Origin of the sequence: Methylosinus sp. (assembly GCF_036560965.1) — a bacterium.
In the GTDB taxonomy this organism is placed as follows: Bacteria; Pseudomonadota; Alphaproteobacteria; order Rhizobiales; family Beijerinckiaceae; genus Methylosinus.
Map to the genome: position 1 here is coordinate 1 of NZ_DATBQF010000074.1, position 57671 is coordinate 57671.

General features: G+C 64.1%; 31 protein-coding genes (1 of these 31 running past the window's edge). 6 read left to right on the plus strand and 25 right to left on the minus strand.

Features of this window, described 5'->3' with window-relative positions:
- Window positions 1-398 precede the first annotated feature (398 nt).
- The 3 genes from VIF40_RS19335 to VIF40_RS19345 all read right to left on the minus strand — a co-directional run bounded on the left by VIF40_RS19335 (window position 399) and on the right by VIF40_RS19345 (window position 5063).
- Window positions 399-1124 carry an aminotransferase class III-fold pyridoxal phosphate-dependent enzyme gene (locus tag VIF40_RS19335; protein ID WP_331939148.1) on the minus strand — a complete coding sequence of 242 codons (726 nt, stop codon included), beginning with the start codon at window positions 1122-1124 and terminating at the stop codon, window positions 399-401.
- Window positions 1125-1895: 771 nt separating this feature from the next.
- Window positions 1896-4022 (minus strand): TonB-dependent receptor, encoded by a 2127-nt coding sequence (locus VIF40_RS19340; RefSeq protein ID WP_331939149.1) that lies wholly within the window; start codon window positions 4020-4022, stop codon window positions 1896-1898.
- Window positions 4023-4238: 216 nt separating this feature from the next.
- Window positions 4239-5063, minus strand: a complete 825-nt coding sequence (locus tag VIF40_RS19345) for a DJ-1/PfpI family protein (protein WP_331939150.1) — start codon at window positions 5061-5063, stop codon at window positions 4239-4241.
- Between the two features lie 408 nt (window positions 5064-5471).
- Between VIF40_RS19345 and VIF40_RS19350 the strand changes: the two genes are divergently transcribed.
- On the plus strand, window positions 5472-6416 hold the full coding sequence (locus tag VIF40_RS19350; RefSeq protein WP_414684835.1) for a GlxA family transcriptional regulator: 945 nt from the start codon (window positions 5472-5474) through the stop codon (window positions 6414-6416).
- Window positions 6417-6459: 43 nt separating this feature from the next.
- On the plus strand, window positions 6460-8307 hold the full coding sequence (locus VIF40_RS19355; protein ID WP_331939152.1) for an extracellular solute-binding protein: 1848 nt from the start codon (window positions 6460-6462) through the stop codon (window positions 8305-8307).
- 168 nt (window positions 8308-8475) lie between these two features.
- Here VIF40_RS19355 and VIF40_RS19360 read toward each other — a convergent pair whose 3' ends face one another.
- From VIF40_RS19360 to urtA, 14 genes are all read right to left on the minus strand, one after another.
- Window positions 8476-9012, minus strand: coding sequence for a response regulator transcription factor (locus VIF40_RS19360; RefSeq protein WP_331939153.1), 537 nt, complete (start codon window positions 9010-9012; stop codon window positions 8476-8478).
- Window positions 8999-9862: a HAMP domain-containing sensor histidine kinase gene (locus VIF40_RS19365; protein ID WP_331939154.1), complete on the minus strand. Its 864-nt coding sequence runs from the start codon at window positions 9860-9862 to the stop codon at window positions 8999-9001. Before VIF40_RS19365 ends, VIF40_RS19360 begins: the two co-directional genes overlap by 14 nt.
- 500 nt (window positions 9863-10362) lie before the next feature.
- Window positions 10363-10794, minus strand: a complete 432-nt coding sequence (locus VIF40_RS19370) for a c-type cytochrome (RefSeq protein ID WP_331939155.1) — start codon at window positions 10792-10794, stop codon at window positions 10363-10365.
- Between the two features lie 14 nt (window positions 10795-10808).
- The gene (locus VIF40_RS19375) at window positions 10809-12032 is read right to left on the minus strand and encodes a hypothetical protein (protein ID WP_331939156.1); all 1224 of its coding nucleotides are present in this window, start codon (window positions 12030-12032) and stop codon (window positions 10809-10811) included.
- 3 nt (window positions 12033-12035) lie between these two features.
- Window positions 12036-13430 carry a cytochrome c gene (locus VIF40_RS19380; protein WP_331939157.1) on the minus strand — a complete coding sequence of 465 codons (1395 nt, stop codon included), beginning with the start codon at window positions 13428-13430 and terminating at the stop codon, window positions 12036-12038.
- Window positions 13431-13637: 207 nt separating this feature from the next.
- Window positions 13638-14489: a cobaltochelatase subunit CobN gene (locus VIF40_RS19385; protein ID WP_331939158.1), complete on the minus strand. Its 852-nt coding sequence runs from the start codon at window positions 14487-14489 to the stop codon at window positions 13638-13640.
- Window positions 14486-15130 carry a cobaltochelatase subunit CobN gene (locus tag VIF40_RS19390; protein WP_331939159.1) on the minus strand — a complete coding sequence of 215 codons (645 nt, stop codon included), beginning with the start codon at window positions 15128-15130 and terminating at the stop codon, window positions 14486-14488. Before VIF40_RS19390 ends, VIF40_RS19385 begins: the two co-directional genes overlap by 4 nt.
- Window positions 15131-15212: 82 nt before the next feature.
- Window positions 15213-15527 (minus strand): zinc ribbon domain-containing protein, encoded by a 315-nt coding sequence (locus tag VIF40_RS19395; RefSeq protein WP_331939160.1) that lies wholly within the window; start codon window positions 15525-15527, stop codon window positions 15213-15215.
- 7 nt (window positions 15528-15534) lie between these two features.
- Entirely contained in the window at window positions 15535-16764 is a 1230-nt protein-coding gene (gene fmdA / locus VIF40_RS19400; RefSeq protein WP_331939185.1) for a formamidase, read from the minus strand.
- A 27-nt stretch (window positions 16765-16791) separates the two neighbouring features.
- Entirely contained in the window at window positions 16792-17481 is a 690-nt protein-coding gene (gene urtE / locus VIF40_RS19405) for an urea ABC transporter ATP-binding subunit UrtE (protein WP_331939161.1), read from the minus strand.
- 8 nt (window positions 17482-17489) lie between these two features.
- Complete coding sequence (gene urtD / locus VIF40_RS19410; RefSeq protein ID WP_331939162.1) at window positions 17490-18245, minus strand: urea ABC transporter ATP-binding protein UrtD; 756 nt, start codon at window positions 18243-18245, stop codon at window positions 17490-17492.
- Window positions 18246-18250: 5 nt separating this feature from the next.
- Window positions 18251-19399, minus strand: coding sequence for an urea ABC transporter permease subunit UrtC (gene urtC / locus VIF40_RS19415; RefSeq protein ID WP_331939163.1), 1149 nt, complete (start codon window positions 19397-19399; stop codon window positions 18251-18253).
- Window positions 19396-20322 carry an urea ABC transporter permease subunit UrtB gene (urtB, locus tag VIF40_RS19420; RefSeq protein WP_331939164.1) on the minus strand — a complete coding sequence of 309 codons (927 nt, stop codon included), beginning with the start codon at window positions 20320-20322 and terminating at the stop codon, window positions 19396-19398. The genes urtC and urtB overlap by 4 nt, the downstream gene beginning before the upstream one ends.
- A gap of 79 nt (window positions 20323-20401) precedes the next feature.
- Window positions 20402-21646 (minus strand): urea ABC transporter substrate-binding protein, encoded by a 1245-nt coding sequence (gene urtA / locus VIF40_RS19425; protein WP_331939165.1) that lies wholly within the window; start codon window positions 21644-21646, stop codon window positions 20402-20404.
- Between the two features lie 271 nt (window positions 21647-21917).
- Here urtA and VIF40_RS19430 point away from each other — a divergent pair, with 271 nt between their 5' ends.
- Both VIF40_RS19430 and VIF40_RS19435 read left to right on the plus strand, forming a co-directional pair.
- Window positions 21918-25304: a hybrid sensor histidine kinase/response regulator gene (locus VIF40_RS19430; RefSeq protein WP_331939166.1), complete on the plus strand. Its 3387-nt coding sequence runs from the start codon at window positions 21918-21920 to the stop codon at window positions 25302-25304.
- The gene (locus tag VIF40_RS19435) at window positions 25294-26199 is read left to right on the plus strand and encodes a DNA-binding response regulator (protein WP_331939167.1); all 906 of its coding nucleotides are present in this window, start codon (window positions 25294-25296) and stop codon (window positions 26197-26199) included. The genes VIF40_RS19430 and VIF40_RS19435 overlap by 11 nt, the downstream gene beginning before the upstream one ends.
- A 302-nt stretch (window positions 26200-26501) precedes the next feature.
- On the opposite strand, the gene VIF40_RS19440 is transcribed toward VIF40_RS19435, so the two are convergent.
- From VIF40_RS19440 to VIF40_RS19460, 5 genes are all read right to left on the minus strand, one after another.
- Window positions 26502-27233, minus strand: coding sequence for a class I SAM-dependent methyltransferase (locus tag VIF40_RS19440; RefSeq protein ID WP_331939168.1), 732 nt, complete (start codon window positions 27231-27233; stop codon window positions 26502-26504).
- A 287-nt stretch (window positions 27234-27520) separates the two neighbouring features.
- Window positions 27521-29719 (minus strand): outer membrane protein, encoded by a 2199-nt coding sequence (locus VIF40_RS19445; protein WP_331939169.1) that lies wholly within the window; start codon window positions 29717-29719, stop codon window positions 27521-27523.
- 118 nt (window positions 29720-29837) lie between these two features.
- Window positions 29838-30134 (minus strand): hypothetical protein, encoded by a 297-nt coding sequence (locus VIF40_RS19450; RefSeq protein WP_331939170.1) that lies wholly within the window; start codon window positions 30132-30134, stop codon window positions 29838-29840.
- A gap of 780 nt (window positions 30135-30914) precedes the next feature.
- Window positions 30915-31328, minus strand: a complete 414-nt coding sequence (locus VIF40_RS19455) for a DUF2442 domain-containing protein (RefSeq protein ID WP_331939171.1) — start codon at window positions 31326-31328, stop codon at window positions 30915-30917.
- Window positions 31321-31569 carry a DUF4160 domain-containing protein gene (locus VIF40_RS19460; RefSeq protein ID WP_331939172.1) on the minus strand — a complete coding sequence of 83 codons (249 nt, stop codon included), beginning with the start codon at window positions 31567-31569 and terminating at the stop codon, window positions 31321-31323. The genes VIF40_RS19455 and VIF40_RS19460 overlap by 8 nt, the downstream gene beginning before the upstream one ends.
- A 202-nt stretch (window positions 31570-31771) precedes the next feature.
- Between VIF40_RS19460 and VIF40_RS19465 the strand changes: the two genes are divergently transcribed.
- Window positions 31772-32878, plus strand: coding sequence for a tyrosine-type recombinase/integrase (locus VIF40_RS19465; RefSeq protein WP_331939173.1), 1107 nt, complete (start codon window positions 31772-31774; stop codon window positions 32876-32878).
- Between the two features lie 17 nt (window positions 32879-32895).
- Here VIF40_RS19465 and repC read toward each other — a convergent pair whose 3' ends face one another.
- The 3 genes from repC to repA form a co-directional block, all read right to left on the minus strand.
- Entirely contained in the window at window positions 32896-34242 is a 1347-nt protein-coding gene (repC, locus tag VIF40_RS19470; protein WP_331939174.1) for a plasmid replication protein RepC, read from the minus strand.
- Between the two features lie 255 nt (window positions 34243-34497).
- Entirely contained in the window at window positions 34498-35517 is a 1020-nt protein-coding gene (gene repB, locus VIF40_RS19475; RefSeq protein WP_331939175.1) for a plasmid partitioning protein RepB, read from the minus strand.
- The gene (gene repA / locus VIF40_RS19480) at window positions 35514-36698 is read right to left on the minus strand and encodes a plasmid partitioning protein RepA (protein WP_331939176.1); all 1185 of its coding nucleotides are present in this window, start codon (window positions 36696-36698) and stop codon (window positions 35514-35516) included. The genes repB and repA overlap by 4 nt, the downstream gene beginning before the upstream one ends.
- Before the next feature lie 651 nt (window positions 36699-37349).
- On the opposite strand from repA, the gene VIF40_RS19485 reads away from it, so the two are divergent.
- Window positions 37350-57671: the 5' portion of a LamG-like jellyroll fold domain-containing protein gene (locus VIF40_RS19485; RefSeq protein ID WP_331939177.1), read on the plus strand. 6117 nt of this gene lie beyond the right edge of the window; only the first 20322 of its 26439 coding nucleotides appear in the window; the start codon lies at window positions 37350-37352; its stop codon lies beyond the right edge, outside the window.

The following is a 57671-nucleotide window of genomic DNA, read 5'->3' on the forward strand; positions in this document are numbered from 1 at the left end:
GCGCAAATGCGCGAAGCGACGAAAGCAGCGCTGGAGGAATGCGGCTACGCCTATGTGACGCTCAGCAACCGCGAGGCGATGCGAGCCGTTCTCTCCACGCTCGGCGACGCGGCGTGGGCGGGAGCGCCAGCGGTCTGACGCGCGTCGGCAGACGCGCGGATGCACGTCGTAAGATTCTGGCGCGCTTGTCGCGCGCCGGATAGCTCACATCGGTCTGAGGTCCAGACGAAGCGCAGGAGGCGATGCGCGATCTCATTCGCGTCCGTGAGGCCGCGTCGAAGGATCTGCGCCAGCCTCGGCGGCGCATCCAAGGCTTTGTTGCAACATTCCGTGACGGAATCGAAGGCGTTCGAAGCACGCTCCGGCGGCTTTTCGCGCCGACGAACGCCTCCCGGCTCTCATTGCATTTCCCGCGCGCAAACCGCGTCGATGATCGATACCGCCGCATCGATTTCGCTTTCCTCGACCGTGAGCCGAGGAAATAGGCCGAGGCGCGATCCCATGGCGCGGGTGAGGAGCCCATGTTCTGCCAGCATCGCGCGCAGCGGCTCCGCCTCTCCGGGGCATTCCAGGCATTGCATCAGGCCAATGCCGCCCAGCGCCATGAACGCGCCGCGCCGCTTATAGAACAACTCCACCAGCCGGTCTTCGAGACGCCAGCCTCGATTCTGCACGCGTTCCAGAAAGCCCGGAGCCGTCAGCCCATCCACGAGGGCCCGCCCGGTCAGAAGCGCGGACCGATCGACCAGGGACGGGCCGCCGCCCGGCGCCCCGCGCGCCAGCCTTTGCGTGACAACCAGCGCGGCCAGCGGCGGGGCGTTTCCATGACGATGAAGGACGACCATCACGTCCGGGGTCACGCCCGTCCATTCATGCGCCCACAGCATGCCGGAGCGACCGAGGCCACAAACGCTTTCGTCGTAAGCGAGGACGAGTCCATATTCGTCCGCAGTCTCGCGCAGTCGGGCGAGCACAGCTCCCGGGACAACCTCGAAACCGGTTTTCGTCCTCACCGGAGCGATCAGAATTCCAGCAGTCCTATTGTCGATTTCCAAGGCCAGCGCGCCGGGATCATCGGTCTGGAGCGCTATGACTTCGCCATCGCCTTCCAGGCCGGGAGGCATGGCTCCCGCTCCATCCGAAGCTCCGGCGCAGACGATGAGCCGGCGCCGCTTCGGGCGGCCGACGAGCCGATGGTAGCGCCGCATCGTCTCGACTGCATAGCGCCAAGCCTCGGCCTCGGACTGAAACAAGAAGGCGCGGTCGCCAAAACAAACGGGCGTGATTTTCGCGCAGAGCGCGTCGGAGAGGTCTTCTGTCTCCAGCGCCAATTCCTGCGCTCGAAATGGCTCATCCAAAAGCTGCGCCGGCTCCGCGGGATTCTCTGGAAAGCCGAGCGACGAACCTGAAAAGTCGAGTGGACTCGCCACCTCAGACCCGTCGTCGGCGATGACGGGCTCGGTTTGGTCATTGGGCTCGTTGGCCGAATTTGACGGTGCGCCTGACATGTTCCGCTGTTCGAGGACGAGGCTGCGCGATTGTGACGTGCGCCTGGCGCCTGCCGATTAATTCTAAGCAACAATCGAGCCATATGGCGCGGGACGAGGGCGGCGTCGGTCTCCAGCCGCGCAGTGCGCCTCGACGCCGGGAATCCGCAGGCCGCGACGGCCCGCTTTGCTCTGTATCTGATGACGCCGCGCGCACAGGCGATCTTCGCCGATTACAATTTCATTCCCATCGCCGCGCCCTCGGAGCCATGAAATAGACGCGGCAGACACGGCGAGCGCCGACACGCCATTCACCACGCCATGCGGAGGCGATGATCGGGCCGGCATCTCGCTCCGTCGCGTCGATCAACTCGGGAGCCGTATCGATCACCCGGACGCAGGGATCGCTCAAAATTCGGCCCCGAGCTTCACCAGCACGGTGAAGGGCGACATCGGACGCAGAGTATTCGCTCCATCGGTATCGTAAATGCGCCGGTTGGTCATATTCTGCAGGTTGACTTGCAATTTGAACGGGTGCTGATCGATGTGAAATCGGTACCAGGCGGAAGCGTCGAGCCGGACATAGCTCGGAAGCTCGAAAGTGTTCGGCAATGCTGCTTGCCTCTGACTTTCAGCCCGCACCCCCGCCCCGAGCCCGAACCCGCGCAGAATGGAATCCGCCTGGAATTCGTAGGTCGTCCAGAAATTTCCGGCGTTTCTGGCAACCCCCGCGAGAAGATTGCCCACCGGAATGCGATTATCCTGAAGCACGTTCGCAAAGGTGTAGGCGTAGCTGACAATGACGTTCCAGCCCGGTAGAATCTCGCCCGAGGCGTCGAGCTCGATGCCCCGGCTCCTCTGCAAGCCGGACGCGACGCTGTAGAGGGTGTTGTTGGGATCGGGCGTCGCCACATTGGTCTTGGTCAGTTGATAGATCGCCAGCGACGCTTGGAGCCGATCGTCGAAGGCCTTCTGCTTCACGCCGACTTCCCATTGCTCCGCCGCGCTCGGCGGCAGAGCCGCTCCACTCGATGTCGTGGCCGTCGTCGGAACAAAGCTGTTCGACCAACTGAAATAGTAGGCCGTCTCCGGCACGGGCTCGAAGGTCAGGCCCACGCGGGGAGAGAATTTTTGGGCTCGCCCGATGCTCCATGGCGACGTCAGCGCCAGATGATTGAGGCTGCTGTTGACGGTGGAATCGTAACGGCCGCCGACGAGAAGACGCCAGTACGGGGCAAATGTGACGAAGTCCTGCACATAGCCCGCGTAATCCGAAAAACGCGAACGCGTGTTGGAAGACAGTTTCGGCTGGCCGATCGCAACGCCATAGGCCGGGGATAGGAGGTTGAGAGTGGGCACGGTGACCGCATAGCCGATCGTGTGGTTGAGGCTCCAATAGGCTTCGCCGCCGACGAGCCAGTCATGATGCAAGGGTCCGGTTTCGAACGATCCGGACAACTCGTTTTGCAAATCGATATCCTGCACCCAGGACGGGCCAGACTGCACGGATCGCGAAAGAGCATATCCGTTCGACGCCACCGACAATCTCGAGAAGCGATCGGTCCCGAGGTCGTAGTTCACGTCGGACACGCTCACGCCGGAGCGAAACTTCAGATCGGAGTCGAGCTTATGGGTCCAATCCACGCTGATACGTTCAGCGTCCTTGTGGGACTGGCTCTGATTTGGGTCCATGAAGCTGAACGACAGGGGCAGAGAGAGCGTCTGTTGCGCGAGCGGCGACTGATAGGCTCCGTAGCTGAATCCGCTGTTGAACCACTGCCCGCGGATCAGCACCTCGTCCTGATCTGTCGGTCTCCATCGTAGGCTGGGATTGAGGAAGGCGTTCTCGGCGCCGCCGAAATCCCGAAAGCTGCGGGATCGGTCGAAGGCGCCATCGATACGCAATTCTAGGGAGCGATCGCCAAAAATGTCTCGGTTCACGTCGAACGTCGGGCGCACCAATCCGAAGCTGCCGCTGGTCACGTCGACGTGGACGAAGTTCGCGTCCAGCGGCGTCTTGGTGACGATGTTCACGACGCCGCCCGATGAGAGCGATCCGCCGAACAGGACAGACGCCGGACCCTTCAGAACTTCGATGTGGTCGATGCCTTGGATGTCCTGCTGATTGCTGGTCTCGCGAAACCCGTCCCGCAAATTGGCGCCGCCATCCGAGAAGCCGCGAATACGGAATGCGAGGGAGCCAGGAAAGGCGTTGCTGCTCTCGACGCCGCTCACCGTCTCGATCGCCTGTCGAACCGTGAGCGATTGACGGTCCTCGATCAGCTTCTGCGTCACGATCTGCACGGACAGCGGCACATCATGAATCGGCGCCGCAAGCTTGAGTGTCGAGGTCGCCCGCTCTCGAACATAGATCGAAGCGCGCGATGCATCGGCAGTCCCGCGTCCCGCCTGCCGGCTAGAGGCCTCCTCGGCTCCGATGTCTATCGGTACGAGTGGCGTCGGCTGCTCGGCGCGAGCTTGCCCGGACAAAGCGACGAGGGCGATCGCCGGCGTCGACAGGCTGGTGGACAGCAATTGGAGAACGACGGTGAAGCGAGTGGTCGACACGGGGAGCTCTTTCAGATGCCGCAGTAGAAGAGCGGAGGCGTTGGAGGATGGTCGTTTCGACGAGACGATGGAGCGTGGTCACGGGGGACCGGTACGCCGATCTTTCGGATCACGTTCTCGATGACGATCTGCTCGATGACGACCTGTGGCCGATAAGGAAAAGGGCGCGAGAGGGCCGAGCCCTTATCCAGGATTTAGCTTCCTGCGCGCAGCCTCGGTGGCGAGACGAGCCTGCTGGTCCATCCAGACCCGCCGCTTGCGCATCGCCGCGACGCGCTCCGGTCCCGCTTCCGCGGGAGTTCCGTTATGGAAAGGCGGCTCCGGCGCATATTCGAGTATGAGTTGATCGCGACGCGACGTTTCCTCTCCGTCCAACGCAGCCACCAACACGAGACCCAAGTCGATCCCCGCCGTTGCGCCGCCGGCGGTAAAGCGGTTGCGATCACGCACGACGCGCTTGTCGACATGACGCGCGCCGAGCAGCGGCAAGAGATCGGCGACCGCCCAGTGCGAGGTCGCATCATATCCCTCCAGCAAGCCCGCTGCGCCGAGAATCAGGCTTCCGGTGCAGTCGCTCGCCACCCATTTGGCGCGAGCGCCGCGGCTTGCGACAAAGTCGATCACGGCCGGATCCTGCATGCAGGCGATGGTGCCCATCAGGCCGCCCGGCACGAACAATATGTCAGGATCGGCATAGGATTCCGCGAAAGTCGTGTTCGCGGCGATCGAGACGCCCACGTCGGTCGCGAGCGGCGCCTTGTCCTTCCATATGAGCTGGATGTTCCAACGCGCGACGGTGAAGACGCTCAGCGGGCCGATGAGATCGATGGCGACCATTTTCGGATAGATCAACATCGCCACCTTCGGCGCGTTGGGGTCCGGCAAGGTCGGGTCCGACGATGTCATGACGCGCCGATGGGCGTCGCTCGCGTCCTGCGCGAAGGCTGGAGCCGCCGCGGCCAGAGCGGCAAGACCCATGAGCGCGCGACGATCGATCGTGTTTTTCATGACGAGGCCTCCGTTTTCGAGGCGTTACCGATCAGGCGTACAAATCTCTGGAGCGCGATGCATCCAGCCCTGCGGGACAAAACATCGATTCGTCCCTGGATGCCAAGTAATCGAAACAATAACGACGCTCTTCGCGTAAGCAGAACAGCGTCCAGACGCTCGCTTCGCGAGCGATTGAATAATCTATCTCGGATGAAGTTTTCAATGTGGCCTCCAGTGTGCTACGCTCGATTTGCGCTCCGATCGTCCATCGCCCCGCTGCCGGCGATCGACCCGCGCTTTCGCCGTTCGAGAGCCGCCTCTCCGCTGCAAGGGACGGCTGCTCAAATCGACAATCTCAAGCTACCCTAGCGCCCCATGAGCAAGTCGCCAAAAAACCCGCAGATCCCGCCAAGCGCGCCCCGCGTCGTGGAGATACTCACCTTCCCTTTCGCGCAGATCCTCGACGTCGCGGGTCCGTTTCAGGTGTTCGCGACGGCCAACGGCATTCTCCTGCAGCGCGGCGATCCGCCGGCCTATGAGATTCGCGTCGTCGGTCCGTCCGAAGCGATCGTCGCGGCGGGCGGTCTCACAATTTCGACCGAGCCCTTGCCGGCATTGGGACCTTTGATCGACACATTGATCATCGCCGGCGGCCGCGGCGTGATGGTGGCCATCGAGCAAGCGGAGCTGGTCGAATGGGTCAAGCAACGCGCGCAGGCGGCCAAACGTGTCGCCTCCGTATGCACAGGCGCGTTCATGCTCGGGGCCGCAGGCCTTTTGGACGGACGGCGCGCCGTCACGCATTGGGAATTTTGTCCACAGCTCGCCAACCGCTTTCCTCGCGCGACGATCGATCCGCGGCCGATCTTCATCCACGACGACCCGATTTGGACCTCGGCGGGCGTGACCAGCGGCATTGATCTCTCGCTCGCTTTGGTCGAGCAAGATCTCGGTCGGGCGATCATGCTCACGATCGCCCGGCGCCTCGTCGTGTTCCCGCGGCGGCCGGGCGATCAGGCCCAATTCAGCGACGCGCTGACCTTGCATGTGGCCAGCCATAGCTTCGTCGAATTGCATGCCTGGATCGAAAGCAATCTGGCGAGAGACTTGTCGTTGCGCGAGATGGCGGCCCGAGCCGGCATGAGCGAGCGAACATTCTCTCGGCGCTATCGCGACGAGACTGGTCTCACGCCGAGCCACGGCGTCGAAAGGCTGCGAGTCGAGGCGGCGCGCCGGCTTCTATTGGATACGCATTTGCCGGCGAAGCGGATCGCGGTACGCTGCGGCTTCGGCGCCGAGGACGCCCTCCGGCGAGCCTTTCTCCGCGTTCATGGCGTCGGACCAAAAGACTACCGCGACCGATTCCGCTAGTGGAGCACGAAAGGTTGATCGGCATGTCCATGGAAGCGCGTTCATGAAGCACTCGTCTCGAGCGGCGCGGAGCAAGATCGGCGACAGAACTTTCGCGCTGTCCGTCGCCGTCTCGGCCGCGCTCGGTCCGACATATGCGCAAGACCTCCCGCATCCGGCGCCGACACATGGCCTCGCCATCGTCGGCGCGCCGGCGTTGGCGACGGGCTTCCATCATCTGCCTTATGCCGATCCGGATGCGCCCAAGGGCGGCAAGCTTCGGCTGGGGCTGCTCGGCTCCTTCGAGGGCCTCAATCGATTCAACGACAAATATGTGCGCTCGCCGTATTTCCTCATCGGCGCGGTCTATGAAACGCTGATGATCCGCTCGGAGGACGAGCCGAAGACCTATTACGGTCTCGTCGCCCACTCCCTGGAGATCGACGACGCGCGGCGGCATGTGACATTCCATCTCGATCCGCGCGCGCATTTTTCCGACGGCGCGCCGATCACCTCCGCCGATGTGCTGTTCACGGTCGATCTCCTCGAGAAAAAAGGCGCGCCGCCGTTACGGGAGATCTTCGACCTCGTCAAAGCCGTCGATGCGCCGGACTCCCTGACGATCCGCTTCGATCTCTCCGGCGCGAATGATCGCGAGCTGCCGCTCCTGCTCGCCGCGCTTCCCGTTCTGCCCAAGCACGCAACCGACGTCGAGCGCTTCGCTGAAGCGACCTACGCGCCGCCTGTCGCCTCCGGCCCCTATATCGTCAGCGAGGTGAAGCCGGGCGAGCGGATCGTGCTGCGTCGGGATCCACGCTATTGGGGCAAAGATCTGCCAATGCGGCGTGGGCTGTTCAATTTCGATGAGATCGATGTCGATTACTACCGCGACGGCGATGCGCTGTTCGAGGCGTTCAAAGGCGGCCCCATCGATTATCGCGAGGAGACGAACGCCGGCCATTGGACAGCGGCCTATGACTTTCCGGCATTGACGGACGGACGCGTCGTGAAGGACGTGATCAAGCCGACGCATCCCGTCGGCATCGAAGGCTTTCTCTTCAATCTCCGCAAGGAGATGTTTCGCGACGTCCGCGTGCGCGAGGCGATCGCCATGATGTTCGATTTCGAGTGGATCAACGCGAACTATTACTCCGGCCGTTATGCGCGCACCAAGAGCTATTTCGACGAAAGCGCGTTTTCGTCGTCTGGATGGCCGGCGAGCGACGCCGAGAAGCGCCTTCTCGCGCGCTTTTCGAATGTCGTGCGCGCGGATGTGATGGCGGGGCGCTGGCTGCCGCCGACGCATGACGGCACGGCGCGCGACCGGCAGCTCGCGCGCCATGCGCAATCGCTGCTCATTGAAGCGGGCTATCGACTCACGCAATCGGGGCTCGTCAAGGACGGCGCGCCGCTGCATTTCGAGATATTGGTGCGCACACGGGACGAGGAACGATTGGCTTTGATCTTTTCCGAATCGTTGAAACGGATCGGCGTCGACGCTCGGGTGCGGTCGCCGGGACACGTCCAATTCGTGCGGCGTCGCCAGCAATTCGATTATGACGTGGTGATCGCACGATGGCGCAGCGTGGCCATTCCGGGAAGTGAGCAGCGCGTTCATTGGAGCGAGATCGCCATGGAGGCTTCAGGTGGCTTCGCAGGCGCGGCCGCGCCCGCCGTAGCGGCGACGATCGACGCGCTCCTCGCCGCCGGGAGCAAGGAGGAGCTGACGACCGCGGCGCGGGCGCTCGACCGCATTCTGCTATCTGGCTTCTATATCGTGCCGCTCTATCATGCGACGGAAACCTGGACGGCGCATGTCGCAGAGCTCAAGCGCCCGACGAGCAATCCGCGCTTTCCCATGCTTCCTTTCGGGACGCTGCTCGACAATTGGTGGTTCGACAGACCGCGGTAAATCGCGCTCCTGCATGCTCCTTCCTGCCGACTTCGAGCGCCGCATAGCGTCCGCGGCTGTCGGTTCTGACGCGCCGCGCCACACGAACATATAATGCCTTTGCAAGCCATTCTTCCGTCTCAACAGATATGAGATAGAAACGGCGCTTGCTCTCGTCGAGACGACCGATCAGTTGACGCGCTGCTTGGCGAGCTTGCGAGCGAGTGTGCGTCGATGCATGCCGAGCCGCCGCGCCGCCTCTGAAATATTGAAGCTCACTTCCGCGAGCGTTGCATGAATTCGTTCCCATTCGAGGGTCTTGATCGAGCTTTGACGCGGGGACAGGGCGACGCTGCTGTCGCCTTCGCGGCGCGTGAACGCCGTCTCGATATCATCCACGCTCGAAGGCTTCGCGAGATAGTGACACGCTCCGAGCTTGATCGCTTCGACAGCGGTCGTGATGCTCGCGAATCCGGTCAAGACGACGATTTTCATCGAAGGGTCGCGCCGATGCAGAATCTTGACGCATTCGAGCCCCGATTCGCCAGCGAGCTTGAGATCGACGACCGCGTTGGAAGGACAGATCGTCGTCAGCGCGGCGTCGAGCGCTTCCGCGCCGTCGCAGACGCTGACGCAATATCCTCGCCGCTCGAAGGATTTGCGTAACGCTCGGGCAAAGGATGCGTCGTCCTCGACGATCAGGAGGAGTGGCTCACGACTCGGCATCGCGCTCCTCGATAGACATGGCTCCAATGGGTATTCTCAACTCGACCATCGCGCCATCAGCGCTATTCCGAGGTTCGATCGATCCCCCCAGCTTGCGCAGAACATTGACGACGAGAAAGAGACCGAGGCCACTTTCCGGTCGATCCTTGGTTGTTTGATGAGCCTTCCCGAAGCGCGCGAGAATATCGGCAGGAAAGCCCGGACCTTTGTCCCGCACTGTCAGAACCAGGAAATCGTCTCGTCGCTCGGCCTGCAGCCCGACCCAGCCAGGAGAAGCCTCCAACGCATTGTCGAGGATGTTGAAAAGCGTCTGCTTGAGAATCAGGTCCGGTGCGATAGCGCTGTCGTCGCCGACGCGCCTGCAATAGGAGAAATGCGCCGGCGCGCGCAGGCTTCGCCATTCTTGCGCGACGTCGTCGAGGAATCTCGCGATCGTCGTCCGCTCCATTCCCTCCGCACGAATCTCGCCCGCGGTGAGAAGGACGCGGGCGACGATCTCCTTGCAACGCGCGAGCGCCGCCGCCATTTCGCCGAGCTCATCGCCGATCTCTGGATCTTTCGTCAGCTTTGGCATCCGCTCCCAGTCTTGCAAGATCACGGATAGCGTCGCGAGGGGCGTGCTCAATTCATGAGCCGCGCCGGAGGCGAGAAGCCCCATCCGAACGATGTGCTCCTGCTCGACGGCATGCTGCCGCATTTGCGAGACGCGAGCATCCTGGTCGCGCAGGTTGCGATTGATGCGGGTCACGAGCAGCACGAGGAGCACAGACGCGAGCGCGAAACAGACGAACATCCCATGGATGTGAAGATCGAAGAGATTCGGCGACGCTCGCTCATGCGCATGCGCCAAGCCGATCTCTCGATAATTGGCCGTGAGCCAGATGAAGCAGCCGCCGGTGAGAACGACAATGGTCCAGGTGAACAGAGGTCGGAGCAGAACGGCGCCGAGAATAACCTGTAGCAGGAACAGGGAAATGAACGGGTTGGTCGCGCCGCCGCTGAGATAGAGCTGGATCGTCAGCGTGGCGACGTCGAACAGCAATTGGACCAACAGCTCCGTGTCGGCGATCGGCGCCTCGTTCGAGCAGCGATAGACCGTGGCGAGATTGAGGAGGAAGAGAAAGACGATCACCTCTCCCATCTCGGAAATAGGGAGAGGGATATCGAACCAGAGACGGACGATGACGATCGTCGCAATCTGACCGCAAATCGCCACCCAACGCAGAGTGACGAGCAGCAGGAGGTTCTTCTTGTTCGTCGAGTCCTCGATCGAAATGGTCGCGATCCCGTCCTTGATCCCAGGCCAGCGAAATCGTCGCCGACGTAAAGCCGCAATCCTGGTCGGAGAGCTCATTTCTCCGCTCGCAGGCCGTGAAAGAAGCCGGCGATATTATCGATGTCCACGTCGCTGAGCGGCTTCGCCATTTCCGTCATCGTCGGATTATGACGCTCTCGAGCGAGCCTGTAGTCCCTCAACGCCTGCGCCAAATAGTCGCGATTTTGTCCGGCGAGATGCGGCACGCCCGGGACGACGGCGCGGCCGTTTTCCCCATGGCAGGCCATGCAGACTTCGGCCCGCTTCCTCCCGGCGGCGACATCCGGCATTTGCGCGCTGGACGTTTGCGCGGAGAGGAGCACGACGCTCGCGGCCGCCGACCAAGAGATCAGCACTGGCGCCAGAAGTCGCATCTGCGGTCGCATGATGGAAAGCGCCCTCGGCGGGACATCGGCGTTCGACACGGGCGGCGCGGAGATCGGCGCGCAATGCATTTGCGTCATCATAGTGCTCCGAAAACTCAGGGGAGGAAGACGTTCTTGACCCAGATGGCGGCGCCATAGGTGAAGAAAGTCGCGATCCAGACGATCAAGATTGCGACCGCGGCGGAACTCAGACGCGCGACGCCGACGCCGGCCGTGTAGAGACCGCGAACGCGGCCGGCCTGGTAGCACACCGTCAGATAGAAGCCGCCGACCAGGCCGCCGACTCCGACGAGCGTGGTCGCGAACAGTATTGCAGAGGGCCAGTCGACATTCACCTTGTAATCGTCAATGGAGTAGCCGAGCGGTGCGAGAACCGCGACACGAATGACCTCGCGCCACGCAGACAAGAGAAGGAGCAACGCCACGCCGGAGGCGAGAAGAGCATAACCGCGGCCCGGCGCGCTCTTCGTCGCGACCAGCCATGCGAGAGCGGCGAGAGATATGGCCAACAGCCAGCCGAGCGGATGCGCGACGAGACGGCTGTCCGATGGAAGGTCGCTCATCCACCACAAAAGCAGCATGAGCGACACCGGCGAGCCGAAGACGCACACCTTGCGCCCGAGTGTTCGCGCGAAGGTGAGATAGGCCGGGTCGATATCGGAACGCGTCGCGAAATAATCGGCGTAGGCGAGGAGAAACAGGCCCACCGCCGGCGCCGACAGGCTGATGATGAAGAGATACCGCGACCATTGAATGGCGTGGAGCCTCGCGCCGCTGGTGTCGACCACGCCGCCGGGGGCGTACCAGTCCATCCAGCGCTCGGGCAGCAGCGACTGATAGATCAGCGCATGCATGATCAAGCCGTCGAAGAGAAATATCGCGAGAGCCGCGACCGCGTAGAGGACCACCGGGCGTTTCGCCGCCTCCTCGTTCTTCGAATAGAACGCGAACCAGAGGCAATAGCCGACGATCAGCGTCGCGATGAAGCCAAGAGCCCAACTCGCCGACAGCACATTCGACGCATACCATTGCGGGTCATAGATCACCTGCGTGAATAGCAGAGGCGCGACGCCGAGAACGATCAGCAGCGAGACGCCGATCTTGGCGACGCCCGTCATCGACGTCGACAGTCGCATCCAATGGGCGCTGCGTTCGCGAAGCAGAAAGCCGGCGACCGCGAGCGCGCAGGCGCCGAGGGTCAGCAGGACAAAGGCGATGTGGAAGACCCATGTGCCGACGAACAGAGCCTCGAACAATCCGGGCGCGCCCGGCACGCCGGCCGGATCGCGCATCGCATTCAATATGGCGCCGAGCGTCATCGATCAATTCTCCTTGGAATCGGAAGGTGAAATCGCGATCGTCGAAGCCGGGCGGCGATCGTCGCCGGGGTTCGCGAGATAGCTCGCGATCGCGTCGACTTCGGCGGCCGGCAGATCGATGCGCGGCATATAGGGGATCGCGCCGTGTTTCAGCGGTCCCTCGAGAAAGGCGGCGATCAGGTCTTTGTCTTTCGAGCCGTGGAACTTGTCTGGCAGGCTTCGCAAAGGCGCGCCCGGCTCCAGCGAATGACAGTTCGAGCAGGCGATCTTCGTAAGAAGCTCGCCGACCTCGAGACGATTTTCATCCGTCACCGAGCGCAGGCGATCGGGAACGAATGGATGAAGCGCGAGCAGCCCCTTCTCGGCGATCACGTCGACCTCGCCGAGGACGCCCTTGCCGGGCGCGTCGCGTGAGATCACTTGATTGCCGTAGATATATTGGCCGACGACGTAAGGCTTGCGCATGCTTTCGCGCATGCGCTCTTCCGGCCAGACGCCGATCGTCGCCAGGAACAGAAACAACGCAATGGCGAGCGGCGGCTTCACCAGCTGCGGCCTCGCCCAGCCGACCAGCAGATAGACCGTCGTCGCGACGAAGACCGCGATCATGCCGTCGGCGTATCGCGGCAGCAGATGCGAGCGGAGCATGATCAGCGCGTTGTTTGGAAGAGTTTGCAGGTAGTAGAGGAACATCATCACCGCAAAGAAGCCGCCGACGACGCCAATCGGCGCCAGCAGGCGCATGACCGAGACTTTGAGATCCGTGTCCTTCATGCCGGATGCGACGATGAAGCCGACGACGACAGCCATGACCAGCATAGAGCCCGTGCGGATTCCGAGGTGCGCGAAGAAATTGAGATTGTAGAAGGCGTCATTGGTCGAGCCGGTTTCATACCAGGCCTCGTTTCCCGGCCACATCATGAATGACAATATGCCGACGATGAGCAGCATCGTCGCCCAGGACGCCAGCGCGAACGACCATGTCAATTTCAGATGGGTGAGCGGATCGATCTTGCCGATCAGATAGACGAGCGCATAGACGCCGATCACCTCGACCGTGAAATAGATCCATTCAGTCGCCCAGACCCAGACGAAATTGTGAATGAGTCCGCTGACGCCGCGCGGGCTCGCCACTGTGATCGCATACCAGATGCCCGGACCGGTGATCGAGCCGATCACATAGGAGAACACCAGCAGGAAGACGCCATATCGCCGGATGAAGTCGAGCAGCTGCGGCTGCTCGTCGCGATAGGCCTTGCTCTCTAGAATCGCGAACAGAAAGGAAGCGCCGACCGACGTATGCGAAGCGAGGACATGAATAACGCCGATGATTCCCATCATCCAGGCGGAGCCGATATAGGGCACGTAGAAAGTTGGATATGCGCCGACAATGTCCATTGTCCGACTTTCTTGGTTTGACCAGTTGTGGGCCTCAATTAGCCTGGACGCGGTCGCCGCCGGGATTGGACAAATCGTCCAATGCGACAAACCGTCCTCTCTATGAAGCGCAATCGCTACGGACCGGCGTGGCGCCGGACGCTCTGGTGCGAGCGGGCGATAATTGCCGTCGGCGAACGACATGAGCACGGCTTCCGCGTTCCAGCGCTATGTTTCAGATTTCGAAAAGCAATGAAGCCGCTTAGCGGCTCGAATTGGCGGATTGCGGCGCATGCAACCGTCGCATGTGGTCTCGACGCCCCAGAGGTTGAAGGCGAGCTTTTGCGGGTATTCGCCTTTGCGCTTCTGGAAATCCGCGACAAAATCCTCCGCGAGCTTGCGGCCCATGGCCCAGGTCGCCAGGCTCGGCAGCCGCGCGGGATCGAAGCCATAGAGATTGCGGCCGGTCGGCAGCGCGGACGGATTGCGCACGGGATCATTGCCGGGACCGGCGGCGACATTGCCGCCCGCAAGCCCCGTCGCAAGCGCGTCGAGCTCGTCTCCCGCCGAGCGGTCGATCGAGGCGACGAGCTCCGCGGCGCGCGCCTTGCGCTCGGCGTCGGAAAGTCGCGTGTCGACGGCGAGGATCGCGTCGGCCGTCTCGACGATATAGGGGTAGAGCTGCGGAACGCCGCCCATGAACAGCTCGCCCGGATCGCCGGCCGTGAAGCCGACCTCCTTGCCATTGTGCCACTCATGCGTCGCATGCGTGCCGAGATGGATCACCGCATGGACGTCGACGGTCTTCTGGAGCCAGAGATAGAAGGCGAGATATTGATGGCTCGGCGGCAACGCCACATCATGATAGAGCTTCTCTGGATCCTGTTCCCCGGCGCGCGTCGGCTGCGGCGCGAGCAGCAGCTTGCCGAAGCGCTGCGTCGGGAAGACGAAATAGGCTTCGCCCTTCTCGTCACGCCAGACCATGATGTTCGACTTTTCCGGCTCGCCCCATTTCTCCAGCATGAAGGCGCGCGTCGCCTCCGGGACCTCGCGGTCGAACCATTCGCGATAGCTCTTCACCGGCAGCAGGGAGATCGAGCCGTCGACGAGGCCCTGGCGGAGCGCTCTTCCAGCGTTCCGGAGTTCCAGCCGTTGATATTGCCGCCGCGCTCGCGGATGAGCGTGAACAGCTCCTCGTCGCTCTGCGGCGCGCCGGCGAGATCGTAGCCTTCCGTCTTCAGCCGCTCGAGGATGGCGCGCAGCGATTTCGGCAGCACATTGAGATAGGAAGCGCCGATATTCTCCTTGCCGGGCGGATAATTGTAGTAGATCAACGCGACGCGCTTCTCCTGCGCCGGCGTCTCGCGCAGAGCGACGAAGCGGGCGAGACGTTCCGCGGCCCGCTCGATACGATCCTCGATCGGCGTCTCGCGCACGCCGTCGAGCCCGGTGGCGGCGTCGACGAAAGGCTCGGCAGCGCCCGATGCGGCAGGCCGACATGATCGAGAAAGCCGTCGACGATCTCGGCGACGCCGCCATAGTCCGGAACCGCCGCCGGAGCGCCAGAGCTCATCCCTGGCGTCCAACGAACGCGATGATGGGTAGATCACGCCGCAGGCGTCGGCGAGGCTGGCGAATTCCCCGTCACCCTGGAAGGTCGCCCGATAGACGAACGTCTTGCGCGTGCGCTTCCGATCGCCGGAGGCCGCGCTTGCCGACAATGTCGCCAAATCTCGTAGCCACGTTTTTTGCGCGATTACCGCGGCGGCCGAATGACCTACGGCCGCCGCGCGTCGAGCAGAATCAATGGCTGATCATCCACGGCCTCGTCGAGGGAAACGACTTGGCTCCGCCCGTGGAGGCTTTCGACGCACCGCTGCAGCAGGCGCAGCCGGCCCCATGCGCCGAAGACCGCCGCGGCTCATGGCGACTTCGCTCATTCGCCTCGAAGGCGCTGCGACTGGTCGAGCTCATCAAGGCTGCGCGCGGCGCCGTCAGCACCACGCGCGGCGCCGACGTTCCACAATCTGGACAATCGCAAGGCTCGAGATAGTCCGCCATCTTGCGCATTGCGGTGAAAGGGCCGCAGTCCTCGCAGAGATATTCGTAGATCGGCATATCGACCTCATTTGTCTGCGACGATCGGCATCTGGACCGAGCCGTCCAGATATCGGGTCGGCCCTGCCGCCGAGGGCGAAATGTCGAAATCGAAAATCTGCGTCGGCAGCCACAAGGTTGCGCAGGCGTTGGGCACGTCGACGACGCCCGACACATGCCCCTGCACCGGCGCCGTGCCGAGAATCGAGTAGGCCTGCGCGCCCGAAAAGCCGAATTTCTTCAGATATTCGATCGCATTCAGACAGGCTTGGCGATAGGCCACCGCGACGTCGAGATAATGCTGGCCGCCCTGCTCGTCGACCGAAATGCCTTCGAAGATCAGATAGTCGTTATAGGTCGGCGTGATCGGGCTCGGCTTGAAGATCGGATTCTTGATTCCATATTTCGATATTCCGTCCTTGATGATGTCGACTTTGAGATGCAGCCAGCCGGCCATCTCGATCGCGCCGCAAAAAGTGATCTCGCCGTCGCCCTGGCTGAAGTGCAGATCGCCCATCGACAATCCGCCGCCCGGCACATAGACGGGGAAAAAGATCTTCGAGCCGCGTGAGAGATCCTTGATGTCGCAATTGCCGCCGTGCTCGCGTGGCGGCACCGTGCGCGCGGCCGTCGCGGCCGCCGTCGCCTTGGCTTCGCCCGCGAGACGTCCGAGATGCGCGGTCGGCGCAAAGGGCGGACAAGCGAGAACCGGGACCCGCTCCGGATCGGTAGCGATCAGCGCGGCCTCGCGGCTGTTCCAGGTCTCCAGCAATTTTGGATCGGGCAAGCAGCCGATGAGGCCTGGATGGATGAGGCCCGCGAAGCGCACGCCTGGCACATGGCGCGATTTGGTGAAGAGCCCCTCGAAATCCCAGATCGATTTTTGCGCGAGCGGAAAATGCTCGGTGAGGAAGCCGCCGCCATTCTGCTTGGAGAAAAAGCCGTTGAAGCCCCATTGGCTCTCCGGCTTGGCGCCGATGTCGAGCAGATCGACGACGAGGAGGTCGCCGGGCTCCGCGCCCTTCACGCCGATCGGCCCGGAAAGGAAATGCACGATCGACAAATCAATGTCGCGCACGTCGGAGGCATCGTCATCGTTCTTGATGAAGCCGCCGGTCCAATCATAGGTCTCTATGATGAAATCGTCGCCGGACTTCACCCAGGCCACCATCGGAATATCCGGGTGCCAGCGATTGTGAACCATGTCGTTCTCGAAAGCCGATTGGGTCAGATCGACCTTGATCAATGTTTCGGCCATCATTCGCTCCCTTCGTGATTGCGCCGGTCACACCGACAGGAAATTCGCCACTTTTACCTCGTCGATCGTCGCCCGAATCTCCTCATGGACGACTTCGCCGTTCTCGAGCACGAGCACGCGATCCGCTATATCGAGCGCGAAGGACAAGACCTGCTCGGAAACGAGGATCGACAAGCCGCGCGTGTCGCGGATCGTCTTCAGCACGCGCCCCAGCTCGCGAATGATGGAGGGCTGAATTCCTTCCGTCGGCTCGTCGAGCAGAAGCACTTTGGGACGCGACGCCAGAGCCCGCGCGATCGCGAGCTGCTGCTGCTGGCCGCCAGAGAGATTGCCGCCTCTACGCCGCTTCATCTCCAGCAGCACCGGAAACAATTCATATATGTCCTCGGGAACCGCGCGCTCGGCCGTGACGGTGAGCCCCGTCTCTATGTTTTCCTCGACCGTCATCGCCGGAAAGATCATCCGCCCCTGCGGCACATAGGCGAGACCGGCGGCGACACGCTCATGACTCTTGTCGCCAGTGATGTCCTTGCTCGCGATCCGAACGCCGCCCGCCGTCGTTCTGGCGATCCCCATCAGCGCTTTCATGAGCGTCGTCTTGCCCATGCCGTTGCGTCCCATGATCGCGACGATCTCGCTCGGCGCGACACGCATGCTCACGCCGTGAATGACCTCACTCTCGCCGTAGGCGACCCTCAATCCGTCGATGGCCAGCATGACGCTCCTCAATGCCCGAGATAGACTTCGATGACTTTCGGGTCGTTCTTGACATGCTCCATCGATCCTTCGGACAGCACCTTCCCCTGGTGCAGGACCGTGACGCGATGCGCGATGTCTTCGACGAATTTCATATCGTGCTCGATGACGATGACCGATCGCCCCACGATGATCTTGTTCAGCAGCTCGGCTGTCTTGCGCCGCTCGGAAACGCTCATTCCGGCGACCGGCTCGTCGAGCATCAGCAGCTCCGGGTCCTGGATCAGCAGCATGCCGATCTCCAGCCATTGCTTTTGTCCGTGACTGAGGGTCTCTGCGCGTCCATGCAGCTGATCGGCGAGGAAAATCATGTCCGCGATCTCCTCGATGCGCTCGCGAACGGCGCTATCGCGCCGAAAGAACAAAGCGCCGAAGACTGAACGGCCGCGCGGAAAAGAAATCTCCAGATTTTCGAAGACAGTGAGATCGTCATAGATGGATGGGTTCTGGAACTTGCGTCCGACTCCCGCCTCAACGATGCCATTCTCGCTCATGCGCGTGAGCTCTCGATCGCGAAAGCGGATCGACCCCGAGGTCGCGCGCGTCTTGCCGCAGATGAGATCGAGCACCGTCGTCTTGCCCGCTCCATTGGGGCCGATGATGACGCGAATTTCATTGGGATCGACGTAGAACGAGATATCGTCGACGGCCTTGAAGCCGTCGAAGGAGACCGACAGGGCCTCGACCGAGAGAAGAAAGTCACTTTGACGATGATCTGGCGACATCGGTCTCACTCCGCGAGATTTTGATCCAAGGAGCGCGTCATCGGAGCGCCCCAGAGTCCGCGCAGCTTGCCGAGAAAGCGGCTGGCGTAGCGTGGCGCATGGCTGCGATAGAGACCAGCGAGCCCATCGGGAAAGGCCAAAACCACGGCGATGAACAGTGAGCCGAGCCCGAACAGCCACAGCTCGGGAAAGCTCTCGGAAAGCCTGGTCTTCGCGAAATTGACGAGCAGCGCGCCGCATACGGCGCCGAGGATCGAAGCTCTGCCGCCGACCGCCGTGTAGATCACCATCTCGATCGATGGCACGATGCCGACGAAGGAGGGCGACATGAAGCCGACCTGCAGCGTGAACATCGCCCCGCCGAGCGCCGCCAGCGCCGCCGCGAAGCAGAAGGCGAAAATTTTGAAGTCGGATACCGAATAGCCCGAGAAACGCACGCGATCTTCCTTGTCGCGCATGGCGACGAGTATGCGTCCGAGCTTGGAGCGCGTGACGAATTGCGTCACTAGGATCGCGGCGAGCAGCAGTCCGCACTCGATGTAATAGAGCACGAGCTTCGCGCCATCGGTGCGAATGTCCCACCCCTTCAGAGTGCGCAGATCGGTGATGCCGTTGATGCCTCCGGTATAGCCCTGTTGGCCGACGATCAATATGGTGAGGATCAGCGCCACCGCCTGAGTGATGATGGCGAAATAGACGCCGCCGACGCGCCGCTTGAACATGGCCGCGCCGATGACGAAGGCGAAGAGCGTCGGAACGACGAGCGTTGCGACGAGAGTGAAGCCGAGGCTCTCGAACGGCTTCCAGAACCACGGTAGAGCGGTGATCTGATTCCAGTCCATGAAGTCGGGAATTCCCGGCGTGGATTGGATCTTCGTGTTCTCGACGCTCGACGCTTCGAGCTTGAGGAACATGGCCATGCAATAGCCGCCGAGACCAAAGAAGATTCCCTGGCCGAGACTGAGAATTCCGCCATATCCCCAGCAGATGACGAGCCCGGTCGCCACGAAGGCGTAGGTCAGATATTTGGCGACCAGATTGAGCCGGAAAATATCGAGAGCGGCGGGCAGCACGATCAGTATCGCCGCCGCGAAGACGAGAAGGCCGAGAAGCTCGGATCGGCTGAACAGCGGATTGTCTCTCGGAGCAGTCATCGGCGCACCTTTGTCGCGAAGAGCCCCTGCGGACGCAGCATCAAAATGACGACCACGCCGATGAGCGTCGTGACCTGCGCCATGGAGCCGGATGTGAAGAATTCGAGCGTCGACCGCGATTGCGAGATCGCGAAGGCGGAGGCGATCGTGCCGATGAGACTCTGCGCGCCGCCGAAGACGACCACCAAGAAAGAGTCGACGATATAGAGCTGCCCTGCCGTCGGCCCGGTCGAACCGACCATGGTGAAGGCCGATCCAGCGACGCCCGCTATTCCACAGCCGAGCGCGAAGGTCGCTCGATCGACCTTCTGCGTGTCGATGCCGACAGCGCCCGCCATGACCCTGTTCTGGACGACCGCTCGCACTTGCTGGCCGAAGCGCGATTTGTAGATGAGCAGCGCGACGCCTGTCGTGATCAGCAGCGTCAGCGCCATCACGAAAATGCCGTTGATCGGCACCTCGATCGATTCGGTGATCCGCAACGAGCCGAGCATCCAGGGCGGCAGATCGACGCCGAGCTCGCGCGCGCCGAAGACGGAACGATAGACCTGTTGGAGAATGAGGCTCAGGCCCCAGGTGGCGAGCATCGTGTCGAGCGGGCGCTTATAGAGTCGGCTGATCAACGCCCATTCGACGAGCGCCCCGAGCAACGCAGAGGCGACGAATGCGACGATCATGGCGACGAAGAAATAGGCGGGAAACAGCGCCGGAAGCTGCGCTTCGAAAAGCTTCGACGTGAGATAGGTCATATAGGCGCCGAGAATCATGAATTCGCCATGCGCCATGTTGATCACGCCCATCTGTCCGAAGATGATGGCGAGGCCGAGCGCCATGAGCAGGAACACCGAGAACAAGATGAGCCCGGCGAATCCCTGCATGACGAAGATCGATCCGAGATCGCCGAGCGAATAGTCGCCGAGCATCCGAGCCTCCATGGATCGTGAGTTGAAAGGAATATGGGCGGCGTCGGCGGAGCAGGCATGCGCCTGCTCCGCCTCGGGCTCATTGATAGCCCTTGGGGAAAGGATCGGGCTCGACGAGCTCCGCCGTTTCGTAGATCACATCATATTGGCCATCGGCTCGGGCGCGGCCTACTCTCGTCTTCGACCAGAGGTGATGGTTCTCGTGAATGCGCACATAGCCCTCGGGCGCGCCTTTGAACTCCACGCCGGGCGAGGCCGCCGCCACTTTGTCGATATCGAAAGAGCCTGCCTTCTCGACCGTGAGCTTCCACAGCCATGGGCCGAGATAGGCGGCCTGAGTGACGTCGCCGATGACCGTCTTGCTTCCCCACTTCTTCTGAAAGGCCGAGACGAAGCCCTTGTTGTTGGCGTTGCCCAACGACTGGAAATATTTCATGCAGGCATAGGCTCCGGCGATATTCTCGCCGCCGATTCCATCGATCTCGTCCTCGGTCACGGAGATCGTGAGCAGAGTCTGCTTCGAGAGATCGATTCCCGCCGCCTTCAGCTGCTTGTAGAACGCCACATTCGAGCCGCCGACGATGATGGCGTAGATCACATCGGGCTTGGTCAGCTTGATCTTGTTGATGACGGAGTTGAACTGCGTGTGCCCGAGCGGAAAATAGTCCTCGCCGACGACCTTGGTTTTGAGCACGTTCTCTATGTGCTTGCGCGCGATCTTGTTGGAGGTGCGGGGCCAGATATAGTCCGAGCCCAGCAGATAGAAGCTCTTCGCGCCTTTGGTCTTGGTGACCCAGTTGAGGCCCGCGATGATCTGCTGCGTCGCCTCCTGCCCGGTGTAGATGACGTTCTTCGACTGCTCCAGCCCTTCATAGAAGGTCGGATAATAGAGCATTCCGTTATATTGCTCGAACACCGGCAGAACCGCTTTGCGCGAGGCGGAGGTCCAGCATCCGAAGACCGCCGCGCATTTGTCGTTGACGAGAAGCTTCTTGGCCTTTTCGGCGAAGGTCGGCCAGTCGCTCGCGCCGTCCTCCTGGACGAATTTGATCTTGCGGCCGAGCACGCCGCCGATAGCGTTGATCTGCTCGATGGCGAGCTTCTCGGCCTCGACCGAGCCGGTCTCGCTGATCGCCATCGTTCCGGTCACTGAATGCAAAATGCCGACCGTGACCTCGCTGTCCGTCACGGCGAGTCCGGTGGTGTTCACAGCGCTCGCGGCGACAGCGGGCCGACCGAGCAGACCGAGGGCGGGCGTCGCCGCCAACGCCGAAAGCACTCGGCGCCGGGAGGGATTGCGGAAATCATCGGACGTGTTCGTCATCAGGCCACCACTCGAGGTTCGCGGGAACGGATTTGTCGCGGAGAAAATGGCCCGACGGCGCGCTTCGCCGACATACGTCGATTTGCGTATTCGCCTACGCATATTGCGCCCCTATGGTCTGAGCCGCGGGGAGTAGAGGCAGCGATGCCGCGGAATAGGCGAGGCGCCGCGGAATTCGGCGCCAGGTATGAAATTTAGGCGGGGAGTTCCGCGCGATCATGGATAGTCTCGACGCGCGCAGGGGTCGCTCTGCCGGCGAAGGCCATAAGAGATGACGGCGCAACAACGGATCGTTCGCGTCCGGCGCGATTACAATAAATGGGTCGCCGATCAGACGCTCGAGGACTATGCGCTGCGCTTCACGGCCGAACGGGCGCGCCGATGGTCGGCGTTTCGCGTCGCCAATACGGCGATCGCCTCGGTTTCCTTCCTCGCCTTGGAGGCGATCGGCGCGTCGGTGACGCTGACATGCGGATTCACCAACGCGGTCACGGCGATCATCGCCGTCAGCGCGATCATCTTCGTCACCTGCATGCCGATCGCCTATTATGCGGCGCGCTACGGCATGGACATAGACCTGCTGACGCGCGGCGCCGGCTTCGGCTATCTCGGATCGACGGTCACCTCGATCATCTATGCGAGTTTCACCTTCATCTTCTTCGCCATCGAGGCGGCGATCATGGCGAAGGCGCTCGAAGCCGGACTCGGCGTTCCCGAGTCGATCGGCTATCTCATCTGCGCTTTCGCGGTTCTACCGATCGTCACGCATGGCTTCACCTCCATCAGCCGATTTCAGATGTGGACGCAACCCCTCTGGCTTCTGCTCCATATCGCGCCCTTCGCCGCGATCGCGTTGCAGGACCATTCGACGCTGCACGCCTGGCGCGGATTCACCGGCAGGCTCGGACCGATCGACGGCGGATGGGATATCACTCTGTTCGGCGCGGCCTCCGGAGTCGTCTTCGCGCTCGCGGCGCAGATTGGAGAACAGGTCGATTTTCTGCGCTTCTTGCCGAGGGCCGAAGTCGCCGGAAAAGCCAGATGGTGGATTTCGCTCATCGCCGCCGGACCCGGATGGATCGTCATCGGCGCCGCCAAGATGCTCGCCGGATCATTTCTGGCCTATCTCGCCTTCAAGCACGGCGTGCCGCCGGATGCGGCAGCCGATCCGACGCAAATGTATCTCGTCGCCTTCGGCTATGTCGTGCATGACGACACGCTGGCGCTCGGCCTCGCCACGACCTTCGTCATCGTCTCGCAGCTGAAGATCAATGTCACGAATTCCTATGCGGGCTCGATCGCCTGGTCGAATTTCTTTTCGCGACTGACGCACAGCCATCCTGGGCGAGTGGTGTGGCTCGTGTTCAATATCGTCATCGCCGTCGTATTGATCGAGCTCGGAATCTACCGCGCGATCGAAGGCATTCTCGGCTTCTATGCGCATGTGGCGGTCGCCTGGATCGGCGCGCTGTTCGCCGACCTCGCCATCAACAAGCCGCTCGGCCTCAGTCCAAAAGGCATCGAGTTCAAGCGCGCCTATCTGTACGAGATCAATCCGGTCGGCTTCGGCGCGACGCTATTTGCGAGCCTCGTCTCGATCGCCGCGCATTTCGGGGCTTTCGGCGAGATTTTGCGGGCCATGTCCTGCTATCTCGCGCTCGTCGTCGCGCTCGCGGCCGCGCCTCTGATCGCTGTCGCGACCAGGGGGCGCTTCTATATCGCGCGCCGGGACGATCCGCCCGCTATGGCCGAGCCGCAGAAGTGCTGCATTTGCGAGCATGAGTTCGAGCCGCAGGACATGGCGGCCTGTCCAGCCTATGCAGGGCCAATATGCTCGCTATGCTGCACGCTCGACGCCCGCTGTCACGACTCCTGCAAGGTCGACGCGCGCTTCGCCGATCAGCTGAAGAGCGCGTTCTCGCGCTTCGTCCCCGAGGGCGTCATTGCTATGCTCGGTTCGAACTCTGGACGCTATGTCGCGATCTTCACGCTGATCATCTGCCTTCTCGGCGGCGCGCTCTCGCTCGTCTATTGGCAGGCCGTTCTCGATGCACGCATCTCGCCATCGCTCATCGGGCCGCCTCTGGCGAAAGCTTTTGTGATTTTGAGCGTGATCTCCGGAATCATCGCTTGGTTCTTCGTGCTCGTCCAGGAAAGCAGGCTCGTGGCGCAAGAGGAGACACAACGCCAGACGACGCTGCTGATGCAGGAGATCGAGGCGCATCAAAACACGGACCGCGCCTTGCAAAAGGCCAAGGAAGCCGCCGAAGCCGCCAATATCGCCAAGAGTCGCTACGTGGTCGGCCTCAGTCACGAGTTTCGCACGCCTCTCAACGCCATTCTCGGCTATGTTCAATTGCTCGAGCGACGGCCCAAGTCGAGCCCCTCCGATCCGAACGCTCTGCGCACCATTCGCCGCTCGGCGGAGCATTTGGCGAGCCTCGTCGACGGTCTTCTCGACATTGCGAAAATCGAAGCGGGCCGGATGGAGGTGCATCGCGACCACGTGCGTCTGCCCGCCCTGCTGCGGCAGGTCGTCGACATGTTTCGGCTGCAGGCCGAGGCCAAGGGCGTGGCGTTCCGCTACGAGACCCGCGGTCGTTTGCCGAATTGGGTCAGGATCGACGAGAAGCGCCTTCGCCAGATCCTGCTGAACCTTTTGTCCAACGCCGTGAAATTCACCGAGATCGGCGAGGTCCGATTCACGGTCGTCTATGATCGCGACATGGCGACGTTCGAAATCGAGGACACCGGGCCCGGCATTCCGCTCGATCAGCACGAGCGCATATTTCGTCCTTTCGAGCGGCTCGAGTCGATCGGGCGAAAGTGGGCTCCGGGCACGGGCCTCGGTCTGACGATCACCAAGCTCATGACCGAGGTCCTCGGCGGCAACATCTCGCTACGAAGCCGTGTCGACCATGGCAGCGCCTTCTCGGTGAAATTCTATCTGCCGGAATCCTTGCCGCCGATCACTCCGTCACGTCCGGACTATTCGCTGATCTGCGGCTATCAGGGCGCGCGGATCACGATCGTCGTCGCAGACGACGAGGCGAGCCACAGGCAGCTGGTCGCAAGATTGCTCGATCCGCTCGGCTTCGTCGTCTTCACGGCGCCCGATGGCGATCGCTGCCTGAAGATGATCGAGCAGGTCGCGCCGCAACTCGTGTTGCTCGACGTCAACATGCCGGGGCTGTCCGGCTGGGAGATCGCGCGCACGGTTCGACAGCGCAAGGGCCGTGACGTCGCGATCGTCATGCTGTCGGCCGACGCCGAAAAGGAATTGGATGGCGATGTCGAGCAATGGGCCTGCGACGGCTATATCGTGAAACCGTTCAAGCTCGGCGATCTGCTCGATCTGATCGCTGCGACCTTCGATCTGACATGGCGATTCGGGCCGCTGCAGACGAGCGACGCGGCCGCGCCGCGAAGACCGCTGCCGATCGGCGACATCGTCGCATTGGCCGAGATCGGTCATGCACGCGGCGTCGCGGCGCTGCTCAAAAAGTTTCGCGCTGAATTTCCTCACGAAGAGCCGCTGATCGAAACGCTCAGCGAATTGGCCAATGAGATGAAGTTCGACGAGCTCGTGACCGCGGCGCATCGGTCGTGCGGTCATGGCGAATTTCAGCAGCACGAGGACGCGAGGCATGAAGTCTAGCGTCATTCTCATCGTCGACGACGATCCCGGGGCGCTCGCTTTTCTCGCGGCGACCCTCGAGGAGCGCGGCTCGACTGCGCTCGTCGCGCGCAGCGGCGAGTCGGCGCTCGCAATATTGGATCGGCTCACGCCGGACATTATTCTGCTCGACGCCGTCATGCCGGGCCTCGACGGCTTCGAAATTTGCCGTCGCGTCAAGCGCGACGACCGTCTGTCGGACATCCCCGTCATTTTCATGACGGGTCTCAGCGACACCGATCATGTCGTGCAGGGCTTCACCGTCGGCGGCGTCGACTATGTGACGAAGCCGATCGTGGTCGAGCAATTGCTGGTGAGGCTGCGAACGCATATAGCCACCTCCCGAATGGCTTTGCGCGCACGGTCGGCGCTCGACGCATCGGGCCGCCATTTGCTCGCGACGGATCGACGAGGCGTGGTCATGTGGAGCACGCCCAAGGCGCGCACGCTGCTCTATCTCGATAATGAGAGCGATGATGACGAAAGCTCACGCCGCGCGTCGCAAATTCGCGCGCTCATTCCAACAGAACGCGCGACCGCTCCGAAGGAAGCGATCATCGCGACCAGGACCGGCGTCAAGATTCGGATGGTCTATTTGGGGCATGTGGGCGGCGACAATGAATTTCTGTTCTGCCTGACGGAAGCCGACGAGAGCGGCGCCGAAATCGCGCTGTCGCGCGCGCTGTCCGTGACGCCGCGCGAGTCGGAAGTCCTGCTCTGGTTATCGCGAGGCAAGTCGAACGCCGATATCGCCGCAATTCTCGGAATGAGCCCACGGACCGTCAACAAGCATCTCGAGCAGATATATAAGAAGATCGGCGTCGAGAATCGCACCACTGCGGTGCGCATCGCGATGCAGATCATCGAACGCCTCTAATTCGGACTCGATCGACACGGGCGTTGTCGCAGATTGTAATCGCTGGTCGGTGTGGGCTTACGATCGCCGGCGGCGCGATGACCGCTTTCGAACGCAGCCGTTTTGAGCGCGAGCTAAGTCTTTGGCACGTCCGCTGGTGATCATAGAGCGGTGAAACGAGCGATGCGAGGACCCCGGTTCCGATTGTCGGCGATATCAAGCGCGCGACCGCGCCGGAAAAGCCCCCGAGCTCGCCCTTGCGCAGGCCTGCTCGCCGCCGGCCGCGCGACTCCGCGGCGGCGGCGGGTTCGAAAGACGCGCCCTCAGTCGCGCTTCTGATAGATGAGGAGATATTGCCGCGGCAGGAAGTCGTGTTTCTCGACCAGCGAATAGCCGGCGGCGTCGAGCTCCTTCGTCACTTTCTCGGGCGGAATGCGGTGCTCCACGGGCGGCCCGTCGGGCGAATCGGCTTTGAAGTCGACGATCGCCAATCGTCCCTTCGGGCGCAGCGACGATTTGAGCGCAGTGAAATATTGCGTGCGGTTTCCGATATGGTGATAGGTGTCGACGACGAGAGCGAGATCGACGGGCTCGGGAAGATTGGCCTTGTCTGGGCTGGACTGGACGGGCGTGAGATTGGCGAGGCGTTCGCGCTCGGCCCGTTCACCGAGATAGGTCACCATATCGGGCTCGACATCGGCGGCGTAGAGCTTGCCGCCCGGTATGCGCTTGGCGATTTTGGCGCTGAAATAGCCGGTGCCCGCGCCGATATCCGCCACGCGCGCGGCGCGATCGAGATGCAGCGCATCGATGACCTTCTCGGGCTTCTGCCAGGCGTCGCGCTCCGGATCGTCGAATTTTTTCGCCCATTTGGCCGCATCGTCGAAACGCTTGTGAAAGGCGCCGTCGGAAGGGGGCGCCGCATGGTCGCCGTGACGACCGCCCTTGCCGTCGTGCTCCATGGGCGCGGCGGTCTGCGCGAGCGCGACATGCGCGCCGAGGCCGACGGCTATCAGGGAAAATGCGGCGACCGCCGCTCGAATGGCGTTGTTCATTTTTTCTCCTCATGTGGTCGTCCGCTCGCCCCGGAGGTATCTGGAGCGACAGCGGGTGGCGACGGCGCGGCGTATTGCCGCCGTCGCCTCCCCCCGCATAAATGTCGTCCGCTCGCCGGAAACGCAGTCCTTATTCTGTTTCCAGCGGAAACAGCGGCTGCGATCGCTTCTTCGCCTCGACCGTTTCTTCAGCGGCTAGGCGCTGGATCGCCAAGGCGGATTTTTCGTCGCGGCGCGGCTCCCGGCGTCAGCCCGATGGATTGCAATTTTATCGATGAGCTTTGCTTCTAAAATCCGAAGGTCAGCGCAGTGTTGAGCTCCCATGATTGGCCGAGCTGCGGCCCGTTCAGGCGCTGGTAGACCGGCGCTCCCGCCTCGACAGCGAGTCGAATGGGCTTCATGCCCTCGAATTTCAACAGATATTCCAACCCACCGAGCAGCTTCACGCGTTCGCCGCCCTGATAATCGGGAACAGTGCCCTGCTGCGCGCCCCAGATCAGAACGTCATGCCCGTAGATGCGCTCCCATATCGTCGCCGCCACGCGCCCGGTCGCGGCGAGACCCGGCAGAAGCTCATAGCCGCCCCAGGACGAGATCTCGTTGGCGAGGCCCCTGTAGTAGCCCGCATCATTGGCGCCGAGCGCCGCGCGTCCGCGATAGACGAGGCCCCAGGACCAGGCGTCCAGCTTGCCCGTGTAGGTGAAGCCGAACAATGCGTCATATGTTCCCGTCCCGAGCTGCAGCCCGTAATAGGCTCGTTTCATGAAAAACTGTCCGGACGGATGCTGATGGATGATGTCCTCCGCATAGCTTCCGGTCGGCAGGCTGACGCCGAGATTCACGTGCAGATGGTGGATGTCGTCCTGATAGAGGCGGACCAGTCCCTGGACCGAGGTGTCGCCCCAGCCCTGCGTCGCGGAGTTCGTCGGGCCGAGCGGCGTCGAGCCGCTGGGGCCCCGGAACACCGTCATGCTCATGTTTCGGTCCGACAAGGACCCCATCACCATGACATTGAACCAATCGGCGACGCCGAACATGGCGTGGAACATATGCATCTGCATTTTCATATTGTCGGGCGCGTTTCGCAGCGTCCGCGTCGGATTGGCGGCCAAGAAGTTCGCGAGCGCGAGATTGCTGTTGGGAACCCAGGGGATCGCCGTCACCTGAGCGGGCGCGATCGTCGAGGAGCCGACATAATTGCCCCGCATCACCGCATAGCTCGGCGTGTAGGCGAAGCGCACCTCTCCGGCGCCGACCATATGCGCGCCATAGACGCCCGCCGGCACGACCGTATGTTTCGCGCCGTGCTTGTCGCCATGGCCGCCGTCTGCGCCGCCCTTTCCGGAATGCCCTCCGGAAGCCGCCGCCATATGAGCCCCGCCCTTCTCTTTGCCGCCGTGCTTTGCGTGTTTCGCGTGTTTTTCCTGGCTGCCGTGATGTCCGCCGCCGCCCTCGCCGTCGGCCCCTTGTCCGCCGGCCGCGGATACCTCGTCATGGCTCCCGGCGTTCTCTTTGCCGTCCCGCATTCCGTCGCCGCCGGACTCGTCGGCGCTGGAATGTCCGACGGAAGCGGCGTCCGAGCTGAAATGATAGTTGAGGCCGACGCGAGCGATGCTGCCGGTCACGCGCGGGGAGGCGACCTCGGAAATCGTCCAGTCCGACGGAGCGCCATTGGTCCCTCCGAACGCGTTGGCGACGCCGATCGGATAGGCGGCCGCGGTCGAGCGGATTTTGCCGCTGCCCAAGGCGTAGTAGAGATACTCGGCCTTGAGGCTCCAGCGCGGCATGAACATCCACTCGACGCCGGCGCCGATCGTCCATCCGGGTTGCGTGGTCGAGATATCGAGATTGCCGATGGCGTCTTGCACCGCGACGCCGGCGGCGTTGGCGTAGAGCGACGACGTCCCATGGTGGACGCCGACGCCTCCGAAAGCGAGGCCGCCCGTGGCGTAGGCTAGCAGGTTCGGCTCGACGAGATAGCCGAGACGCAAGCGCAATGTCCCGAGGAAATCGAGGGACGAACGGCCATAGACCGAATTCTGCAGGCTGTCGCCTTGGACGAGCATGTTGCGATAGAGCCCTGCGAGATTGCGATTGCCGCTCCCCGAGGCGAGGCCCTGTATATCGGCCTCCACGCCGACGAGGGCATTGCCCAGATAGCCCGTCGGAAAATTATAGCCGACCTGCGCGCCGCCGATGAATCCGCCATTGTCGCCACCGGGAATCGAGCCGCTCTGCGACGCCCAGAACGGCGCGCGAACCACCATGTTCGCCGGGTCGGTGAGATATTTGCCGGTGACGGAAGGGGCCGTCGTATAATCGATCGCGCCATTGTTCGCCAGAACGCCGCCGGCGTTCAGACCCGCATAGAAGCCCGTCCACATCGGCGGAGGCGGCGGCGCCACGAGCACGGGAAGATCGGCCGCTAGGGCGGCGCCGGCGACGAACGGCAAAGCGCTCGCCGAAAAAATGATGAATGGCTTCATTTGTCTGAGCCCTGTTCGTATGAAAATCGCGTCTCTCGATCGCAAAAGACCAAAGATGAAAACCGGCGATGCGCGGCGCGCCTCGGAGCGGCGTCGAGCTTGCAGAAAAAATGGCGGATCAGACGCCGGGAGGCGCGCGCGACGACCAGGAGCTCGCCCACCCCGGTGGGCGTTTGGCGCCATCGCCTTCGACGAGCGGAACGACGAGCGCCCCGGGCTCCAGCGAAGCGTAGGGCGCGATGTCCGGCAATAGGGCGATGACATCCGGCGCCGTGTCGCGAGCGCCCGCGCTACAGAGAATGCAGCATAGAGCATGATGGCGGTCGGTCGGGGCGTTATCGGGGCTGGGCGCGCCACAATAGGCGGCGACAGTCGAGATCGAAGCGCCACGCCCCACGCTGTCCGCGGAATCCATGGCGAGCGCTGGGGATGACGCGAGAGCCAGGACTTTCAACGCGAAGAGACAAGCAATCACAGCGCTCGCGATAATCGCGCGCGCTCGCCATTGTCGCCACATCCGCAACGAAGCCATCGGAGAATCCAAAATAGAATCAACGCTAACCCTCACGCGGGCGCAGCCGAGCGTCAATCGGCGCGATCCCTGAGCGCGCGCTCGAGAGGGCCCTCCGCTATTTCATCGGAGCGAGCCCATCGCCAGACTTTCCCGGTCTCGGAGCAGGAGCTCGACGATTCTGGTTCGTTCATCCGAGAGCGACGCTTTGTCGCAGCTCGTCGCGCCTCACGGACAATCATTGTCGAGCATGGCCAGACCGAAGGCCGGTTTCCAACGCGAACCGAAACGATTCCGGTCGGGGAGATCGGCGATATCCGCCTCGTCGCCCCGTCGCCCGCAATCCCAAAGCCGTCGTCGATGCGGCGGTTTATCGCGATAATTTGCGGCATAACCGCCGCACTCGTCCGACTTGCTTCATGTCCGATAATCCGCGCTTATCGGACATGCTCCGAAACCGCCGCAAAACCAGGCCTGTCGGTCGGGTTCAATGAGCGGACAGCGTTCCCGGCTGTCGTTTTTTTCCGCCCCGGAGCGGCGCAATGCCTCCGCGGGCATGTTGGCGGCATTCGGCGATCGAGACGCATCCCCGCTCGCGGATCAGGCTTCTCGCGCCGCCGCCTCCCTGCTCGACAACCGCAAAAATTCCATTCATGCGGCGACCCGGCCGCGCGGTCTCGAGCGTCAGGCAGCCGTCTTGCGTGGACGGCCGCCACGCTTCCCGTTTTCACGCGCAGCAGAAGCTTTGCTGGGGGACCGGGATTTGCCGCCTTTGCGACCCATCAGGCCCGCCATCCAGCTCGCAGAGCCCAAAACGCCGTCGAGCAATGCCGGAATATACAGGTCCGCGTCGAGTTTCGGGAAATGAACGCCGAGCCCGGCTGGCGTGATCTCGATCTCATCGAGATCTTCGGCCCTCGCACGCTCGAGTCCTTCGACTTGCCTGGGCGCAAAGCCGATCTCGATTCCCGTCGTGAGACGGATCACCACTCGGTTGCGCCCGGCGTCATAATGCGCGCTTTCGGCGCGGGGTCCCTTCAGTCGCGCCTCTCCGCGCGCCGTCGCCGCGTCGAATTGCTGCTTGGTCAGATCAGCCATGAATCCGTCTCCATGCCTCCAGCAGATCGTCTCTATGGTCGGCGACGAGCCGCAAGCTCCGTCTGGCGTCGTGTTCCGCGCATCCGATCGCCTCACGCAGCTCCAGCCGGACGACGTCGATGACGACCTCCCATCCCGGCCCTATGACGTGCACATGGGCGGGCGGGTGGTCATTGGGGTAGATGACGATCCTGAGACCGCCGAGGCGCAGGATCGTCGGCATAGGCGAAAAATAACCCAATCTTTTAGGTTTGTCACGGAGGCCGCGTCGGCAATCCGGGCCATCGCCTTCGCGCTCGAGCGCCCGCGGATCGCCGCCGAGACCGCTCGGAGCTTGCCGGCCGTCGCTTGTAAGGCGTCGGGCGCGATCCATGGACAGACCGGAAATCCGGCTTCATGCTCGCGATCGACAACCCCGAATCATCGGCGCGGAGACCACATCGATGCGCGACGAATATCCGCTGCCAGGGACCGACGCAGACGCTCTTTCCACGGCGAGCGACTCGCCGTCCGCCGTCGACACGCGCAGCGCCGATCGTCATCTCGCGGCGCTGGGCGACAAGGCGCGCGATTACGCCCGCAACGCCCGTTCGGAGAACACCCAGCGCGCTTACGACGCCGATTGGCGACAATTCTCCCGCTGGCTGCGCCGTCAGGGGTTCGATCCCCTGCCGCCCGACCCGCAGACCGTCGGCCTCTATCTCGCCGCCTGCATGGAGGGCGGACGCGGACAGGAGCCGGTTTCCGTCGCGACGCTGGAGCGCCGCCTTTCGGGAATTTGCTGGCGTTACCGCCAGCTCGGCGAGCCATTGGACACGGTCGATCGTCACATCTCGACCGTGCTGGCCGGCATACGCCGCGCTCACGGGCGGCCGCCCGTGCAGAAGGAGGCTGTTTTCGCCGACGATCTGCGCGCCATGCTCGCCGTGCTCGACAATGATCTGCGCGGCCTGCGCGATAAGGCCATGCTGGCGATCGGCTTCGCCGGCGGCCTGCGCCGCTCGGAGATCGTCGGACTGGACTGCGGCCCGGACCAGAGCGACGACGGACGCGGCTGGATCGAAATATTCGGTCGTGCCGAGACGGCGGCCGACGAATCCGCGACGAACGACGGCGGCCTGCTGCTGACCATCAACGGGAAGACCGGCTGGCGTGAGGTGGAGATCGGCCGCGGCTCCTCCCCGGCCACCTGCCCTATCGCCATGTTGGAGACCTGGATGCGGATCGGCGGCGTCGCCCACGGCCCGCTGTTCCGCGCGATCGCGCGCAAGAACGGCGGCGTCGGCGCCGAGCGCCTGACCGACAAGCATGTGGCGCGGCTCGTGCAGAAAACCGCGCTCGCCGCCGGCGTTCGCGGCGATCTTCCCGAGGGCGCCCGCAAGCTCGCCTTTTCCGGCCATTCGCTGCGCGCCGGTCTCGCCTCCTCGGCGCAGATCGAGGAAGCCCATGTCCAGCGCCACCTCGGCCACGCCAGCGCCGAAATGACCCGCCGCTATCAGCGCAAACGGGACCGCTTCCGCGTCAATCTCACCAAGGCCGCCGGCCTGTAACCGGCTGTGGGTGGCATTCATCCCGCGGCTTTTCGTGCGCGCATCGCTTTGGCCGCCTTCCCGCGCAACAGCGCCATCAGCGCCGGTCCGAGCGAAAACTCCCCTGCCCTGGCCTTTTCGGTCAGCGTGCGCAAATATCCGCCGGCGCTCTTGATTTCCTCGCCGCGTTGCAGAATTGCCGCGATGACGATCGACGCGTCATGCTCGCCCAAAACATCCAAGGCCAGCGCCCAGGCGTCCGGCGAAACGCCGAGCGCCGAGCGCGCCGTCGCCGCGGCGCTCGCCAAATCCCGCCACGAGGAAATTTCGCCCGCCCTGGCGTAATCGACGATGTCTGGACAGGCCTCCAGCACCATGCCGAGAGGATAGGCTCGCACCGGCGGTTTCGAATCCCCGTTTCGAGACTCCCGCATCGCCGGCTGCACAGCTGGTTCAGCGTCCCGCTCGACCGGAGCATTGGTCGCTTCGAGATCCGGCTCGGTCGGACCGGCCCTGCCTTTCGTAAGGCCAGGTTCAAGATCAGAGATATTTGTGGTTTGATTCTGTATGTGACGCTCAGTTTGAGACTCATTGCCGCTCATATTCTGGGCTTTTATGTGTATTGCCAACAGCTTGTGAATTTCTGCCGCCAATGCGGCAAGCTCGCCGGCCAATGCCTCGAGATCACGGCGCGAAAGCCGCCGCGCGTAACGGCCGGAGAGTTCCGCGTAGAGCAGATGAAAGCTCTCCCAGTCGCCAGAAACGCCCGCCTCCACTCCGGTCTCGATCATTTTGACGATGTCGCGGCGGGTGAGCGTGATCTTCTCGCGCAGCAGCGCGATCGCACGGTTCTCGGCCCGCACCTCCTCGGCGAGGTTCTCGATTTCGGCCGCCCGCGCCACGAGCGGCGCGAGGTCGAAGCCGAAAGCGTCCTCTATCGCGCCCCCCTGCCCTTTCCTGGCGAAGCGCTTGCCGTTCGGCGAATCGCGGCGGATGATCAAGCCGGCGTCGACGAGGCAGGCGAGATGCCTCCGCAGCGTCGCCGGCGCCATCCCATGAGCGCGGATCGAGAGCTCCTTATTGGAGGGAAACACGACAATGCCGGAGCTGGCGGAGCCTGCTTCGGTAGACGTCGACTCGCCCCCCGGCAAAGTGAGAGCCGTCTCCTGATGGAAGCTCAGAAGCGCGTGCAATACCGATAGCGCGCGCTCGGTGACGCCGAGCGGCTCCTTGGCCTCGGTGAGCGCCCGAAACAATCGCCATTTGTGGACGACCGTCTCGGATGCGCCCGGCTTTGCGGCGAAGCGTTCGGTCGCGGTCTGGCTCGCCACCATGGCGAGCGACAGTGGCCGCCGCCCGAAGGGCGTCGTTGGACGTGTCTGCATGATCCTTTGCCTCGTTCAGGCAAAAGAAACTCGCTCACCAAAACGGCGCCGACTCTTGACAGCGATTCGCGGAAGTGATTCTCTTAAGGTGCGAACTTTGGAGAGGCTTCCGGACGGAAACGTTTCGGGGGCCTTTTCTTTTGCGGTTTCACCTCGTGACTGTTCGGACTAACGAACTCGCTACTTTCGACTGCGAAGCGGGCTCCTATCGAACGGGTCATTCATTCGAGAAAATTTGCCCGTTCGACCGTCGTTTCAGACGGGTTCGTGGCCCTCGCGGTAGTCTCTATAAAGTCTCGGCAAGCGCTGCAGCAGGAACGCTCCGAAATCGGGGGCGGCTTTTTCGTCCACGACGAAAGTCACACGCCCAGTCCCTCGTTGGACGGTGGCGATTTGTCGACCCTCCTCATTGCTCCAGCTTTCTTTCTCCGCTCTATTTCGCGGCTTTTCGGTCAGAGCCGCCAAAAAGAACACGAAACGGGCGTCGCTGTCGGCCGAGACAAAGGCTTGATCGTCGGTGAGCCTGGAAATGATCGGATCGACATCTTGTGAGGCCAGTTTTTCGGCCAGCAGCGACCAGCGCGGGCGCCCGGTCTTGGGAGCCGGCCCGATCAATTGAACGACTTTGTGGGGGATCGTCCGCCCGATGGATATCAGGCGCGACAGCTGCGTTTTTTCGATGCTGAGCGCAGCCATTATCACGTCGCGCTCAAAACCTCGGTCTTCGATGCCCACGGCGAACATCGCTCGCTCTATGTAGCTGAGCTCGAGGCGGGCGGAGTTCTCTTGCCCTTGCGCGACGACGAGCTCCGGATCGGAAAGCTCGCGAACGACCGCGCGTAGGGGGCGTCCGATCTCGATCGCCGCGCGTAGACGCCGATGACCATACGCCACTTGGTAACGGCCCGGCGTCTCTGGGTGCGGGCGAACCAGAACCGGGACTTGCTGCCCATGGTCCCGAATCGAGGCGACCAACGCGGCATGTTCTTCGGAGGGCTCTCCGAGCCTGTCGGTGATGAAGGACGAGTCGATCAGACCGGGCTCTATTTCGACGATTGTGTCGCCCGCGGCGATCAGCGCCCGCGCCTCCTCGGCGGCATGCGCGAGCTTTCCCAGGGACCGGCCCATGGCGCCGACCGCCCCAGAGCGAACCAATTGCTTGGGCGCATCGGCGGCGCTGGTCGCTTCGACCAGATCAGCATCGACAGAGTTGCCATCTGGCAACCACCGCTCCTTCGCTGTCAAAAGAGCCCGAAGTGTATCCTTGCGGCTCATGGCGCGCGTCTCCATGCTTGCTGCATCAGCGCTTCGATTTCGGTATTGACCGCGTCCAAGGACTCCAGCGCCCGATCATAGGTGGCGCGCGTGAAATTCTCGCGCCCGACCTCGTAGAGCGTTTGCTTGGACAGGCCGGCATCGGAAATTGCCGTCGATTTCAACATCGCGTTTGTCAGAACCCGTTCGCGGAAAAGCGATCGCATGAACGCGACCATCTGGGTCTGCGGGCCGTCGGAAGGTTCGTACCGTGTGATGACGTAACGAATGAAATCATAGTCGATATCTGCCCCGGCCTCTTGAACCACCGACAACAGATCCGACGCCATCAGCAGGAACTGGCACATCGACATCACGTCGAGCATCTGCGGATGAACCGTGATGAGGATCGACGTGGCGGCGCATAGCGCCCCGAGCGTCAAGAAGCCCAACTGCGGCGGGCAATCGAGAATCATCACATCGTAGCGATGATCGACCTCTCCCAGCGCGGTCGCAATTCGACCAAAGAAAGCTTCCGTCTCTCCTTCGACGAGCGCCTTCGGCGTGTCGTGCTCGAATTCCATGAGCTCCAAATTCGCCGGCACGAGATCCAGACCAGAGAAGTAAGTCGATCGGACGATATGCTCGAGTGAGCGCCTCTCGTGATCGTAGCGAATGGCGCCATACAGCGTCTCATTCGGTCCAATGTCGAACTCTGGCTGATAGCCGTGCAGAGCCGTCAACGACGCCTGCGGATCGAGATCGACAGCCAGCACCCGATAACCCTCGAGCGCCAGAAATTGGGCGAGATGCGCGGCCGTCGTCGTCTTGCCCGAGCCGCCTTTGAAATTGACGACCGAAAGGACCTGGCATTGCTCATCCCCGGCCCGTTGCGGAAGATAGCGCTTACCTTTCCCGCCCTCTTCCAGAAGCTTACGCAATTCGTTGATCTGGTCGAGACTGTATGAGCGACGCCCGCCGACGCCGATCTCCGGCTGCGGGCCTTTCCCTCCCAACGACAGCTGACGCAAGTAGCCGTCCGCGACCCCGATCAGCTTTGCGGCCTCGCCGGACGAAAAGCGCCTCAAAGCCTTTTTTGATTCGGGAGGAAACAGCGTCTTGCGGAGTCGGTTGAGCTCCTGCGACAATGCGCTCCCGTCTCCCGCAATGACCGAGGTCATATTCGGCTTGGCGGCGTCCATGGTCGACCGTTTCTCCGCTTTGGAATAAAGCTACGCAGAAATCGCAAATCGCGCCTCTGATCCGTAACAATCAGAACCTGATTCTGTCTTTCATGCAACAACATTAGGGTTAACCGCGCTTAATCATTCTGTCCGCGCGCCGCGCGAGAAAGTTGCCAGTTGGCAACTGCCGCCCCGAGCGCCTCACCGCCGCATCGCCGAACGCGAGACGATATCGGCGCTTCCATCGCCAGATATGACCCGCTTGCGACGCGCTCCGAAGATCGTGGCGGCGATCTCCCGCCTGGCCGCACTCCAGGATCTCGACAGCTGGAGGAGGGGGCTGCTGCAACGCCGAGCCGCGACGCCGATCATGACGACTGCGACACCGGCGATCTGCGACGGGCGATCTACGAAATGTCGAATCCGACCTTCCGAACGACGCCGTAGGCCGTCAAGCAACTGCAATACGACTGACGCAAAGCAAAGCTAGGCTGATCCCCGATATTTTTACGAGGTCGGCCGATGTCTGTAGCGAATACGATTTTTGATCGCGGGCGACGTATGCCTTTCCTTCGATTCTTCCGGCCGCGAGAATCGGCGGACAGAAAAACGCAACTCAAGAATTCGACAGCTCTCGTCCCCCCGCCGCCGGGCCAACGGCCGAAGGTCGTGTTCGACACGCTCGAGCAACGCGTTCTGCTGAATGCGGACGTGCTCGCTGTGAGTCTCGCGGCGGCCGCCCCGCAGCAGCAGGCGCATGATGTCGTCGTCCAGCTGGTCGATCCTGCCGGGGCCGCGCAGAGCGGCGCGTCGACGCAATCCGCCTCGACAGCCGGGGCCCCCGCGGGTCCGCGGGTCGAGGTCGTCGACCGCAGCACGTCGACTGTTCTGGCCAGCGCCGATCTCGCGGGCCTCCAGCGGGTTTCGATCACCGGCGGCGCCGGCGCCGACACGCTCACCATCGATGCGACATCATTCGCCGGCCGTGAATTGCCGAATTTCGCCTTCGCCGGCGGCGACGGCGCCGATACGCTGATCTGGGGCTCGACCGACGCAGCGACCTGGACGCTTCACGAAGACGGCTCGGGCGCGATCAGCGGCCCCGCCAATGTGAGCTTCGCGGATGTCCAAAATCTCGTCGGCGGCGGCGCGGACACGCTGATCGGCGCCGTGACGGACACCGACTGGCGCGTCGAGGGCGCGGGCGCCGGCTCTGTCGGCGCTTTCGTGTTCAGCGGCTTCGCCAATCTCACCGGCGCCGCGGACAATAGCGACACTTTCTCCTTCTCGACCAGCGGCCGTCTGGCCGGCGTGGTGGATGGCGGAGCAGGGGGGTTCGACACTCTGGTCCTCGACGTCGGCGTCGCGCAGAGCCTCGTGTCGACGGCGACCGGCCCGGACAGCGGCGCCATCGCCTATGACGGCGGGCTCGTGACCTATCGCGGCCTCGAGCCGGTGACGATCAACGGCGTCGTGGCCGATCTCTCTTTCGATCTCGGATCGCTTTCGGGCAATTCGAGCGGCGTGCAGGCGCGGCTGACGGATGCGGGAACCGCGACCGACGGCGTCATGACGCTCCAAAGCCTGAACGGTAAATTCGAGAGCCAGACCTTCAGCGCGCCGACGCATTCGCTCACCGTGACCGGCGGCTCGGGATCGGACAGCGTCGACATCGTCTCGCTCGACAGCACCTTCCATGCGGCGTTGACGGTGAACACGCTGCTCTCGGGCTATGATCCGTTCGACGAGGGCGGCCTGCTGCCCGGCGACAATCATCTGACTCATAAGAGCGTGGTCAGCGTCTCCGGCGATATTTCGCTGCATGGCGGCGCGCTCACGCTCGAGGCCGACGCCATCTATGTCGGCGCGGTCGCCGACCAGACCGGCGCCAGCGGCTCCTGGACCGCCGGCGAGACCTATACGCATGTGGCCGCGACCGGCGGCGCCGGAACGGGCGCCGAAGCGACCATCGTCGTCGATGCGGATGGCGTCGCGACGGCGCGGCTCAGCTCTGCGGGAACGGGCTATAGCGTCGGCGATGTCCTCACCTTCGCGCCCAGCGGCGGCGGCTCGGCGACGATGACGCTGCGCAATGTCGCCAGCTCTGCCATCGTCTCGACGGAGCTCGCGGGCGGCAACGCCGGCGAGATCTTGTTCGGCAAGCAGAAGACCAATGCGGATGGCACGACGAGCCTCGCCGGCGGCGCGCGCATCGCGCTCGGCGCCAATGCGCAATTGCTCGCGGGGGCCGATACGGCGAACGGCCACAAGGCCGGCAAGATTTCGCTCGCCACCTCCGACGTCGCCACGCGTCTGGTGAGCTGGCCGGCCGATTTCACGGCCAAGGACGCCGCCATCGACATTCGCGGCGCGGTCCTGCGCGGCGGCGCGATCAAGGTGAACGCCACCGCCAAGGACATCAATCTCAACAGCGACGCGCCCGCCGCCGCCGCCGGCTTCACCGGCACGTTGACCAATCTGCTGGGGCAGATCCCCGGCGTGCTGCTCAGCGCCGCGACGGGAATCGATCTCTCGGTGATCCTGCGCGGCGCCGACGCCAAGATCAATGTCGACGATGCGACGATCGAGGCCGAAGGAACGGTCGACATAAAGGCGGAAACCAAGGTCGACACGCAGGTGTTCGCGATCGCCTCGGCGCTCGGCAGCGGCGGCCTCGCCAAATATACGGGCCTCGAATTCGCCGGCGGCTACGGCCTCGCGCAGAGCGACGTCGAGGCGAATATCGGCGGCTCCACGGTCATCGACGCCGGCGGCAGCGTCACCATCTCGGCCAAGGGCTCGACCTCCGCCAAGACGGTGTCGCGCGCCTCCTCCAATCTCGACAGCACGGTCAATCCCACCGCCTCGTCCATCGCCATCGCGATCGCGCATACCGATCTCACCGCTCTGGCGACGGTCGGCCTCGACGCGTCGATCACCTCGCGCGGCGGCAATGTCAATGTCATCGCCAATGGCGCGACCAAGACGACGCCGGACGCCAGCACCATCAGCCCGATCGACGGCCGCGCCGGCGTCGGCGTGGCGCTCGCCTTCGAATTCGGCACGGTGAAAGCCTCGCTCGACGGAACCATCAAGGCCGCGGGCACGGTCGCCGGCGACAGCACGGACACCAAGACATTCGATCCGATCGGCGGCGTCGATCCCACCACCGACATCATCACCCTGCCCAATCACGGCTTCACCAACGGCCAGGCCGTCGTCTACACGCCCTATCTCGTCAACACATCCGTCGCCGGCTCCACCGTGCTCGCGGTGCAGGGGCAGCAGAGCGATTCGGTCGGCGGGCTCGACAAGGGCAAGACCTATTCCGTCATCGTCCTCGATCAGGATCATATCCAGCTCGCCAAGGAGCCGTCGATCGATCTCGATCCGTCGGGCGTCGATCCGACCGCGACACAGACGCTAAACGTAGTCAAATCAAAGCTGTTCGACATTGATGCGATCGATGCGAGCGCGGATGCGATCCATATCGCCGCCCATGGATTCGAGACCGGCGACCTGGTGACCTATGACGCCGGCGCCAATACCGCTATCGCCAACCTCGCCGACAAAGCCGTCTACACGGTCGACAGGGTCGATGACGCGAGCTTCCGCCTGAAGGACGCCTCCGGCGCCGTCATTCAGATCGCGCAGGGCTCGGCGCTCGGAACGCAGAGCTTCACGCGCACGTCGGACAATAAGAAGGCCGAGATCGATCTCGCCAGCGTGGACGCCAATGGCCGCATTCACGTCAAAAATCACGGCTTCGCGACCGGAACGCCGATCGATGTGACCTATGATTCGCTCTCCGAGAATGATGTGACGCTCGGCGGCGTGCAGGCGGCGCATCCGTATAAATTGGTCGCCACCGACGCCGACACATTCGAATTGCGCGACGCGCAGACCAATGCGCAAATCGTGCTGACCGATCCCGGCTCGGCCGCCACTCACGCGCTCGCCTATATCGGCTCCGTCGCGAGCTTCGCTCCCGCCACGGCGATCGACGGCGCGCGCGACACGATCACCATCGCCAATCACGGCTTGAAGGATGGCGACGCCGTCATCTATGCCGTCGATCCGACAAAATCGACGACGCTGTCGCGCGCCTTCGAGCTCGATGCGATCGACGCGACGGCGAAGACGATTCACATCACGGGACACGGCTTCGCGACCGGCGATCAAGTCACTTACGACGCCGGCGGAAACACGCCGATCGCGAATCTCACGAGCGGCGCCGTCTATACGGTGCAGAAGATCAGCGACGATCTGTTCCAGCTCAAAAATTCAAACGGCGTCGTCGTCTCGGTGGCGCAGGGAAGCGCGCTCGGGACGCACAGCTTCTCCAACGCTGCGACGCAGACGACGGCCAGCGTGACGCTGGCGCGCATCGACACGGCGACCAATCGCATCTACCTCCAGAACCATGGCTTCACCGCGACGGCGGCCGCTCCGCTGCTCGTCGATTACGCCTCGCTCGAAGCGCTCGGCGCCCATGCCGTCGGCGGATTGCAGAGCGATCATCAGTATAAGCTCGTCACCGTCGACGCCAATTCCTTCGAGCTGCGCGACGCCACCACCGGGGCGCTGGTCGCGCTGACCGATCCCGGCGCGGCCTCCGTGCATGTCATCGCCGAGGACCGCGTCTATCAGGCCTCGCGCGGCAATGTGCATGATCTCACCGCCGGCGACCGCGAGATCCGCGGCCTCACTGCGGGCGAGCAATATTATGTCGTCAAGGTCGACGACAATCACATTCGTCTGGTCGAAGATCCGAGCGAGGTCTCCGCGGTCAAGGCGATCAATCTCACCAGCGACGGCAAGGGCGCCAATCACACACTGGCGGCGAGCACGAACACGGATGGCATAGGCGTTCAGGCGATCCTCGATTCGCAGACGCGCAGCAAGGCCAAGCCGGAAGTCGGCAGCAAATTCAATCCGACGAAATACAAGGATATATTCACCAAGCCGGACATTGCGCTCGCGACCATATTCGGCCAGGCGTCGGCGACGAGCGGCAAGCAGACGGTCACTGATCCGACCACCGGCAAGGACGTCACCAAGGACATCACCAATGACGGGCTGAGCGCCGGCGGCGCCATCGCCGTCAATGTGGTGATCAATGATGTCGCGGCGACGATCGGCAAGAATGCGACCGCCGCCAAGCCGACGACGCTGCAGACCGACCACAATGTCGATGTGCTGGCGACGAGCACGCAGCGGACGCAGCTGATCGCGCAGTCCGACGTCTCGAAATCAAAGACCAAATCCGCGACCGCCAAGGCCGTCGATCTCTCCTTCGCCGTCGGCGTCTATCTCAATGACGCCAATGCGACGATCGCCGGAAACACGATCGTCGACGCCGGCGAGACGGTGACGGTCGCGTCCTCGCTCTCCTATCCTTTCCTCATCAATCCGCTGGATCTCGTTCTCGGCGTCCCGCAGGACATCGTCACCCGCGGCGTCAGCGGCTTGACCGATCTGCTGGACGGCACTTTCGGCGTCAGCTCGAAATTCATGAACACTTGGGTGATGGCGCGCGCCAAGGCCCAGGACACGCAGGCGACCTCCATCTCCGGCTCCATCGCGGTCAACGCCTATATCGATCACAGCACGGCGGTGATTCAGTCGGGCGCCCGCATCAATCAGGCGCCGCCTTCCGCGACATTCAACCCATCCGCGACGCAATCGGTCACTGTCACGGCCGATGTGATGATGCAATTCGCCGAAATGGCGGGCATCGGCAAATGGTCGCTGAGCGAGAGCCCGTTCGGCAAGGCGAAATACGAGAAAAAGAAAGCCGGCGAGCTGCTGCGCGGCGGCGATGTCGTCGATGTCTTCGGCCGCTCCGGCTCCAAGGCGATCGGCGGCTCCATCCTCGTCGACGACATAGAGAACACCGTCTATGCGCGCATCGAAGGCGACGCCAAGGTCGGCATTGGCGCGAGCGGCGCGCTGACCATTCATGCGACAGAGGATATTTTCCGCCTCGCCATCGCGCAATCGGGCGGCAAGACCGATGACGGCGGCCAATTCGCTTTCGCCGGCAGCGGTCTCGCGCTGCGCCAGCGCAGCGACGTCGAGGCGGGGCTCGTCGCGACGACGAGCTGCGGACCGACTGTCACCGGCGGCGGCGCTGTCGACATCTCGGCGACGACCGGCGGAACCGAGGTCGAGATATCCGGCACGATCATCGTCGCCGGCAAGGGCTCGAACGGGCTCGGCATGTCGGCGCTCGTCAATGACGTCGAGCGCAAGGTCTATAGTTTCATCGGCGCCGATCCGAGCAATGGCGGCGATCCGAATGCGACGCCGGCCGGCGCCGTGTCGATGAATGTCGGCGACACGGCTCTGTCGGCGACGACGACGGGCGTCGTCGTCGGCGTCGTCGGAACGGCGACGGTGCTGACCGGCCCGCAGGGCGCGCCGCAGAACCTCGGCGCCTCGGCGAATGATCCGCTCGACGGCATTTCGCTTCCCGCGCTGTTCGAGGAAGCGCCCAAGCCCAAGAGCGGCTATGGCGTCGCCGGCAGCGCCGGAATCAATTTCATTCGCGACACCGATCTCGCCTACATCAATGCGCGCGGCGCCATGTCGGTCGGAACTTTGTCGCTCACCGCCGATGATACGCAGACGATCGTCGCCATCGTCGGCGGCGTCGCGGTTTCGGTCAACGCCGGCACTGGCCTCGGCGGCGGAACGACGATCGGCGGCGCCTTCGCGCTCAATCAGCTCACGGCGGATACGGAAGCCTTCATCGCCGATCGGCTCGCCATCTCCGGCTCGCCGGACGCCAATGGGCTCATCATCGCGAGCCATGCGGCGCCGCTCTCGACGCGCGATGAAATCTCGCTGAAGGCGACGCGCGGCGGCACGCTGGCGAGCTTCTCGGCGGCCGTCTCGGCCAATACCAATGAGCTGGGCGACGCTTTCGCGGGCTCGGTCTCGGTCAATCGCATCGTCGACACCACAAAGGCGACGATCGACGGCGCAAAGCTCAGCGCCAATGGCGATGCGGCGCTCACCGCGCGCGACGAGGCGCAGCTCGTCGCCATCGGCGGCGGCGCCAGCTATACGGCGGGCGCCAAGGGCGTCGGCGCTTCGCTCGGCTTCAATCAGCTCAGCGCCAGCACGGTGGCCGGCGTGCTCGGCGAGAAGCGTCGCAGCGCGCTGACGCTCGGCGACGAGCTTTCGATTCTCGCTGTCGACGATCAGAAATTATGGGCTTTCGCCGTGTCGCTGGGCATTGCGACCGGCGGCGGCGTCGACAGCAAGGCCGTGGCGTTCACGCTCGGCATAAATGTCATCTCGACCGATCAGAAGATCTTCACCCGCGACAATTCCTCGCAGATTCTCGCGACGATCCGGAACGCCGATGTGATCGCCTCGGGCGTCTCGCTCGAAGCCAAGGACAATTCGGTCATTTATGCGGTCGCCGGCGCGCTCGGCGTCGGATCGCAGGGCCAGGCCTATGGCGTCGGCCTCGGCTGGAATCAGATCGCATTGCAAGTGCGCGCCACCGTCGATGATTCCTCCATCACCGCGGGCGCGGGCGGAATAAGCCTCACTGCGCATTCGACGCAGGACGGGCCGATCTCCGTCGCCGGCAAGATCGCCGCCGTCGCCGTGGGCGGCTCGAAAGGCAATGGCGCGACGGTCGGCGCGAGCCTTTCGGTCAATGGCGTCTACAATACGATCGAGGCGATCGTCTCCAATGGCTCGACGCTGCGCACGACGTCGGGCTCGGGCGGCTCGGTCAATCTGCGCGCGAGCGACGAATCGACGATCAACGCTCTGACCGGCGGCATCGCCATTTCCAGCTCGGGAAGCGCCGTCGGCGCAGCGATCGGCGCCAATTACATCGCCAATCAGGTGACGGCGAAGGTGGACAGCTCCACGATCGACTCGAATGGCGACGCCATCATCGAGGCCGAGGAGACGGCGGCCATCCATTCGCTCACCCTCGGCGGCGCCGGCGGCGACAATGTCTCCTTCGCCGGCTCGCTGTCGATCAATGTCATCGACGACACGGTGACGGCGGCCGTCATCGGCGCGACGTCCAATCTTTCGGCGCGCAACAATCTGCGCGTTATCGCCAATGACACCGCCAATATCGTCGCCATCGCCGGCGGACTCGCCGTCGGCGGCGACGCGGGCGTCGGCCTCGCGGCGACCAATGTCACCATTCTCGACACGACCAAAGCCTATGTCGACGGCGCGGCGACGCTGTCGGCCGGCGGCGCCGGAAACGCCTTCACCGATGCGCTCGGCCAGTCGCGGCGCGGCCTCTCGATCGAAGCGACCGCCGGAGAATCGGTCGTCATCGTCGGCGTCGGCGGCGCCTTCGCCGGAGACGGCGCCGGCGCGGGAGCGCTCACCCTCACCTATATCGATGTGAGCGCGCTGGCGTACGAGGATGCGCCGAGCGCGACGCCGGCGGCGGGCGCGGGACTGCATTCGGATCACGATGTCGATATCGTCTCGCACGGACATTTGTCGCTGGTCGGCGTCGCCGGCGCGATCGCCGGCAGCGAGGTCGGCATAGGCGCTGGCGCGGACGCCGGCTATGTGAAGCGCCGCCTCGAGGCCTATGTCAGCGCCGGCGCGACCGCCAAGGGCGGCGACAATGTGATCGTCGACGCGCAAGGCGATGTGACGATCACCTCGGTTTCGGCGGCCATCGCCGGCGCCGGCGAGGGAGCGGGCGGCCTGACCATCGGCGTCTCCGTGCTCGATCTCACCGCCAAGGCGCATATAGACGCCGGCGCCGTCCTGCGCTCGGACGGCAATGTTCTGGTTTCGGCCGAGGACGACACCACGCTCGACCAGGTCTCCGGCAATGTCGCCGCGGCGGGAACGGGCGCCGGTGGCGTCGCCGCGGGCATCGGCGCTGTGAAGAAGACGACCGAGGCCTATATCGCCGCGGGCGCCTCGGTGACGGCGCTGGCCAAATCCGGCAAGAGCGGCATTGTCGCCAATACCGGCGAATTCGGCGCGCCGCCGGCGACGGCCAATGCGCAGCAGCAGGGCGTCTCCAAGGATTTCGCCACTTCCGCCGTCGATTACGGCGCGGATACGATGACTGTCGCAGGGCATGGCTTCAGCACCGGCCAGGAGGTGATCTACACCGGCCAGTCGCTGGCGCTCGGCGGGCTGCGGACCGGCGGGCATTATTTCGTCATTCGCATCGACGCCGATCATTTCGCGCTGGCGGCCGATAAGAACGCCGCGCTGAACGGCCAGAAGATCGATCTCCTCGACACGGGCGTCGCATCGACGGCCCGCCATGTCGTGCAGACGCTGAACAGCACCGGCGTGCCGGCGATCAGCAATAAGGATTTCAACGATCCGTCGCTGGCGAACAATCGCGATCGCAAGCCGCTCGTCGCGACGCAATCGGGCGTGATCATCGTCGCGGTCAGCGTCAATGATCTGACCAGCGCCGGCGTCGGCGTCGCCATCGCCGGCGAGGGATCGGGCGCGCTCGCGGGCTCGGTGACGGTGCATCAGATCGACACGCTCGCCCATATCGACCAGGGCGCGCGCATCAATGCGGATGAGGATGCGGGCGCTGGCGCCGGGCAGAATGTGCTCGTCGCCGCGGGCCGCGCCTATAATGGTCTCGCGATCGGCGGCGGCCTCGCCGGCTCGGGCAGCTTCTCGGTGACGCCAGCCTTCGCCGCGCCGGTGCTGAAAGGCGCGACGGAAGCCTTCATCCAGGGCGCGACGAGCGGCAATAGCTACGACACGATCGTCAATGCCGCGGGCGACGTCGCCGTCGTCTCGCATGCGGTGACGGATATTCTGAGCATCGCCGCGGGCATCGCCGCTTCGGGAGAGGTCGGCCTCGCCGGCTCCGCGGCGGTGATCGTCATCGACACATCGACGATCGCCTCCATCTCCGGCCGCGTGCGCGTGTCGGCGACGGGCGATGTCCTGGTCTCCGCCAAGGACGACACGACGACTTATGCGATCGGCGGCGCCGTCGGCGTCGGCATAGGCTCCGGCGGCGGAGCGGGCGCCGTCGACGTCACCTCGATCAAGAAGACGACGCTGGCGACCATCGGCGACTATGCGATCGTCGACGCCTACGCCAATAGCGCCGCATTCATCTCCGACGCGCCGGACGGGACCTATTCGAGCAATGGCGGCTTCGCGCAGAAGACCGCGCGCGGCGTCGCCGTCCTCGCGGCGACGTCGGAAAAAATCGTGTCGGTCGGCGCGAGCCTCGGCGCCGGCGCCTATGCCGGCATAGCGGGCGCGGTGACGGTGGAGCTCGTCGACTCCGACACTCTGGCGACGATCGGCGATGGCGCGCAGATCAATCAGAACACCGCGGCGACAGCCGCCAATTCGCAGAGCGTCATCGTCGCCGCCACCAACAAGCTCGATCTGCTCACTTTCGCCGGCGGCCTCGGCGCCAGCCTCGGCGCGGGCGTCGGCGCCTCTGTGGATGTCGGCGTGCTGCGCAATGACACGCAAGCGCTGATCGGCGCGGCGAGCGTGCGCGCCAAGGGCGACACGGATGTGTTCGCGCTCTCGCGCTGGACCGTGAACGCCAACGCCATCAGCGCCGGCGCCGGGCTCGTCGGCCTCGGCGGCGGCATCATCGTCTATTCGATCGGCGGCAATTTCACCGACAGCTATTCGACCTCGGACGGCTCCTCCTCGGCCTTGAGCAGCGACAAATCCACCGTGCTGACTTTCGTCGAGAGCACGGTCGGCACATTGTCCAGCCGCATGCAGACGAGCGACGCGTCATCGCCCGCCTTCGATCCGGCGCAGAAGGTGAACGGCGCCGCCGACACGATCGATCTTAGCGCCGATCGGGGGCTGAAGACCGGCGACGCCGTCGTCTATGACGCGGGCGGCGGCAATGCGATCAAAGGGCTGAAGGACGGCGAGGTCTATTTCGTCATCGTCGACAGCGCGCATCCGCAGCTGGTGAAGCTCGCCGCCTCTTACGAGGACGCGCAGGCGGGCCATGCGATCGACATAGATGCCGCCGGCGCCAGCGGCGCGCAGCATCGTCTCGCGGCGGGCAATGCGCAGATCGCCAATATGGCGCGGAGCGCTTCGTCGGCGAACACGCCCGCGGGCAGGGTGAATTCGGCGACCAAGGCGACGAGCGGCGTCACCAGCGGCACGACCGCCGGCATATTGCAATATGCGGACATCACCACCGGCAATCTCGACGTCATCTCGCGTGAAGCGCTCGATCTCACGGCGCGCGCCGGCGGCGTGGCGGGCGGCGCGGCGGCGCTCGGCGTCAGCCTCGCCATTGTGAGCATAGACGCGGATTCGACGGCCTTCATCGCGCCGCAGACGACGATCACCGGGTTGAACCCAGCCGCCGGCGTGCTCACGGTTTCCGCCAATCTCGACTCCAATGCGCATGTGCTGGGCTTCGCTGGCGCGGTCAGCGGCTTCGTGTCGCTCGGCGGCGCGGTGTCGCTCATCGACGACACGAGCTCCGCGCGCGCCATGCTCGGCGCGACGCCCGGCGCCTCGCATGACGATTCCTCGACCATCGAGGCCTCCGCGCTCACAGATGCGACGATCGTCACGGGCTTCCACGAAGTCAGCGTCAAATCCGTCGCCAATGTGAATCATTATCTCGCCGACGGCGCCTGGTCGGTGTCCGGCGTCGCCGGTCTCGGCGCGGCGGTGAGCAAGCTCACCATCGCGGGGACATCACAGGCGATCGTCGGCAAGTTCACGCAGATCGGCTCCACTGCGGCGCGGATCGCCGGCGATGTGAAGATCGACGCGCAGCGCACGGTCACGGTCAATCCCTTCGACGCCAATCAACCCATGGGCATCGCCATTGGCGGCGGCATTGTCGGCGCTGCCGCGGGCGTCACTCTCGTCACTGTCAATGGCGCGGTCGCCGCGCGCATCGGCGATGATGCGGCGGTCTATGCCGGCGGCGAGGTCGATGTTCACGGAACCAGCACGACGACCGCGAACAATCTCGAGATCGACGGCGGCGCCATAGGCGGCATTGCGGTCGGCGCGGTGATCGCGCAGGCGAAATTCGCGCCTGTCATGGCGGTCGGCGTCGGCAAGCGCGCCGTCATCCGCAGCCGCACGACGGATGTCAAAGCAATGCAGACGACGTCCGTGAAGCTGCTCGGCCATGCCGCCGGCGGCGGACTGGCGAGCGGGCAAGGGCTCGACATAGAGCTCGAGATCGATCCGACGACGACGACGACCATCGACGACGGCGCCGATATCGCCGCCACGCAATCGGCCTCGGTGCAGTCGGTGACGACGACGACCTCCTTCGCGACCGGCGACGCCGGCAATTATGGCGGCGTCACCGTCATCGAGGGCGGAAGCACGAGCACGCTGAAGAACGCCAACAGCCTGCACGTCGGAACCGGCGCGCATATAGCGGCGGGAACGGGCCTTACGGTGCTCGCCGACACCACCAATAATGCGAAGGCCGATGGCGATGGCGGCGCGGGCGCGGTGGTCTCCGTCATCGGCGCGACCTCGACGGTCAACGCTTCCGATGCGACGACGACGACGATCGGCGGCGGCGCGCAGCTCTCCGCGGGCGGCGATCTCTCGGTCGAATCGCGCACCTCCAGCACGGCCAAATCCGCGCCGCACGCCTCGGCCGGCGGTCTCGGCGCCGACACGCGCGTCACCGGAAATCTCACCTATGGCGGCGCGACCAGGACAGATGTCGGCGCCTCGACGCTGACCGCAGGCGGCAAGCTCGACATTCTCGCGCGCGTCACGACGCTCGATCTGAAGATCGACGCCGTCGCCGAATCGAGCGCGCTCGGCGCCAATTCCGAAGCGCATGCGACGCTGAGCCGTCCGGAGTCCGCTCCGGGCTCCTCCAGCCCCACATCCGATGCGCTGGTCGATCTGCATAGCGGCGCTTCGCTGAATGGGGGCGGTTCCGTCAATGTGAAGGCGCGCCAGGAATCCGTCACCAGCCTCGCCGGCGCCGACGCCACCACCAATGGTCTCGGCGCCTCGACCAACAGCTATGCGAAGAACGATTTCGATGTGACGACGCGCGTCGTGGCGGAGAGCGGCAGCGCCGTCCATACGCGCGCTCTGACGGTCGAAGCCTATGGCTCGCCCAATGTGTCGGGCTTCGTCGACGCGAGCTCGCATGGCGCGCTCATCGACACCGGCGCGGAGCATCCGACGAAGACCGTCGTCTATCAGCGCACCATCGATTTCAACGCCGATGTGTTCCTGTCCGGGCCGCCGGCGCCCGAGCTCGTCATCGACGCCGCCGGAAATATCGTCAAGCAGCAGGGCATAGGGACGGTCGCATTCCAGAACGGCGTCTTCATCGTGCCGGATATCGTCAACACTTCGACCGCCGCCGGCACGGCGACCTTCTCCATTCCGAGCTGGGGGCAGGACCCGACGCCCGCCGGCTATGCCACGACGCCGGGTGAGGATTCGATCAAGGGCTCGCCCAAGATCACCTTCCTCACCGCTTTCGATCACGTCCTCATTCAGAACGCCTCGAATTACGACGTGCAGATCGGCCTCATCAATCCGTTGGCGGCGACGCCGAACTTCGCGCAGAACGTCGTCGTCGACGTCACCTATAAGAAGGACTTCCTGCCGGTCACGACGGCCGACCCGGGTCACACCGCCGTCGCCATCGCGAACACATCGACCGCGGCGCGCACGAAGGTGACGCTGAACGACGCCATTCTCGATGCGCTCGGCCCGGTGTCGATTTCGACGGCGAATGGCGACATCATCGCCAATGCGAATGGACGCATAGAGGCGACCACTCTGTCGCTCACGGCGCCGAAGGGCGTGATCGGCTCCGCCGCCTCGCCGATCCGCACGGCCTCGACGCGTCTCGACGCGCTCGCGCGGGATGGAATCTTCATCAGCGAGACGGGCGATCTCGAGCTCGGCTCGGCGCGCTCGACGGGCGGGACCGTGAGCCTTTCTGCGACCGGCTCGATCCTCGACGCCGACGCCAGTGTCGCGGTCAATGTGAGCGCGCCCAATCTCGTCCTCAACGCCGGCGGCGGATCGATCGGCGCGAAGGCCGATGCGCTGCGCATCGACGCGGCGCGCGCGGCCGGCTCCTTCACCGCCTCGGCCAAGGGCGATGTGGTCGCGACGGATGTCGCGGGCGGCGTCGGAATCGGGACCGTCGCCTCGACGACAGGCGATATCGTCATCGCGACGCGCGACAGCAATGCGGTCGGCGAGGACATCATCTTCGGCGCGACCTCCTTCATGAGCGCGACATTGGGCGCAGCGTCGCTCGCCGCCGGCGACAATATCGTCATGGCCGTCGGCGCGACGTTGACCGCCGCCAAGACCGCGACATTGACCGGCGACGTCGGCGACGCCGATTCCGGCGTCGGCGCGCTGATCGATCTCGAGGGCGCGATAACAGCAGCGGCCGTGTCGGTCGTCGGCGGCGCGGATCGCGACACCATCGTCATTCGCGGCGTGTCGGCCAATGCGCCCACGACGGTGACGACCGGCGGCGCGGAGGATGTCATCCTCGTCGGCAGCCGCGCGAGCGCGACGACCAATGCGAACGGCGAGCTGATTGCAACGAGCAATGCGGGCGGCAATCTCACGACGATCGTCGGAACACTGACCGTGACGGGCGCGAATGACAAGCTGGCGTCGCTGGGTCTCGATAATTCCGGTTTCGCGCAGGGCGTGACCGGAACCGTCTCCGATAGCGAGGTCGCCGGCTTCGGAGTGACCGGCAAGGTCGTCTACAGCGATCTTCGCTCGCTCGCGCTGCATCTCGGCGACGGCGCCGACACGGCGACGGTGCGCTCCACGGCGGCGGCGACCATCACCTCGCTATTCCTCGGCGACGGCGCCGATTCCGTCATCGTCTCGGGCGCCGATGCGACGGTGAACAGCCTCGCAGGTACGCTCATTCTCGACGGCGGCGCCGGCGCCAACACGCTGCTCGTCGACGATAGCGGCGACACAGTTGCCAACGCGGGCGTCATCGGCGGCGCCAATGGCAATCAGATCTTCGGCTTCGGCATGGGCGGAACCGATCAGTCGGTGGTCGATCCGAACATTGGCGTCACCTATGGCAATTTCGCCACTGTGACGGTGAAGTCCGGCTCCGGCGCCGACGCCATCGCGATCGCGGCCAGCTCGACAGATACGATCGTCGATGCGGGCGCCGGCGCGGACGCCATCACGCTGGGGCCGAACCTCGCCAATATTCGCGGCCATGTTCTCGCGCGCGGCGGCGGCGATGCGGGCGACGCTTTCTCGGTGAGCCCGACGGTCGACTCCAATCTGACGCTCGACGCCGTATCGGCGACGCGCGGCCGCATCACCGCGGTCGGAATGGCGCAGCCGGTCGATATAGAAGGCGTCGATGCGACCACCATCGCGCTCAGCGGCGCGACGACGAACACTGTCGCCATAAACGGCTCGGCGACGCCGATCATCGTCGACTCCAATGGCGCAGTGGACCGAATTTTCATTCACGGCGCCGGCAAGGCGACGACGATCAATCTCGGCGCGGGCGATGACGAGGCGATCGTCTATGGAACCAGCGCGCCGCTGCTCATCACCGGCGCCGGCGCCGCCGACAGACTCACTGTCGATCTCTCCGGCACGCCAGCCGCGACGACGACAGGCGTGATCCATGACGGCGCCGCCGTCGGCGAGGGAATCGTCTCCGGCCTCACCGCCGGCGACGTTGCGTTCCGCTCGCTGGCCGAGGTCGATGTGAAGCTCGGCGACGGCAATGACACATTCACGCTCGATGTCCATGCGGCGACTCTTCCGGCGACCATCGTCGGCGTGTTCGGCGGCGGCGGCGATGATCTGATCGAGGCGCGCAGCGTCAGCACGGCGCGCACCATCGTCGATGGCCAATCGGGCAAGGATACGCTGCAGGTGGAGGTTTCGGCGCAGCCGATCGCCAATCAATTCACCTCCATCGACAAGACGGTGGAGCAGCTCATCGTCGACAATTCGGCCAATGCGACGAAGCCGATCGCCTGGACGTTGCTCGACACGGATCTTCAGGCCGCGACGCTTCCCTCCGGCTCGCCGGTCTCGGTGATCTCGACCGCCGGCGCCGATCTGACGCGCATTCTCGGCGGCAAGACGGGAACGGACACGCTCGATGTCGTGTCGACGACCACCGCTAATGTGAATGTGACGATCGACAATAATCGCATCACGCTGCAATCGGGTCTCGTCGTGGTGACGCAGCCCGATCCCGCGAATGATTTCGACGCCTATCGCAATTACGACAAGGTGCTGAATTTCGACGGGCTGAACCCGGGCGACACCGCCTATGCGTCGAACGGCTTCCGGCTGTCGACCTCCAATGCGCTCGGCTTCATACGTTCGGACGCGATCAGCCCGGCGGCGCAGGCGCGCGCAAATAGCGATGTGCTGACGCTGCAGGCGGCGAAGGCCGACGGAACGCCGAATGGCGACGGCTTCACGCTCTATTCGCTCGAGCTCGCCAATACGGCGGCGAGTGGAACGGCGGTCGTCGTATTGAGCGGCCATACGATCGGCGGACAGATAGTGACGGCGGAGCTCGGCCTCGCCGCCGGCGCCGGCTTCCAGCGTTTCGACACTTCGCTCGCGAGCTTCTATGGGCTCGACAGAGTGACGCTGACCGCGAAGGACGCCTCGACGCCCTTCGGCTCGATCCTCGTCGACAATATCGTCGCAGTGGACGATCTGCCCAACGCCGCCGCCACCGTCGCGCCGGCGACCGTGCCGACCTATACGATCTCGAATGATTTCTCGATCGACACGACGGTTTATTACGGGGGCCAGTGGGTCTGGATCAATTCCGGCAAGATCACCGTCAATTTAAACAATGGCGGAACGGCGATCGACGACACGCTCGATTTCACCAATGGCGGCTGGTGGTATCTGGGCTACAGCCAGTCGGGCTTCTCCATCACTGCCGACGCGAGCGCCACAGGCGCGAACAATGGCATGGTGTCGCTGAATTTCGCCGGCGATCTCGACCTGCCTGCCGGGCTGAAAATATCCGCGGCGGGCGCCAATGCTCTGTCGTTCGATGTCGCGAATAATGTGCAGCTCGCCGATAATGTGACCTTCGATCTCTCGGCGCATAATCAGACCGCGGGCGCCGGCGGCGGCGCGGCGGGCGGCGCCGGCGGCGCCGGCTCTGGCGCGGTCGGCGGCTATGGCGGCGGCGGCGGCTCCAATGGCAGCCTTCCGTCCGATTTCACCTTCCAGGGCACGACGTCCGCCGGACAGGGAATCGGCGGCCCATTCGGCACCGGCGACGCCCATGGCGGCACCGGCGGCTACGGCGCCCCGAGCTATTACGGCGGCGGCGGCGGCGGTGGCGGCGGCGGCGGCGCCTATCAGGATTTCGGCCGCGGCGGCGGCATCGGCGGCGACGGCGGCTGGGGTTATTACGGCAATAACGGCGGCGGTGGCGGGTCCGGCGGCGTCGGCGTCGGCAATCTCTCCGACGGCGCGGCCGGGACCGGCGGCGGCCTGGGCTATGGCGGCTACGGCGGCTATGGCGGCGCCGGGGCCTATGGCGCCTATGACATCGTCAATGGCGACCGACTGCGTGACGGCGACGGCTATGACGGCGGCGGTGGCGGAACCGGCGGAACGGGAGGTTCCGGCAATGACGGATACGCCGGCGCGAACACGGCGACCGGCCCTGCCATCTCCGGTGGCATGGGCGGCGGCGGCGGCGGCGGCGGCGGCGGTGGCGGCTCGGGCGGCGGCGGCGGTGGCGGCGGCGGCGGCAATGGCCGGCATTACACCAGCGGTTTCCTGGGCCTCGACGACAATTACGTCGGCGGCGGCGGCGGCACGGGCGGCAGCGCCGGCGGCGCCGGAGGATCGGGCGCGGCCGGCGGGCTCGGCGGCGCGGGCGGCGGCGGCTTCCAGCTCGTCGCGCAGGGGCAGATCCGCGTCGGCTCCGGCGACGCTTTCACTGCGGTCGGCGGCGCGGGCGTGACCGGCGGCTCGGGCGCGAATCCCGATCCGAATTACGGTTCGATCGCCGGCCAGGTCGGCGGCGACGGACGCAGCGACAATCATAACGGCGGCAGCGGCGGCTCCGGCGGGCCCGGCGGTCCGGGCGGCGACGGCGGAGACGGCGCGGGCGGGGCCGGCGGCACGATCAAGCTCTATGCGACCGATCTCGCCGGCAGCGGCGCCAAGGCGACGACGAGCGGTGGCCTCGGCGGCGGAAATGCTCCCAAAGGCGGCGAGGGACGCTTCATCCTCGCCAGCAATACGTCTCTGAGCTTTTCCGGCAATGTGGTCACCGGCGTCGGCGATCAGCAGGGACTCTCCCCGACCGATCCGAAGACGGAATTCTTCACCGGGCCGCGCGCCGCCAATTCCTATATCGCCGGCGCGCCGCAAACGCCGACCATCGTCGGCCTCGCGGGCGGCGCGGACATATATGGCGTCGTCTCCGGGCTCGATGCGGCCTCGATCGACTTCAACACCACGACGCCGCAGCTCGATCACGCGCCTTCCGACGCGCTGCTCGCGGTCATGCTGCTCGACAAGGGCGTCGGCGCGCTGAGCCAGGATTATACGGGCTATGATCTGCTGATCGTCGCCAATGTCTCGACGATCAATGTCGCCAATCCGACGCTCAGCATCGACGGCGCCACGGCGCAAGCGCTGAAGACCAATGGCGTCGGCGCCGATCAGGCGCTGACGAGCCTCGCTCCGGGCCAGGTGTGGGCGACGCTGGTTCCAGAGGGCAGCGCGCATAATCACACATTCACGGCGTCGATCGGCGTGAACGCCTCCGGCGCGACGACGCTCACCGGCAATACGCTGTCGCTCGGCGGCAATGTCCAATATCTCTCCATCGCGCGCCCATCGGCGCCGACCGTCGCGCAGCTCACCGGCTTCGACGCCATAGCGGCCGACCCGGGCGCCGATCACATCTTCGGCGTCTCCACCGCGACTAGCGCGCTCGTCGTCGTGAACGCCGACGATGGATCGCAGCGCCAATTGTTCAAGGAGGCGCAGAACGGCGTCTCCGGCCTTTCGAGCGTCTCCAATGTGCTCGTGACCGGGACCGATGGTTTCGTCATCACCGAGAGCGCGTCGACCGGCAGGCTCGCGACCTTCAAGCTCGCCTCGGCGACCGGCGATCTTTCCTTCGCGCAATCGCAATCGGACGGCGGCGTCTATTACGACTCGATGCGCTATGACGCATCGACAAAGGTGCTGACGACGACGGGCTCGGCCGGCCTGCGCAGCTATTCGCTGAACACGACGACCGGCGCGCTCTCTTTGATCGCCACTCAGTCCGGCGCGAGCAGCGCCGCGACGGAAGCGATCGCGCAGAATGGCTTCACCTATTCGGTGAACGCCTCGACCGGCAGCCTCACCGCTTCCAACGCGACGACCGGCGCCTCTCAGACTCTCTCGGGCGCCGCCAATGGACTCGTCGGCGCCTCCGATGTGGCTGTGAGCCCGGACGGCGGCTTCGTCTATGTGACGAGCCAGAGCGGCAATACGCTCTCCGTCTTCCAGGTCACGAGCTCCACGACGCAGCCGCTCGTCTTCGTCGAGACTCTGCGCAATGGCGCCGATGGCGTGCGCGGGCTCGACGCGCCGACAGATGTCGCCGTCACCGCCGATGGCCAATATGTGCTGGTGACGGCGCGCGGGGCCAATGACATCGCCGTGTTCCAGCGCGACCAGCAGACGGGCGGGCTCGGCTTCGTCCAAGTGGTCCGCGACGCCGTGGGCGGCGTGCGTGGCCTGCTGACGCCGACCTCGTTGATCCTCGGGCCGCAGAACGGCTCCTCGCTCACCGCCTATGTCGGCAGCCTCGGCTCGGCGACGCAGCAGGGCGGTCTCGCGACATTCAATGTCGATCTCTCGCCCAAGGCGCCGCCGATCGCCTTCACGACGGAGCATACGGACATAGAGTCGATCGGCGTCACCACCGGCGTCGGCGACGACATTGTGTCGCTCGTCTCCGCGCCGCCGGCGATCGTCGGCGCGACCAAGGTGAATACGGGCGAAGGCTCCGACCATGTCGTCGTCGCCGACTATCGCGGCGCGACCAGCGTCGATCTCGGCGCCGGCGCGGACAGTCTCGATCTGCGCGTCGTCAACGCCAAGACGGCGGCCGACACGCTCGCCATCCATGGCGGGGAGGGCGCCGATGCGATCGATGTGCAGAACACCGGCGCAGGCGCGACGACGACGATCGACGGCGACGCCGGCTCCGATGCGATCACCATCGAGAAGGTGGGCGCAGCGGCGCATACGATCGTCTCCGGCGACGCGGACGCGGACATTGTGCGCGTCTCGATCGCCAATCTCCCCGCCGATGCGGTGACGACGCTGCATGGCGACGCGCCCGGCGCGCTGCCCGGCGACACGCTGATCGTCGATCCGCAGGATCCGAACGCCTCCATACTCGTCGGCGGCGTCGCCGGCCTGCCGATCCCGCAGACCAATGGCTCGATCAGCCTCGCCGGCAAGGGCGCGGTCGCCTATGACACTTTCGAGGGACTGACGGTTCTGTCCTCGCCGATCGTGTCCTTCTCTGCGCCGAGCTATTCGACCTCGGAAGGCTCGGGCGTGACGCTCACCGCCAATGTGCAGGCGCTGGGCTCCACCAACTCGCTGTCCGGCCCTGTGCTCTTCGACATAGACGGCGACGGACAGTTCGGCGAAGTGATCGGAACGGCTCTCGGCGGCGGCGTCTATCGCGTGACGCTTCCCTGGGATCGCCTCGTCGATCTCGGCCTCGCCGACAATGGCCTCTATACGATCGCGGTGCGCGCGACCAATTCCGACGGTCTCTCCACCACGGCGGTGTCGAAAATAGAGATCGCCGACACGCCGCCGACGGTCGTCGTTTCCGGCGCGCATTCGGCGACGGTCGGAACGCCCTTCACCATAGGCTTCACGGCGACCGATGCTTCGCCGATCGACCGCGTTCTCGAATGGCGCGTCGATTGGGGCGATGGTTCGGCCGTCGAGACCTTCGGC

Coding starts and splice junctions, on each gene's coding strand:
- VIF40_RS19395 (WP_331939160.1), bottom strand. CDS start 15,527: ATGCCGATCTACGAATATCTCTGCGAGGACTGCGGCCCTTTCACCGCA.
- VIF40_RS19345 (WP_331939150.1), bottom strand. CDS start 5,063: ATGAAAAACACGATCGATCGTCGCGCGCTCATGGGTCTTGCCGCTCTG.
- VIF40_RS19465 (WP_331939173.1), top strand. CDS start 31,772: ATGCGCGACGAATATCCGCTGCCAGGGACCGACGCAGACGCTCTTTCC.
- VIF40_RS19430 (WP_331939166.1), top strand. CDS start 21,918: ATGACGGCGCAACAACGGATCGTTCGCGTCCGGCGCGATTACAATAAA.
- VIF40_RS19370 (WP_331939155.1), bottom strand. CDS start 10,794: ATGATGACGCAAATGCATTGCGCGCCGATCTCCGCGCCGCCCGTGTCG.
- urtC (WP_331939163.1), bottom strand. CDS start 19,399: ATGACTGCTCCGAGAGACAATCCGCTGTTCAGCCGATCCGAGCTTCTC.
- VIF40_RS19450 (WP_331939170.1), bottom strand. CDS start 30,134: ATGGATTCCGCGGACAGCGTGGGGCGTGGCGCTTCGATCTCGACTGTC.
- urtE (WP_331939161.1), bottom strand. CDS start 17,481: ATGCTGGCCATCGACGGATTGAGGGTCGCCTACGGCGAGAGTGAGGTC.
- VIF40_RS19445 (WP_331939169.1), bottom strand. CDS start 29,719: ATGAAGCCATTCATCATTTTTTCGGCGAGCGCTTTGCCGTTCGTCGCC.
- repA (WP_331939176.1), bottom strand. CDS start 36,698: ATGGACGCCGCCAAGCCGAATATGACCTCGGTCATTGCGGGAGACGGG.
- urtA (WP_331939165.1), bottom strand. CDS start 21,646: ATGACGAACACGTCCGATGATTTCCGCAATCCCTCCCGGCGCCGAGTG.
- VIF40_RS19360 (WP_331939153.1), bottom strand. CDS start 9,012: ATGCCGAGTCGTGAGCCACTCCTCCTGATCGTCGAGGACGACGCATCC.
- urtD (WP_331939162.1), bottom strand. CDS start 18,245: ATGTCGCCAGATCATCGTCAAAGTGACTTTCTTCTCTCGGTCGAGGCC.
- VIF40_RS19335 (WP_331939148.1), bottom strand. CDS start 1,124: ATGCCTCCCGGCCTGGAAGGCGATGGCGAAGTCATAGCGCTCCAGACC.
- VIF40_RS19380 (WP_331939157.1), bottom strand. CDS start 13,430: ATGGACATTGTCGGCGCATATCCAACTTTCTACGTGCCCTATATCGGC.
- VIF40_RS19435 (WP_331939167.1), top strand. CDS start 25,294: ATGAAGTCTAGCGTCATTCTCATCGTCGACGACGATCCCGGGGCGCTC.
- VIF40_RS19455 (WP_331939171.1), bottom strand. CDS start 31,328: ATGGCTGATCTGACCAAGCAGCAATTCGACGCGGCGACGGCGCGCGGA.
- repB (WP_331939175.1), bottom strand. CDS start 35,517: ATGAGCCGCAAGGATACACTTCGGGCTCTTTTGACAGCGAAGGAGCGG.
- VIF40_RS19375 (WP_331939156.1), bottom strand. CDS start 12,032: ATGACGCTCGGCGCCATATTGAATGCGATGCGCGATCCGGCCGGCGTG.
- repC (WP_331939174.1), bottom strand. CDS start 34,242: ATGCAGACACGTCCAACGACGCCCTTCGGGCGGCGGCCACTGTCGCTC.
- VIF40_RS19440 (WP_331939168.1), bottom strand. CDS start 27,233: ATGAACAACGCCATTCGAGCGGCGGTCGCCGCATTTTCCCTGATAGCC.
- VIF40_RS19355 (WP_331939152.1), top strand. CDS start 6,460: ATGAAGCACTCGTCTCGAGCGGCGCGGAGCAAGATCGGCGACAGAACT.
- fmdA (WP_331939185.1), bottom strand. CDS start 16,764: ATGGCCGAAACATTGATCAAGGTCGATCTGACCCAATCGGCTTTCGAG.
- urtB (WP_331939164.1), bottom strand. CDS start 20,322: ATGCTCGGCGACTATTCGCTCGGCGATCTCGGATCGATCTTCGTCATG.